At 41.6% G+C, this 50,561-nt stretch carries 36 protein-coding genes, 2 tRNA genes and 1 pseudogene; 9 read left to right on the forward strand and 30 right to left on the reverse strand.

Annotation, left to right across the window (positions count from 1 at the left end; translation table 11 throughout):
• Window positions 1-78 precede the first annotated feature (78 nt).
• From ACTHJT_RS11490 to asnB, 5 genes are all read right to left on the reverse strand, one after another.
• On the reverse strand, window positions 79-981 hold the full coding sequence (locus ACTHJT_RS11490; RefSeq protein WP_440238274.1) for a class I SAM-dependent methyltransferase: 903 nt from the start codon (window positions 979-981) through the stop codon (window positions 79-81).
• Window positions 978-2,207, reverse strand: coding sequence for a glycosyltransferase (locus ACTHJT_RS11495; protein ID WP_440238276.1), 1,230 nt, complete (start codon window positions 2,205-2,207; stop codon window positions 978-980). The genes ACTHJT_RS11490 and ACTHJT_RS11495 overlap by 4 nt, the downstream gene beginning before the upstream one ends.
• A 42-nt stretch (window positions 2,208-2,249) precedes the next feature.
• Complete coding sequence (gene fcl / locus ACTHJT_RS11500; protein WP_440238278.1) at window positions 2,250-3,176, reverse strand: GDP-L-fucose synthase; 927 nt, start codon at window positions 3,174-3,176, stop codon at window positions 2,250-2,252.
• A 2-nt stretch (window positions 3,177-3,178) separates the two neighbouring features.
• Window positions 3,179-4,291 (reverse strand): GDP-mannose 4,6-dehydratase, encoded by a 1,113-nt coding sequence (gmd, locus tag ACTHJT_RS11505; protein WP_440238280.1) that lies wholly within the window; start codon window positions 4,289-4,291, stop codon window positions 3,179-3,181.
• An 87-nt stretch (window positions 4,292-4,378) separates the two neighbouring features.
• Window positions 4,379-6,268: an asparagine synthase (glutamine-hydrolyzing) gene (asnB, locus tag ACTHJT_RS11510; RefSeq protein ID WP_440238282.1), complete on the reverse strand. Its 1,890-nt coding sequence runs from the start codon at window positions 6,266-6,268 to the stop codon at window positions 4,379-4,381.
• A 33-nt stretch (window positions 6,269-6,301) separates the two neighbouring features.
• On the opposite strand from asnB, the gene ACTHJT_RS11515 reads away from it, so the two are divergent.
• The 4 genes from ACTHJT_RS11515 (at window position 6,302) to ACTHJT_RS11530 (ending at window position 9,288) form a co-directional block, all read left to right on the forward strand.
• The gene (locus ACTHJT_RS11515) at window positions 6,302-6,823 is read left to right on the forward strand and encodes a C40 family peptidase (protein WP_440238284.1); all 522 of its coding nucleotides are present in this window, start codon (window positions 6,302-6,304) and stop codon (window positions 6,821-6,823) included.
• A 39-nt stretch (window positions 6,824-6,862) separates the two neighbouring features.
• Window positions 6,863-6,936, forward strand: a tRNA-Ala gene (locus ACTHJT_RS11520).
• Between the two features lie 222 nt (window positions 6,937-7,158).
• Entirely contained in the window at window positions 7,159-7,701 is a 543-nt protein-coding gene (locus tag ACTHJT_RS11525; RefSeq protein WP_440238286.1) for an SRPBCC family protein, read from the forward strand.
• Between the two features lie 153 nt (window positions 7,702-7,854).
• Window positions 7,855-9,288, forward strand: a complete 1,434-nt coding sequence (locus ACTHJT_RS11530) for a hypothetical protein (RefSeq protein WP_440238288.1) — start codon at window positions 7,855-7,857, stop codon at window positions 9,286-9,288.
• Between the two features lie 12 nt (window positions 9,289-9,300).
• On the opposite strand, the gene ACTHJT_RS11535 is transcribed toward ACTHJT_RS11530, so the two are convergent.
• From ACTHJT_RS11535 to ACTHJT_RS11545, 3 genes are all read right to left on the reverse strand, one after another.
• Window positions 9,301-9,726: a response regulator gene (locus tag ACTHJT_RS11535; protein WP_440238290.1), complete on the reverse strand. Its 426-nt coding sequence runs from the start codon at window positions 9,724-9,726 to the stop codon at window positions 9,301-9,303.
• Window positions 9,727-9,785: 59 nt separating this feature from the next.
• The gene (gene amaB, locus ACTHJT_RS11540; RefSeq protein WP_440238292.1) at window positions 9,786-11,324 is read right to left on the reverse strand and encodes an L-piperidine-6-carboxylate dehydrogenase; all 1,539 of its coding nucleotides are present in this window, start codon (window positions 11,322-11,324) and stop codon (window positions 9,786-9,788) included.
• 74 nt (window positions 11,325-11,398) lie between these two features.
• Complete coding sequence (locus ACTHJT_RS11545; RefSeq protein ID WP_440238294.1) at window positions 11,399-12,874, reverse strand: Do family serine endopeptidase; 1,476 nt, start codon at window positions 12,872-12,874, stop codon at window positions 11,399-11,401.
• A gap of 263 nt (window positions 12,875-13,137) precedes the next feature.
• Here ACTHJT_RS11545 and ACTHJT_RS11550 point away from each other — a divergent pair.
• Together ACTHJT_RS11550 and ACTHJT_RS11555 are read left to right on the forward strand one after the other, a co-directional pair.
• A tRNA-Asn gene (locus ACTHJT_RS11550) sits at window positions 13,138-13,211 on the forward strand.
• 342 nt (window positions 13,212-13,553) lie between these two features.
• Window positions 13,554-14,093 (forward strand): DUF1003 domain-containing protein, encoded by a 540-nt coding sequence (locus tag ACTHJT_RS11555; RefSeq protein ID WP_440238296.1) that lies wholly within the window; start codon window positions 13,554-13,556, stop codon window positions 14,091-14,093.
• A gap of 50 nt (window positions 14,094-14,143) precedes the next feature.
• Here the strand turns inward: ACTHJT_RS11555 and ACTHJT_RS11560 are convergent, their stop codons facing one another.
• The 19 genes and pseudogenes from ACTHJT_RS11560 to mutL form a co-directional block, all read right to left on the reverse strand.
• On the reverse strand, window positions 14,144-15,403 hold the full coding sequence (locus ACTHJT_RS11560) for a M28 family metallopeptidase (protein WP_440238298.1): 1,260 nt from the start codon (window positions 15,401-15,403) through the stop codon (window positions 14,144-14,146).
• On the reverse strand, window positions 15,403-15,798 hold the full coding sequence (locus ACTHJT_RS11565) for a VanZ family protein (protein ID WP_440238300.1): 396 nt from the start codon (window positions 15,796-15,798) through the stop codon (window positions 15,403-15,405). The genes ACTHJT_RS11560 and ACTHJT_RS11565 overlap by 1 nt, the downstream gene beginning before the upstream one ends.
• Window positions 15,791-16,172 (reverse strand): annotated as a pseudogene (gcvH, locus tag ACTHJT_RS11570) (glycine cleavage system protein GcvH). The gene ACTHJT_RS11565 and the pseudogene gcvH overlap by 8 nt, the downstream one beginning before the upstream one ends.
• A gap of 69 nt (window positions 16,173-16,241) precedes the next feature.
• On the reverse strand, window positions 16,242-23,423 hold the full coding sequence (sprA, locus tag ACTHJT_RS11575; protein WP_440238302.1) for a cell surface protein SprA: 7,182 nt from the start codon (window positions 23,421-23,423) through the stop codon (window positions 16,242-16,244).
• 12 nt (window positions 23,424-23,435) lie between these two features.
• On the reverse strand, window positions 23,436-24,035 hold the full coding sequence (gene ruvA / locus ACTHJT_RS11580; protein ID WP_440238304.1) for a Holliday junction branch migration protein RuvA: 600 nt from the start codon (window positions 24,033-24,035) through the stop codon (window positions 23,436-23,438).
• A complete protein-coding gene (locus ACTHJT_RS11585; RefSeq protein WP_440238306.1) occupies window positions 24,032-26,305 on the reverse strand; it encodes an NADP-dependent malic enzyme in 2,274 nt (757 codons plus the stop codon). The genes ruvA and ACTHJT_RS11585 overlap by 4 nt, the downstream gene beginning before the upstream one ends.
• Window positions 26,306-26,348: 43 nt before the next feature.
• Window positions 26,349-27,803, reverse strand: a complete 1,455-nt coding sequence (locus ACTHJT_RS11590) for a LysM peptidoglycan-binding domain-containing protein (RefSeq protein ID WP_440238308.1) — start codon at window positions 27,801-27,803, stop codon at window positions 26,349-26,351.
• Window positions 27,793-29,223, reverse strand: a complete 1,431-nt coding sequence (gatA, locus tag ACTHJT_RS11595; RefSeq protein WP_440238311.1) for an Asp-tRNA(Asn)/Glu-tRNA(Gln) amidotransferase subunit GatA — start codon at window positions 29,221-29,223, stop codon at window positions 27,793-27,795. The genes ACTHJT_RS11590 and gatA overlap by 11 nt, the downstream gene beginning before the upstream one ends.
• Before the next feature lie 3 nt (window positions 29,224-29,226).
• Window positions 29,227-29,547: a Sec-independent protein translocase subunit TatA/TatB gene (locus tag ACTHJT_RS11600; protein ID WP_440238313.1), complete on the reverse strand. Its 321-nt coding sequence runs from the start codon at window positions 29,545-29,547 to the stop codon at window positions 29,227-29,229.
• Window positions 29,529-30,746, reverse strand: a complete 1,218-nt coding sequence (locus ACTHJT_RS11605) for a murein hydrolase activator EnvC family protein (protein ID WP_440238315.1) — start codon at window positions 30,744-30,746, stop codon at window positions 29,529-29,531. Before ACTHJT_RS11605 ends, ACTHJT_RS11600 begins: the two co-directional genes overlap by 19 nt.
• Window positions 30,736-31,503, reverse strand: coding sequence for a DUF4292 domain-containing protein (locus ACTHJT_RS11610; RefSeq protein ID WP_440238317.1), 768 nt, complete (start codon window positions 31,501-31,503; stop codon window positions 30,736-30,738). The genes ACTHJT_RS11605 and ACTHJT_RS11610 overlap by 11 nt, the downstream gene beginning before the upstream one ends.
• Window positions 31,496-33,265 carry a tetratricopeptide repeat protein gene (locus ACTHJT_RS11615; RefSeq protein WP_440238319.1) on the reverse strand — a complete coding sequence of 590 codons (1,770 nt, stop codon included), beginning with the start codon at window positions 33,263-33,265 and terminating at the stop codon, window positions 31,496-31,498. Before ACTHJT_RS11615 ends, ACTHJT_RS11610 begins: the two co-directional genes overlap by 8 nt.
• A 3-nt stretch (window positions 33,266-33,268) precedes the next feature.
• Entirely contained in the window at window positions 33,269-34,270 is a 1,002-nt protein-coding gene (locus ACTHJT_RS11620) for a sugar phosphate nucleotidyltransferase (RefSeq protein WP_440238321.1), read from the reverse strand.
• A gap of 85 nt (window positions 34,271-34,355) precedes the next feature.
• Complete coding sequence (gene dut / locus ACTHJT_RS11625; RefSeq protein ID WP_440238323.1) at window positions 34,356-34,793, reverse strand: dUTP diphosphatase; 438 nt, start codon at window positions 34,791-34,793, stop codon at window positions 34,356-34,358.
• A 35-nt stretch (window positions 34,794-34,828) separates the two neighbouring features.
• Window positions 34,829-36,352: a lipopolysaccharide biosynthesis protein gene (locus ACTHJT_RS11630; RefSeq protein WP_440238325.1), complete on the reverse strand. Its 1,524-nt coding sequence runs from the start codon at window positions 36,350-36,352 to the stop codon at window positions 34,829-34,831.
• A 3-nt stretch (window positions 36,353-36,355) separates the two neighbouring features.
• Complete coding sequence (locus ACTHJT_RS11635; RefSeq protein ID WP_440238327.1) at window positions 36,356-37,141, reverse strand: enoyl-CoA hydratase-related protein; 786 nt, start codon at window positions 37,139-37,141, stop codon at window positions 36,356-36,358.
• A complete protein-coding gene (locus ACTHJT_RS11640) occupies window positions 37,141-38,046 on the reverse strand; it encodes a rhomboid family intramembrane serine protease (RefSeq protein ID WP_440238329.1) in 906 nt (301 codons plus the stop codon). The genes ACTHJT_RS11635 and ACTHJT_RS11640 overlap by 1 nt, the downstream gene beginning before the upstream one ends.
• A gap of 6 nt (window positions 38,047-38,052) precedes the next feature.
• Window positions 38,053-38,841 (reverse strand): rhomboid family intramembrane serine protease, encoded by a 789-nt coding sequence (locus tag ACTHJT_RS11645; RefSeq protein WP_440238331.1) that lies wholly within the window; start codon window positions 38,839-38,841, stop codon window positions 38,053-38,055.
• Window positions 38,842-38,858: 17 nt separating this feature from the next.
• Window positions 38,859-40,697, reverse strand: a complete 1,839-nt coding sequence (gene mutL / locus ACTHJT_RS11650; RefSeq protein WP_440238333.1) for a DNA mismatch repair endonuclease MutL — start codon at window positions 40,695-40,697, stop codon at window positions 38,859-38,861.
• Between the two features lie 257 nt (window positions 40,698-40,954).
• Here mutL and ACTHJT_RS11655 point away from each other — a divergent pair, with 257 nt between their 5' ends.
• From ACTHJT_RS11655 to ACTHJT_RS11665, 3 genes are all read left to right on the forward strand, one after another.
• Window positions 40,955-43,924, forward strand: coding sequence for a glycoside hydrolase family 3 N-terminal domain-containing protein (locus ACTHJT_RS11655; RefSeq protein WP_440238335.1), 2,970 nt, complete (start codon window positions 40,955-40,957; stop codon window positions 43,922-43,924).
• 147 nt (window positions 43,925-44,071) lie between these two features.
• Window positions 44,072-45,211 carry an N-acetyl-alpha-D-glucosaminyl L-malate synthase BshA gene (gene bshA / locus ACTHJT_RS11660; RefSeq protein WP_440238337.1) on the forward strand — a complete coding sequence of 380 codons (1,140 nt, stop codon included), beginning with the start codon at window positions 44,072-44,074 and terminating at the stop codon, window positions 45,209-45,211.
• Between the two features lie 59 nt (window positions 45,212-45,270).
• Window positions 45,271-45,900, forward strand: a complete 630-nt coding sequence (locus ACTHJT_RS11665) for a sterol desaturase family protein (RefSeq protein ID WP_440238339.1) — start codon at window positions 45,271-45,273, stop codon at window positions 45,898-45,900.
• Window positions 45,901-45,993: 93 nt separating this feature from the next.
• Here the strand turns inward: ACTHJT_RS11665 and ACTHJT_RS11670 are convergent, their stop codons facing one another.
• The 3 genes from ACTHJT_RS11670 to glmS form a co-directional block, all read right to left on the reverse strand.
• The gene (locus ACTHJT_RS11670) at window positions 45,994-46,545 is read right to left on the reverse strand and encodes a 3'-5' exonuclease (RefSeq protein WP_440238341.1); all 552 of its coding nucleotides are present in this window, start codon (window positions 46,543-46,545) and stop codon (window positions 45,994-45,996) included.
• A 51-nt stretch (window positions 46,546-46,596) separates the two neighbouring features.
• Entirely contained in the window at window positions 46,597-48,621 is a 2,025-nt protein-coding gene (uvrB, locus tag ACTHJT_RS11675; RefSeq protein WP_440238343.1) for an excinuclease ABC subunit UvrB, read from the reverse strand.
• A 235-nt stretch (window positions 48,622-48,856) separates the two neighbouring features.
• On the reverse strand, window positions 48,857-50,269 hold the full coding sequence (gene glmS, locus ACTHJT_RS11680; RefSeq protein WP_440238345.1) for a glutamine--fructose-6-phosphate transaminase (isomerizing): 1,413 nt from the start codon (window positions 50,267-50,269) through the stop codon (window positions 48,857-48,859).
• Window positions 50,270-50,561 lie beyond the last annotated feature (292 nt).

The following is a 50,561-nucleotide window of genomic DNA, read 5'->3' on the forward strand; positions in this document are numbered from 1 at the left end:
AATATTGTTCGTATTTAAGCCGCTGTCCCGGTGCAACGCCTTCCGGATGCGGGCAAACAACTACGATTCTTTTTACATTCATTTCTTTTGGGCAATTGCTCTCCAAAACGGTGCATTATCAGCAAAAACAATATTGGTACAACCGGCATGTTCCAGCATATGTGTTATTTCAGCTTTTGAAAACCGCTGTTCAAGCGGTGTGCCAAAGCGATCCAGAGAATCATTACGAATAATATTGAATGATTTATCTGCATACCATGACAATGGAATTTTAGCAATAACCACAGTAGATACACGCAGCCCGATCAGAAACCGCGACAGCAATACGAAAGGCATATAAATCAAAACTGCCAATACATCACAGACAATATTCTTCAATATACTGGGCAGTTTGCTGATGCCCCACCGCATGGAGTTAGACAGATGAAATAAGGTCTTAAAAAACAACCCTCTGTTTTCAAGATTATAATAGAGATACAACAGCAGATAGCCGCCAGGCTTTACTTTTTCCGCGCATTTTTTCACGGCTGCCTTTGTGTCTGGCACATGATGCAACACACCCAGGCTAAAGACCAGATCAAAGCTGTTGTCTTCAAAAGGAATATTATCAACCGATGCCTGTGAGATGCGGACATTATCTTTCGACGCAAGCAGTTTTGAAGCAACCAGCACAGCTTTGCTCGGATCAATGCATTCAACATTGCCGACTTTATCTGCAAGGTAATAGGTCCACCGGCCGGTTCCACAGCCTACATCAAGAACATGCGATTGTTTTGTCAAATAGCCGACAGGCAGGATATCAAAATAATTATCGCCGGCATTGTATATTTCATCTTCGTTAAAGGTATGAAAGGTCGACCATTCATCACCAAACGATTCCACTGTATCTTTATCTATATTGCCGGCAGATGTAAATACTTTTATTTTTCTGTTACCTGCATCAATGGAAGAAATAAATGCCTGATTGTAGGGGATCATCATAAAATTATTTCTGAATAGATTTCTGAATATAAAGAAACACCTGTAGCCAGCGAAAAATGCTGATTCACATAGCTTAACGCAGTTTCTTTTTGAAAAGCATCCTTATTATTTATTTCCTGTAATGCATTCGCATACGATTGTCTTTCAAAAGATTTTATTACCACGCCCGCTTTCGCTGTGTTCACTTGTGCTTCCACATCGCCAACATTTGTATTGCATACAACAGGCACGCCCATTGCCATGATTTCTGCAAGCTTTGTGGGTGAAGAACTTTTCTTGGAATATGTAGGTTTGATAAAAAATAATGCATAATCGCTCAAGGCAAGATAATAGGGTACTTCCATGCGTTGAGCCTTTACTATGCGTATGTCGCCCACCTGTACACCGTGCCTGGCTGCGATCTTCAACACATCCTGTTCCGGCTCCGGCGTAACAAAAAGAAAGACAGCATTTGCATATTGTTCTTTAAAACATTTGAAAAACTCAAACATCTCATCAATCATATACCAGGTGCCTATAGAACCGAGATAATTGACAACGGTTCTACCCTCCAGTTGTAAAGCTTTACGTTTATCCAGTAAAATATCTGGCAATACATTTTTCAGTGAAAACAATTCTGTATCCACACAGCAAGGAATTATTTTAAATGGAACAGTACCTGTCATGTATTTCCATTGCTGCATTTCTCTATAACTCTCTGCCGTAAGTGTTACCACGTAATCGGCATTCAGCAAACATTTTTTTTCAATCCATTTAAAAAATGAATAAACCATTTTATAAACAGGGTGCTGAAGGTTCCACAAGCCGCCGTCGATACGCTCATCAGCCCAGAAGCCGCGCATGTCAAAAATAAATTTTGTCTTGAATATTTTTTTAGATATCAATCCCATGATTGCCGGTATGTAGCTCCGGCAGTGCACACCCTGAAATTTATCTCTGGATTGAAGTCTGATTAAAAACATGACCCCAATGAGAGTATCCCAAAGGGTTGCTAAAATGGAAAAACGTTTGTGGTATTTTTTAGGATACCAGCGTATGTTTCGCTGCTGAATCAACCCTTCGATGATTGCCTTATTGGAAGAGAATTTTTCGGGCTTTTCAAAACTCAATATGGAAAAACGGTAGCCTTGTTCTTCCAATCCTAAAATATATGGAAGTACCTGCGACTGTCCTAAAAAATCAGTAAGCCCATCATATGTGATATAAAGTACGTGTTTTTTATTCATTACCATGTATCACATCTGATGGGCTTACCTAATTAAATTCTGTTATTCAGGTTTAAACGCATCTTTGTAGACAGAAGTTATACCTTCTTTCAAACCGATTTTATATTTCCAGCCTAACTTTTCAATTTTTGAAACATCCATCAATTTTCTTGGCGTGCCATCCGGTTTGGATGCATCAAACACCAGTTCACCTTCAAAGCCTACAACTTCTTTTACAAGCGTTGCAAGTTCTTTAATGCTCAAATCAACACCGCTTCCAACATTCACGAATCCTTTGTCATTATATGTCTCCATCAGGAACATGCAAGCTTCAGCAAGATCATCCACATGCAGAAATTCTCTCAATGGCGAACCGGAGCCCCATACTTCAACAGTCTTTGCATTGTTTTTCTTTGCCTCATGGAATTTTCTTAACAGGGCCGGCAATACATGCGAATTGTTCAGATCGTAATTATCATTCGGACCATACAGGTTTGTTGGCATAGCTGAAATAAAGTTGCAGCCATATTGATCCTTGTATGCTTCGCACATTTTGATGCCAGCAATCTTAGCGATCGCGTACGGTTCATTCGTTGACTCTAATGTTCCGGTAAGCAGGTAGTCTTCTTTCAGCGGCTGGGGTGCCATCTTGGGATAGATGCAGGAAGAACCCAGGAATAATAATTTTTCTACTTTCGTTTCATACGCCTGATGTATAATATTCGCTTCCATGATCAGGTTGTCATAGATAAAATCAGCGCGATATACATTATTCGCATGAATCCCTCCTACTTTAGCGGCTGCCAGAAATACAAACTCAGGTTTCTCAGCCTGGAAAAAAGCTTTAACCTGCGCCTGGTCTCTCAGATCAAGCTCTTTGGAAGTCCGGGTAATAATATTTGTAAAGCCCTTTTTCTCAAGCAGGCGAACAAGTGCAGAACCAACCATGCCGCGATGTCCGGCTACATATACTCTACTATTCTTATTCATTACTATTCGAATTGACTCAATGTTGTAAATCCACCTTTTTTCAGATATTCATCTTTTTTAAATAATTGAACATCCGAGTCAACCATTTCATTCACCAGTTGCTGCAGGTTATACTTTGGTTTCCATTTTAATTTCTTTTTGCATTTTGCCGGATCACCAATTAACAGATCTACCTCCGTTGGTCTGAAATACTTTTTATCTACAGCAACCACAACTGTTCCTTTTTTAACCTGGAACTCTTTGTTTTTGCAGGAAACCACAACAGCTGTTTCTTTTACGCCTTTACCTTTGAATTCAACAGTGATGCCTACGCGTGCAAATGCCATTTTAACAAAATCTCTAACAGTTGTTGTTACGCCTGTAGCAATAACAAAATCTTCTGCCTGCTTTTGCTGTAAGATCAGCCACATTGCTTCAACGTAATCCTTTGCATGACCCCAGTCACGTTTAGAATCCAGGTTACCTAAATATACTTTATCCTGTGCGCCTAATGCAATTCTTGCAACAGCTCTTGTAATCTTTCTTGTAACGAATGTTTCACCACGTAACGGAGATTCGTGGTTGAAAAGGATACCATTACAAGCAAAAATATCATATGCTTCTCTGTAGTTTACTGTGATCCAGTATGCGTACATCTTAGCTACCGCATATGGTGATCGCGGGTAGAAAGGTGTTGTTTCTTTCTGTGGCACTTCCTGCACCAAACCATATAGTTCAGAAGTTGATGCCTGGTAGATTTTTGTTTTTTTCTCAAGTCCTAAAATACGGATGGCTTCAAGGATACGCAGCGTACCGATACCATCTGCATTTGCTGTATATTCAGGTGTATCAAAGCTCACCTTCACGTGAGACATTGCACCCAGGTTATAAATTTCGTCCGGCTGTACTTCCTGGATAATACGGATCAGGTTGGTTGAGTCAGTCAAATCTCCATAGTGTAACTTGAATTTTACATTCTTTTCATGCTGATCCTGGTATAAGTGATCAATTCTGTCTGTGTTGAACAACGATGATCTTCTTTTTACGCCATGCACTTCGTAACCCTTTTTCAATAAAAATTCGCTTAGGTAAGCGCCATCTTGACCTGTAACTCCAGTAATTAATGCCTTCTTCATATTTAAAATTTATTGTTTACTACAACATTGTTCGAATGTAGGAAATTTTATATTATAACAAAAATACAACTTGTATCATTTTATCGGTCACGCCATAAATTTCTTCCACCAAAACTGAAAAACAATGATTGACCAGAGTTGTGCTTCATCCAGTTTATTATTTTTGATTATATCACTTCTTAATATATTTATATATTTCCAATTGAAAATACCTTGTTTGGCTATAAATGCCTCTTCCAGCAATTCATTTACGATCCAGTTTTTCAAGTCCTTTGAAAAGAGCTGTGTCAATGGAATATCAAATCCATGCTTGGGCTTGGACAGGATCTTCTCCGGCAGCACATCTTTAAAGGCATTCTTCAACAGCAATTTCGTGCCCTTGCTATTAACCTTGTAATCTGAAGGGAGCGCCGTTACATAATCAGCCAGACGGTAATCAATCATCGGCTCGCGTACTTCAAGTCCGTTGGCCATAGACATGGAATCAACCTTGAAAAGCATGTCGCTGCCCAGCACCAGCTCCATATCTGTATGCAGTACAAGATTAAGATCATATTTTGTGTTGGCAAACCGTCTTAGAATGCCCGCCTTTCTTGCATTGTATCCGGCTTCATTCTGGTTCTGCAGTAACAGCATCTGCTTCTGCTCCCCGGCGGGAAAAACAGAACACCACAGGTAATAGCGTTCCGCGTCACTCAGGTGCAGACCGTTGTTTAATTTATTTAACTGGCGTAGTTTATCACTCCACTCCGACTCACGACCGCCTTTGAACAACTTCAACAACGGGTGCAGCAAACGCGCGCATTGCAACTGCAGTGTAGGATTCTTCACCAGCCATTCGGCTTTATGCTTGTTGTAACCGCCAAACAGTTCATCGGCGCCATCTCCGGATAAGATTACCTTGACGGAAGGTGCTACATGCTTAGACAATACATATAGCGGCAGTGAGGAGGTGTCTCCAAAAGGTTCGCTCATGCTTTCCAGACACCCCATGATATTGTCGGCAATATCTTTGTTGCTTAAAATAATGGATGTATGATTGGTATTGAATGTTTTTGCAACCAGTTCCGCAGATTTTGTTTCATCGTAGAATGCGGCGTCTTTATAGCCTACAGAAAATGTATTCAGTTTCTCTACATGCTTTGATGCTGTTGCCACGACTATAGAAGAATCAATACCGCCGCTTAAAAAGGCTCCGACCGGAACATCCGACACGAGTCTGTCCTGAATGGATACATCAATCAACTCCTGCACTTTCTGAGAAGCGGCTTCAAAAGAATCACTCTGGTTTCTTTTTATTGCTTCAGGTATCTGGTAATATCTTCTTGAGACTGTATGTTTCTTATTGACCAGCATGTAGGTGCCCGCAGCAACTTTTTTTATGTCTTTAAATATAGAATCCGGTTCAGGGATATAACCGAGCGTAAAATACTGCTGAACAGAAGTAAGATCTATTTCTTTGGGAACATTGTAAGCCAGCAGCGCTTTCATTTCAGAGGCAAAAACAAACTTGTCTTCATCTTTATAATAAAGCAGCGGCTTTACTCCAAAGCGGTCACGCGCGATAAAAATTTCATGTGCCTGTTTATCATAGATTGCAAAAGCAAAGAAGCCGCTAAGTTTTGATAAACATTCAACGCCCCAGTGTATATAGGCATTTAGCAAAACTTCTGTATCAGATTCTGTGTTGAACGTACAGTTGAAATTCGCAACAAGCTCTTCCCTGAGTTTTTTATAATTGAAAATCTCACCATTGAATGTGATCACATACCGGCTTGCCTGATCATGCATGGGTTGCCGGCCGTTGATCGTGTCAATGATCGACAAACGTCTGTGACCAAGCGCGATAAGATCATCAATAAATGTACCTCTGCCGTCTGGTCCCCGATGGGTAAGAAGCTCCATACTTTTCCCCAAATTGATCATATAAAAAGACCCTATTTGATTAAATGCAAAAATTCCCGTAATTCCACACATAGTAGGCTTATTTATTAAAATTCAACGCTCTCAATGAATTATTTCCGTTTCTGGGTAATCGGTTTATTGCTTTGTTTTCTGATCAGCTGTAAAGGTTCAAAACAGAAACCTTCGAAGGAAAAGAAAACAAAAACAGAACAGACCGCAGCAAAACAGCATCAAGGTAATGAAAAAGCTGATAAAGTTATATCCGCTGCCCGTTCTTATATCGGTACGCCTTATAAATTCGGCGGTACAAGCAGAGCCGGACTTGACTGTTCGGGTTTGATGCTGTTGTGTTTTAAAGAGATCAACGTAACGTTACCAAGAACCTCTGCTGAACAAAGTAAGCTCGGTTCCGCAGTAAAATACAGTGATCTTATTCCCGGCGACCTGGTCTTTTTTACAGATAAAAAAGGCGGGTCGAAAGTAACTCACGTAGGTTTGGTGAGTGTAGTCAAAGGACCAAGAGATGTAAAATTTATTCACTCATCAACAAAACTCGGGGTCGTTGAAAGTGATTTGTATGTGAGCTATTACGAAAGTATTTTAGTGGGTGCCAGACGCATATTGTAAATCAAATAATTGCCATATCTTTGCTGAACGTTTCGAAAAGGGGGATTAGCTCAGTTGGCTAGAGCGTGGCGCTGGCAGCGCCAAGGTCATCGGTTCGAGCCCGATATTCTCCACATTCCGGTTTAATTCCTACGGGGATTAAACCATTTTTTAATATACTTGATTTATAAATTTTATTATATTGGTTCAAATTAAAGCTGTCCCTCCCAGGAAGAACCAAACTTGTAAAGATCCGTAAAAGCTTATGCAATCAGATACCCCTTCCTATATGCGTTATAAAAATTACAGATTTTAAACGGGAATATCCTTTTTTAATCAACTCTACTTTTGACTATATGAGACTTTTAAAAATCACCGGCATAACCGTACTTATTCTTGCTGTAACCATATTGATCATTGGCCTTTCCTCCGGTAAAGAGTTTGAAGTGTCACGATCAATTGTCATTTATCGTGCTTCCCCGGAAGTTTTCAATTATGTATCCCACATCCGGAACCAGAATAATTATGGGGTCTGGGCTAAAATGGATCCGAATAGTGAAAAGTCATATACAGGTTCTGATGCTACAGTAGGGTTTATTTCAAGATGGAGCAGCAAGGTTAAAAAAGTTGGTCAGGGAGAACAGGAAATTATGAAGATCGTTCCTCAAAAGCGGATCGAAACGGAATTGCGTTTTAAGAAACCAGTTGAAGCAACCAACTACGCTTACCTTGAAACTACGGCACTGGATGAGGCCGAGACCAAAGTAACCTGGACGGTCGGCGGCAAAATAGAATTTCCCATGAATGTCATGTTCCTGTTCATGAACATGGACCACATGCTGGGCAAACAATTAGACGAAGGTCTGGTAAACCTGAAGACAATTCTTGAAAAATCCTGAGTAACGGATTGCATTTGTCTGCCGCTGAAAATAACGGTTTGTTATGTTTATTAATATATCTGTATTGTTTAGATAAATAACGCTACTTTTATTACTTTAGCTAATACAAACATATACTAGTACCAAATTTGTATTGTTTAATTATTACTTTTCATGTCAAAGCTTAAAAACATCATTAAACAGCTCTCCACCAAGGATTACACGGCTATTTACGATTCTCTTATAAACAGTAATGCGGAAAAATCTGCTTACCTGTTGAAATTTATGCGAGAAAAGCAGCTTTCTGATACACGTATCATGGAAGAATTGGAAGTAAATAACAATGCATATTACACCCTTCGTTCAAGATTAAATCAAAAAATTGAAGAGTATCTGCTTCAGGAAATGGAAAGCCCCAGAACTTCCCTGATCAAAAAAGTAGCTACTGTACACGATATTATTTTTACAAAGAAGCGCGCCATTGCCATTGCTTCTTTAAAAAAGCTTGAAAAGGAACTTATTGATTATGACTTGTCGAATGAATTGACAATTATTTATAAAACATTAAAAAAGTTACTGATCAATAGTCCTGAAGATCATTTCGCTTATTCCCAGCTTTACAACCGTCACGTAGCTTATATGCTTGCGCTGGACAAAGCAGAGGATATGTTGGGGAATTATTTCAAAAAGTACGGTGAATATTTTCTGACAGGCAGCGAATCTGATAAAATCGGCCTGGAGCTGATGCAAAGCGAGATGAACAACATCGCGAATTTATATCAGTCGCACCGTTTGTTTGTATTCCAGTCTTTTGTAAATATTTTCCATGAACTGAAGGTTTTAAAAGTAGCAAGACCTGAAATGGAAACTACCTTTGAAGCTATACAGACAATTTTTGACCAGTACTATCTGGATGCAACTTACTACCACTTAATCCTGGTGCTGGATTATCTGAAGATTGAATATTTCAAATTAACAGACAGCACTACACGTCTGAATAAAGGCATAGACGATATCAGCGAATCATTGCCGATGTTTGTTTCCAATTATTCTCTTTATACGTTTTCCCCTGCAATCCTTCTTGCAAAGCAGAAGTATTACCTGGCAGAGCGTACAGAGAAGATGATGTATGGCGAATCCAAGGAGTTGTTTGAAGATTACGAGATCAACAAACACAACCTGCCGGAATATGTGGTGTATATGAACTACCGGGTTTCCGGTTGCTTCTTCGCAGAAAAATATGATGAAGCTGCGAAGTTCCTGAACAACCTGTTGAACGAAACTTCACTGAAAAAATATCCGAATACCTTCCTCGAAGTGAAATTGTTTTTAGCCTTACAATATGTGATGCTGAAAGATCACGATTTGTTCAACCAGCTTGTAAACAGCATTCAGCGCCAGATTCGTTTGCTGGGTAAAGATGAATGTGCACATGCCATCCTTATCATCAAAATCTGTAAAACTGCATTAAACGATACTAAAAAAGGCAAAAAGACTAAATTAAGTCTTCTTGTAGATAAACTTAATTTAGTCTTGCCGCAATATTATTCTCCGTTTAACTACATCAACCTGAACGAAAGTTTTATAGACAAACTTGTTGAGGTTTAATCAAACGGTTTTTTAGATCTTTCTTAGGTTATCTAAGGTCAGAGGTTTGTTGATGTACTTAACAATGTGCTTATTTTTCTTTGCTTTCATCAAATCCTGAGGGTTTAGCGAAGAGGTAAGCATAATCACATTACATTGTTCCTTGATCATATCAGACATTTTTTCAAATTCCTCTAAAAATTGGAATCCGTCCATCAAAGGCATATCAATATCCAGAAAAATCAAATCAGGTAGATATAAGTCCAGGGAACCTTTAGCCAATTTCTCAATATTCTTTAAAAACTCAATTGCGCTTCTCGCTCCTGAATGCACAAAAATATGCGTGCAAATGCCTGCTGCTTCAATCATCTTCTGATTAATGAGATTGTCGATCTCATTATCATCAACCAACATAATTGAGTGGTACTTGGTATCAACGGCCGTTTCGGTATTTTTCATAAATTAAAAAAGCTAGTTATTCAAATATAAACAATTCTACTCAAATGCAATATACTGATTTATAAATCAAATTTTATCCCTTGAGCCAAAGGTAAGGTGTCGCTATAATTAATGGTATTCGTTTGTCTGCGCATATATGCTTTCCAGCTATCGGAACCTGACTCCCTGCCTCCGCCTGTTTCTTTTTCACCTCCAAAAGCCCCTCCGATTTCTGCTCCGGATGTTCCTATGTTAACATTGGCGATTCCACAATCTGAACCTTTATTCGAAAGGAACTTTTCCATTTGCTGCATATCCTGTGTGAAAATGGAGGAAGATAAACCTTGCCGTACGTTATTATTCATTCCGATTGCGTTTTCAACAGAGCCGGAATATTTAGTTACATATAAGATCGGTGCGAATGTTTCTTCCTGCAGAGAAGGCAAGGATGACACAGCTTCAATAATTGCCGGCGCTACATAATATCCTTCGCCGCAATTTTCAGGGAAGACCCGCTTTCCGCCAGCCCTCAATTTACCGCCTTCTTCAACCGCTGCTGCAATTCTTTTTTCATACTGCTTCACAGCCGCAAGATCAATCAGCGGTCCTACAAGAGTGCCTGCTTTCAATGGATTATTTACAGGCAGCTGCTCATATATTTTCAGTAAAGAAGTAAGTAATGTATCATATACATCTTCATGTACGATCAATCTTCTGGTTGTTGTACAACGCTGCCCCGCTGTACCTACTGCACCAAAAACAATTGCTCTCACAGCTATTTCAAGATTTGCTCTTTCAGTTACAATGATCGCATTGTTTCCTCCCAGCTCCAGCAGCACTTTTCCTAAGCGCCCTGCTACCGTTTGGTTCACCTTCTTGCCCATAGCTACTGAGCCGGTTGCAGATACCAGCGCGATACGCTCGTCTTCTGCCAGCCAGGAACCCTGGACAGCACCACCCTGATAAAATGAAAATATTCCGCCGGGTAAATTATTTTTTACCAGCACTTCCGAAACAATTGCCTGACATGCCTGCGCTGTCAACGGAGCTTTTTCAGAAGGTTTCCAGACACTCACATTGCCGCATACCGCAGCTATAATTGCATTCCATGACCACACAGCAGCCGGGAAATTAAATGCTGATATAATCCCTACAACACCCAAGGGATGATATTGTTCATACATCCGGTGTTCCGGCCTTTCCGAATGCATGGTTAAACCATACAGCTGTCGCGACAGGCCTACTGCAAAGTCGCAGATATCAATAATCTCCTGCACTTCACCCAAACCTTCCTGCAATAGCTTTCCCGTTTCAATAGAAACCAGGGAGCCAAGCTGTTGTTTATGTACTCTGAAAGAATCGCCGATCTGCCGGATGATCTCCCCGCGTTTAGGCGCCGGAAGCGCACTCCAGACCGGGTAGGCTTCCAGTGCATGTCTGACTACTTCATCATAAATCTCTTTTGTGCTGTTTTCAATTTCTGCCAATACCGTCCCGTCTATAGGCGTATTCTTTGCAAACACATCCTTTCCTCTCCAAACCTTGGTGCCCGACATGGCAGCCGGATTTATATCGGAAATCAAAAACGCTGAAAATATATCTTTAGTCACCGGGTTCATAATTATGCATACGTGATAAAACAAAAAAAGTGTCCGAATGGACACTTTTTAAATTTACAATTTCAGGAGATAGATTACCAACCTATTCCATAAAATTCTTTTTTACCATTCGGATAGATACCTTCCATTAAAATACCACCGTTGGTTGTTCCTTCCAGAATGCGTACCACGTCTTCCGGAGAACCTACCGGCTTTTTATCAATCGATGTAATGATAAAGCCTTCTCTTACGCCGGCTTCCTTTAATTTACCTGCATATAATTTAGCGACTTTAGCACCACCGGTAATTTCAAGTATACTCATTTCACCGCCTGAGATTGGCTGTAAGTCTGCGCCTAATTTTGTTTTAACAGAATTGTCATCTTTCGGAACAATAGCAACATCTCCCAATTTGTTTTTAAGCGTCACAGATGTTTCGGATTCTTTTCCCTTGCGGATATATTTAACCTTAAGTTTGTCTCCGGGTCTGTAACGGGCTACAACTTCCTGTAATTGAGTAGTTGCGTTGATGCTGATATCGTTGATTTTTGTTATGATATCACCTTCTTTAATACCACCAAGATCTGCCGCGCTGCCCTGGTTTACCGCGCCAACATATACACCTGTTATAAAGTCTATATTTTTTTCCTTGGCAAGCGTTGTGGTCATGTCCTGGATAATAACACCCAGCATACCACGCTGTACTTGTCCGTAATTCATTAAGTCATCAATTACCTTCTTCACCAGCGATACCGGTACGGCAAATGAATAACCTGCATACGCTCCCGTCGGACTGGCAATTGCCGTGTTGATACCGATCAGCTCGCCGCGTAAATTCACCAATGCACCGCCGCTGTTACCAGGATTTACTACAGCATCTGTCTGAAGAAAAGATTCAATGGCCATATTATCTTTATCCCTTAAGATATTGATGCTACGTGTTTTTGCACTGATGATACCTGCAGTAACCGTTGAGGTAAGATTAAAGGGGTTACCTACAGCCAGCACCCATTCGCCGATACGCACCTGGTCTGAGTTTCCGTAAGCGACATACGGCAGATTTGTTTCTTCAATTTTTATAAGCGCCAAATCGGTTGTCGGATCTGTACCGATCAGTTTCGCATCATATGTTCTTTTATCATTCAGTACTACCTGGATTTTTGATGCCTTATCAACCACGTGGTTGTTGGTTACGATATAACCTCCGGCCGTAACAATAACACCCGAGCCTGAAGCTTCGCGCGGCTGGTTGTAATCTTCGTAAGGATCGCCGTAAAAATAGCGGAACAACTCTTCGTCGCGTGTCTTAGGGCGAACGGTCTCCGGCATATACGTTGTCTTAATGTGTACCACCGCTGGTGTTGTGCGTTCAGCTGCAACGATGAAGTTTAAGCCGGCCGGCACCGTAAGTCCTGTCGTATCGGAAAAGTTAGCAAATGATGCATGGTGCTGCATCGATTCGATGGTTGTAAACTCACTTTTCTTGATAAAATAATGATACCCTGTCAGGGCCACAACTCCACCAAAAATGGATGAAATAACTACTAAGATTCCTAATTTTTTCAAATTCATAGTGATATACAATTAACTGCTGCTAAATTATGCATTGTTGAATTAAATTCCTCCAATTCCACCTTTATATAACGAATGAGGTGATTTTTTATTTTTTTATCCGCGGTTTAAGTCCGGATGGCATGAAATCAGGGCTTTATTCCTTCTTCAAAATAATTTACAAATTAAATGAACTCATAATGAATAAGATGTATTTTTTTTGAGGAATGGTGTTGTTTTATACAAAACAAAGCCTTAATATTGCATTCCCAATTCGGAGACACTCCTCCTTAGCTCAGCTGGTTAGAGCACATGACTGTTAATCATGGGGTCCTTGGTTCGAGCCCAAGAGGGGGAGCAAAAGGTTACTAAGCAATTAGTAACCTTTTTTATTTTAATAAGAATTCATTTCAGCCAACATCAAACAATAATGGGCTGTTGCACTACAGCGGGTCCATTTGTATCTTAGTTAGAACGATGAACGTCGAGTCTAAACTTTTTTATTTTATGATGCGCCGTTAAATTTAGACAGCTTGTTACTTTTTATTGTCTTAACATACTGTTAAAGCCTGTATCGTATTAAGTTCAGGCCCTCGTCAGAATTATTTTACATCTTTATTTATCCCGGAAATACTGCAGACACTTAGCATGTTTCCGAATAACCATTAACCAATTTCTAACCTTTTTAACGCCGACAAAAATGGATAAAGACATAAACAAACTTCTGACATCTGAAGCTGAAAAATTAGCCAAACTTCAAAAGATTGTTCAGCAGGCAATCGCTGAAGAAAAATTAATTGTCGAAAATCTTTTACACCAGCCCGAAGAGACCTTAACCCTGGGACAACGCATTTCAGATAGCGTAGCAGATTTTGGGGGCAGCTGGAAATTTATTATCTCCTTTACAGTTATCCTTACCGGCTGGATTCTTTTTAATACACTTGCTCCCAATCGTGATGATTTTGATCCGTATCCATTTATTTTAATGAACCTCGTACTCTCTACCATAGCGGCTTTCCAGGCACCCATCATTATGATGAGTCAAAACCGGAAAGAACAAAAAGATAGAAAACGAACAGAAAATAATCACCTGATCAATCTGAAAGCGGAACTCGAAGTAAGGAGCCTGCACCAAAAAGTTGACCTGCTGCTTGAAGAGCAAATCCAGATCTTGTTTGAGATCCAGACGCAGCAGTTGGTTATTTTAAAAAATATAGAAACGAAACTGGAAGATAAATAAATAACAGGTAATCATAACACGGTTATAATAAACCGTGTTATGATTACCTGTTATACGGTTTTATTAAACAGCACAATCAGTGTAAACACTTCCTTATATTTTGTCAGCGGCAAGGTCTTCGCTACATCCTGCACATCGTGATACGCGGCCACTCCGCCTAATGTGTAAATAAAAAAACACGGAACATTTTTTTTATAAAAAGGATAATGGTCGGAATTGGCTGCCTCACCACGCATCTTCACGGCAGGGAGTAATTTATTTTGTTCGTTCAGGTCAACTAATGAAGAATATTCTTTTTTAAAAATGCTTCCGTTCACTACCATGATTCCATCATCTCCTGTGCCCAGCAAATCCAGGTTGATCAGGAAATGTATGCGCGTTAACTCTATGAGCGGATGGTTCACAAACCACGAAGAACCCAGCAAGCCAGACTCTTCACCTGCAAACGCGATAAATACAACGCTGTATTCCAACGGATGCTCTTTATAATAATATGCCAGTTCAAGCAACATGCTCACACCGCTGGCATTATCGTTTGCGCCGGGGAAATACGTTTTTTTACCTAAAGTACCTAAATGATCGTAATGAGCTGTAATGACAATGAAGGAATCTTTTTTGGTTCTACCTTCAACCATCCCGATTACATTGCGTGCCGTATGATTGATCACTTCGTTTTCAACTTCAAACGTCACCGTTTTACTATCAGCAGGAAATGCCGAAGCCAGTACTTCAAACACAGGTGTATTAAAGGAATTATCTGCCAGACCCATGGTAAGTTTTTTCTCCTGCAGTTCAATGATGACTGCTGCTGAATACAGTTGCCCAAGCAGATCAGGTGTTTTGGAAGTAAACTCTTTAAAATATTTTTTCTGGTAAACGACTGCACTGTTCTTCAAATCTTTTTGGAGGAATTTCTGCAAAGCCTCGTCGTTGCTGAAAATACTCGAATCTACATATACGACTGCGCACTTCTTTCCCTGGCCTGCGCCGCTGGTAGATTTCAATATGTAATCGATGCCGGTTTTTAACTTTCCTTTATCGGTTGCTAAGGATAGCTTACCCGGAAAAGTATTAATCTTGTATTGAAAAGATTGAAAGTAGGTATTGTTCGAAATTATTTTTAAACCTGCCGTCAGGAATTGTTTCTCAAGATAATCAGCAGCGCGCTGGTCGCCCTCATGCGCGGCACCTCTTCCATGATATTTTGAAGAAGTCAGCTCTTTGATTGTATGCTGAACACGTTCCAGGTCTTGTGCCAATGCACACACAGTGAATAAGCAGCCGGCTATTACCAGTAACAGTTTAAACATTATACTGTTTTAGTTCGGTGGGTTAAATAAAAAATTGCCTGCGCAGCAAGGATTCCAATGGTGTTTGCAACAACATCATAAATGTCTGCTCCGCGATCCGGAATAAACTGCTGCATCAGTTCTATGCTGATACCAAAACAGATGGTCGCACAAGCAACCCACAAATATGCTGCTTTTATATGCTGAATCTTCATGGCATGATATGCGTACAGGCCTCTCAATACAAGCCATGCAAACATGCCGAATATGAACACATGAATGAGCTTGTCAAACCTGAATAAAGACGAGCTGGGCAGGGACTTGCCGGGAGTTAATGTAGCGACTAATATAAAAATTCCCCAGACGATGGCCGGACCATACGCTCTGAGGAATGATATGTGATTCTGCTTAAGCACCTACTAAGGCTGTATATGCAACGGCATCTAAAAGCGTGTTTAATTCTGTCGCATCAGCAATAGCCACCTTCACGATCCAGCCTTTGCCGTATGGGTCGGTATTTACTAATTCAGGCTCTGACTCCAATGCATTATTGAATTCCAATACTTCAGCATTTACAGGCATGAACAGATCTGAAACGGTCTTCACCGCTTCAATGGTTCCGAATATTTCTTCCTTAGCAATTTTTTGGCCTACAGATGTTACATCCAGATAAACGATGTCGCCTAATTCTTTTTTGAGCAAAATCCGTAATGCCGACATATGCTGTCTGACCTTCAACACGAATCCATTCGTGATCTTTGCTGTACTTTAATTCAGAAGGAAAGTTCATAAATTCTATAGTTTAATATCCCAAAAGTACATTCTTTTACCTTGGAAAACAAAATAAGACTTCATCTGGCTATGAAAGCGTAAATCGTATCTGCAAGCCAATTGCCGTGGTAGCCCTTCTGTAAGAAGAAGATATCTTCGGACTGTTGATTGTTCGCTCGAAATACAACTGCATCGTAACACGCTGTGAAATATTATAGCTCACCGTTGGTTTGAACTGAACGTTGGTATTACCTGCAGTTACCGTTGCGCTCTCATAAAATTTGCGCTGATAGGTAATCATATCATTGATCGTAAAGTTGATCTGGATGTTTAATTCATTCTTCAGGTTAACTTTTTGTCCGCGAGTAAAAAACTTCGGTACCGGCACATTCGAGCGTGCAAAGCCGATCCCGACCTGGATAGAGTTGTTATAACTCTCCGTTAATTGGGCATTCGACAGCGACATGTTCAACATCCTTGTGCGGGCATAGGTTAATTTATATGAAACCTTATTTTTTGTACGTGCATTAAATCCAATGAATGGTGCAAACGCTTCGTTAATGGAAACGCCGTTCAATACATATAACGGAATGATTTGTCCGGACCCATTCAAAGCTGTGGGTATCTGGTTGGAACTATAGAAATTACCATCCGGTGTAATATAACTTGAATTATATTCCAGGGAACTTATATAGCTACCCACGGTGTAGGTGCTTGAATATTTATGTGAAAGCGTAATGGACTGAAATCTTTTCTTCAAAAATCCGACTCTTGCCAAGCCTGCATAATCCAGCTGCCAGCCAGGCAAAGGAATTTTAGCCACACCATTTAAATTTGTTTTACTTGGATCCTGCCCCATATAGGCGGCCAGAAATGCCGGCATCAACACACTTTGTGAATTAAGTTCATACTTCTGGCCCGTACTTGCCTCAAGCCTGTCTGCCATGATCTGCCTGTAATTGGTATAATCCTGGAAATGGGATGATGAATTCGGATCAATAGAGCCGCCAACATGTTTATCAAAAGCTGTTAAGATCGTAATGGTAGAAACAGAGTAGTTACCACTTTTACGCGGATTGTCCGACACATAGTGCGTTCCGGTGGTATCAATCCGGAATTGCTCTTCGTAAATACTACCTATGGCAACTTTCGATTCAAGAACAATTTTAAAATCACGGAAAGGTTCTACGTTGACTTTTGCATTAACGGTATTAGTAACCGTTTGCCGGTAAGGAGAAAGCAGTGACCTGGATGTTGAGACCATACCTTGTTCTGCTGCCTTGTACCTGAAGTCAGAGTCCTGCGATCCGAATACAAAAGGCAGCATGGTCCCGGCTGTACCCCAATCCGACAAGCCGATATATTTAGGTATAAGCATATACCCGGCCATGTCTGTACCACGGGCAGACGTGTAAGAAATATTTGCATTCCTTACCATCATCAAAGCTTTGAAAATAGCTTTCAGAACTGTGCGGTTCGGAGGAGGCATTTTTCTGGTTGTATCCTTCGGATCAGGCTTAAGCACCGGAGGTTTAGGCTTGTTCATCTCCGTTAAAAACTTTGACTTACTATATAATTTATCCAGATCTATCTTGGCATTGATTGTATTATTCTGCTTATTCTGAATAGCATTACCCAAGGTATCTCTTTGTACCAATGCACCTGAAGCCCATGAATAGCCTGCGCCATAGGTATAATCCATGGAAGTCCAGTTTATTGCTTTTATTTTATCCAGCGGAAGTTTATAGTTAAAATTTATATTCTGGTTGAAGGTTTTCATACGACCGAAATTCTTCAGGTTAGATATAATACTATCGCGGTAGTCCGATCCTCCGGGTGCCCGGTTCGGTTCATCAATGATGGCGTACGCATCAGCCGTATAGGTTGTATTGATTGATTTTGTCAGGTTCCACATCATATTATAAGTACGCGTGAACGTGAATGATTTCTGGTAGTTCGCTACCTGTCCCGGGGTCAACGGCCCGGATTCATAGTATTGTGTTTTTGTAAGCGTTCTGTTCAGGTCTCCTCTAAAGCCTAATTGACTCGGCATCAGTGAAAAATTGAAATCTTTAAGCAACGGTGCCATTCCGCCTTTGGCGGTCATCGACTTGAATGGTGTTATTGGCTTTGCCTGGCTGGTATAGTTATAGCCCAGACTACCTTTGTAATTTGTATTGGTATAATCTTTAATCTCAAAACTCGTTCGTTTGGTCTCTGTATACCCAGCAGAAAGTGTAAGGTTCTCCACATCATAGATATGTTTTTTTGCATTCGGCTTCACCTTCACCTTTTGAATATTGGTGAAGTTAATTGCCCTGGTAGCGGTTTGGTCTATGATCATCTTCTTGTACCCCGAGGGGTCCTCGCTATTATTGACCGATTGCGCCAGCGTGACGTCGGGGTTTAGCGGGTCATATTGGGGAGAAATTGCTTTTCTGTTATAGCCGATATACATCGGAAGTTTTATTCCTGTTTTACCCGGAATAAATTTTTCCATATTCAAGGTCGTATTGATACCATATTCCATGGTATTGGAACGTTCCCGCTGCGATACTTTCTGGTCCAGGGAACCGAATCCTGCAGAGGTATATCGGATAGAGGAATTCAACTGACCGAGATCTGCAAGGTTCATATTCAGCTTACCTGCATAGGCGTATGAGCTGTGCGTAACAAACCCGGAAGCCCTCAATTCATCGGCCCAGATACAGAAGGTCAATGGATCTTTGTTGCCGCCGTAAGGATTTCGCAAACCGATCATAATGGTTACAACAGCCGACATATCCGGGTTACCGACGACATATAATTTTTGTCCGTATGGATTTGAATAATTCGGGTTCGCAAAACGTTCCTGCGTAGAAGCATTCGCGGCATTCCGCGCAACTTTGGTATTGATCAGGTCGCTGATCGCCACAATGATTTCGTTTTCACTTCGCCATACCTGATTGGGATCCGCAGAGCTTATAGGTGTTGTCAAATACAGCGGTACTTCAACCTCATAGTAATTATTTACATAATCGGTACCAAAACGTAAAAAAGCAACTGCATCTTTATCCTGAAGTCCGCTCTGTGTACTCTCTGCATGCAGGAACATGTTAATCTGTGAGTAATTCATCAGGTTCAGGTTTACACCTTTATAAGCCGCTTTTGAATAACCATCTTCCAGACCAGTGATACACTCTCTTAACGATTGCTCATTTGTTCTGCGGGTGGTTACAGAAGTTGCATCGTAATCGCGGTTAAAGCCCGGCGGCAATACATACGTAGACGTGCCCGACTGATTATTGCCGCCGTTCTCTTCTATGTTTACAACTGAAATATCCAGCGCTGTAAGATCCGAACGCGGAGAGACTTGCAAACCATTTCCCTGATCCAGATCATCGATCTGATAATTTCTCCATTGATTTGCTACCAGCTGGAACTGCGCCATTCTAAGTACTACAGGAGATTTAAAGCCTGTAACATATGTACGCATCCATTTAATCGTCTTATAGCCCTGAATGTCTCCTACAATTGAATCCGGCGTACGCACAGGGATGCGGAACTGGTACCATTCAACGTTTTGTGTAGTTTTATCAGGAAGAGTCATTGTGTAAACATTTTTACTCACAATGTAATTCTGTCCGACAACAAGTTTTGATTTGTCAATATCTACTTCGTATTCATAATACTCTTCAAGAGTATTCAATGTGTTATCACCATTCAAATCTTCATTGTCCGGATAGTTTGAATTTGAAGGTGTAATGGTAGCTCCTGAATTTATCGGTGAGTTGTTCTGGGTGCGCTGATAATTTTTATAACGTCTAAGAATCGGCACATTATCCTGATCCAGCTGGTCTCCCAGGTAATATGAAAAGTTATCTGCAGAAATATCGTTCAGGATGGCGTTTTTAGCAGAATCTGAAATGGCTGCATTGTTTCTGATTATCGAAGTAAAGCGACTTTCAAAAAAGCTTTGTTCATCTGTATCATTTAATCCATCCAGACCTACATCCTGCATCTCCCGTGCATTAGCAGAGTTATCAAAAGCATTTGTAATGAATTGTTTCTTGGTAACTACACCCCATGCAGTAGTGTCCGTAGATGTCTTATCTGCTGTATTAACAGGTAAACCATTTTCAAAGGATTGTACCTGATCCGGCAACACGTCTTCGGAAATACTACCTAAGTTAAAATATAGCTTACCAGAGTTCGTATGATCAAATGGTTTTCCATCAATATCTGAATGCCCCATAGACTGGTCCTGGTATGGGCTCATCAGCCAAAACTCTATATACTGAATGTTAGCATTGTCAAAATCCACATCATTTCTCAGATCTTTAGTCATACCCGCCCAGTTTCTGGTAGAATCTTTCAACCTGCCTTCGGCATCCAGATTTGTATTGTAATTGTATGTACCTCTTTCCCGCGGATAGAAAGCCAGATCCAGGGTAGGGATGTTTGTTACAGCAACATTAACGTCTTGATTCGGGTATAGCTCCTGCTGAGTAATACTCCGTTCAAAGTGGTTATTAATATCCTTGATTGATGTTCCGCTATTGCTCCGGTAAAAAAGGTTGTCAATGTTATACCAGGAAAGTTTAGCTCTGTATTTTGAAAAAGTCAATGTTGAATCTTTGATTGCTGCTTCCGGAAAACGCTGCGGCGTAGAGGCCACGCGCCAGGTCATCGGTGAACGTGTTAAATCATACGGAGTTTTAGTTCCTTCAAAATCATCGATAAATGCGATACCGCCATCGCCGTTTCCATTCTTGTCAATGATCTTATTATACCCTGGAAGAAACTGAGCAAACTCACCCTGAAAATTAATGCTTGACTTTGCCTTTGTTGAAACCACGGGAAGAAAATCCACTGCGCGTGTCAATAATCTTGAGTCCTGCTTCACACTCGCATCAAGCCCCCAGATGGTGTTGGCTGCCGGCTCATCTCCAATGTTCACACGTGTGATATTAGGTGCTTCATTCGAGTGCAAAAGTGTTCCTCCTAATAAAATATTATCATTGACCTTATAATCCAGGCGTGTTCCCAAAAATGACTTCCGCCTGAAGTTAAACAAGTCCTGCTTTTCAAAACGGATTCGTATCTCCTGGCCTGATGCCAGTACACTTTCATTGATGATTCGTATACGGCCAAGGTTATAATCCACGGTATAATCTACGCCTTCCTGTAATTGATTACTTCCTGCAATCACAATCACCGATCCCTGGGCCACGTTGATACCAGGCAGAATAATTTCACTGGCTGTACCTGCTGTATAACGGCCATTGAAAAAATATTTATCCTTGCTCGCCATCTGCTGTGCATCAGACAATGTCGAGTCATATAATTCTGAAAAAACATATTTCTGTTTCAGATTCGCTTCCGTGGGCAGGAAATATTTCTCGAGGTTTGAGCCAAACGGTTCGAGCACGGGAAACATAACGCGTCCGTTTTTAGAATCAACGGTTACGCCTTCAACATAATCGAAGTTGCCATCAGGGGACGGGTCATTGTTGGGGTTCAGCAAATCCAGTCCTGTCAAACGAAGCAGAGGTACATTCTGTGTGTTTGTTCCTTCCTGCAGGTTTGGGATATCAGCACCTGTGGCATCGTCTTTGTAAATAATCCGGAATTGAAAATTGTCACGCTGAAGCTGTGTAACTCCCAACTGATAAATGTTTTTCATCATCAGATCCCATGTCGGGAGCCTTGTCTTCACCAAAGGAGGCTTGATCATTTTAGCAACAACCATATCCGTTTCAGGTAATGTTGCATAATCTTCATTCAATTCACCGACTTTGTAAATCTTGCCATTATAAGAATATTCATAGGCTACCAACAAGGCTTCATCTTCTCTTATTCTCGTCTGCAGGGTTATGTATCCTAAGCTTGGATTAAAGGTAAATTCTGAGTTCGAAAGTTTTCTTGCACTTTTCAAATAGGTATAGTCCGAACCGTCCGAGAACGAACAGTTACAAACAGGATTCATAAAGGTTTCCAGATCAGAGGCCAGCGTTGCAGGATCTCTGTATCGTGTTACACTCGCAGGAGCAGCGCTGGAAGTATCATATAATTTATTGATCATGTTATATGCCGCATGATCAGTATTCCCGGCTCTCTTCAAATCCGGTCTGTACAATGAATCACCTTCTCCCAGATCCATGTAACCGACTACGTTCCGTAAGTTGGCTGTTGTGTTATTACGGTTTGTAATATAAACTTCTACCCTGGTTACCTGAACACCTGATAAGATTGTTGGACTGGATTTTAATGCATTCTCGTAGTTCGCTCTAAAAAACTGGCTTAAGAAAAAGTGCCTGTAAGGTTCGTATTGATCTGCTTTAATCTGGAATGTACGTCCCTGTCCGCCGCCGCCGATCACAATTTCATCCAGCTTACCATCTTGCCTTGCGGCTACAGCTGTAACAGTCATGCGGCCAAACTGCAGCTTTGTTTTAAAACCAAACAGGTTTTGCGGACCAGTCATTAACGAAGAGTTCAGCGGCATATTTACACGACCAACCTCTATGCCTTGAATGATATCTTCCTCGAAAGCTGTGTATTGAATTTTTACACTGTTTTGAAATTCGAACGCTGCCTTTGTATCCCAGTTTACAGTAAGCTTTAATTTTTCACCGATCTTTCCGACAACGTTCATACTAATCTGTTCATCGAAATCAAATAAACCGTTACGTTGCTGTTTAATTGGCAACGTTGGGTTATTCACCCGTTGCCAGCGGCCGGCAAAATCAAGCACCACAAGACCGCTTGGACGTATGTCGACATAATTGCTACCGAAAGGACCTTCAAGGCCTTTGATATGTTTGGTAAATCCAAATGGCTGGCCAGGCTTGTTTAACTTCGGATCGGTGGCCATCGGGTCTGCCCCTTTTTTCTGATAATAATCCCGGAGCATCTGCCGGTTTTTGTATTTATAATATTCTTCAAAAGTCAGATAGGTCTGTGTACGATACTCCATATCACCGACTTTCTCTTTAACAATATAGTTGCCGGTTGCTGAATCAATTTCAACTTCTTCGGTGATATTGTCCGGATCCTTCAATTCTAAAGGAGACTTATGGGTAGGGTTGTTATATTGATCACCTAAACGATCCTCTGGCGTATAGGTAGGCCGCCGGGATTTTGTATGTTTGGTGGTACTGTCATCAGGCACCAGCAATCGATTAAAGTTATATTTCTGCCCATAGGGTGTGCCTGACCAGGCAGCCCAAAAGACAAAAAATAGGGAAAAACCTATAACCGATAGTATGATACTTTTCTTAATGTTCACAGAGGGGTACTATCAAGACATTTTTAATGCCTGTTTTATTAAATCTTCCAGAGTCAAGGTGTTAGAATTACTCTTCAAAATGAGATCTAAGTTCTTTTCAGCTACATTTTTAGTAAATCCTAATGTTATCAAGGCAGTTAACGCTTCAGAACGTATACTATTGTGCGTAACTGCAAAAATCTGTTTAGAATCTGAAGATGCGTGTAGCAATTCTTTTTTCATCTTATCTTTTAGTTCCAGAATCACGCGTTGGGCAGTTTTTGCACCTATTCCCTTAACGGCCTGGATGGACCGGACATCCTCTGCAGATATCGCATCCCGAAGTTCGACCGGATTCAAAGAAGAAAGTACAACCAAAGCTGTTCCCGGTCCGATACCACTGATGGATATAAGATGTAAAAACATTTCTTTTTCCAGAAGATCCGCGAAACCATACAACGTATGTGCATCTTCCTTGATGTGTAAAAAAGTATGGATTTTAACTTTTTCTAATTCTTTTACCTGAGAAAAAGTGTGCAGGGAAATGCGTACCTGATAGCCGATACCTTGCACATCAATAATAATAAAAGTGGGGTCTTTTTGTGTAAGCTTGCCCTCTATGTAAGCAATCATAAATTAATTTTACTGTTTTGTGATTGCGCATCAACAACCGCGATGGCAACCATATTAACAATTTCCCGAACGGATGAACCTAATTGTAAAATATGTACGGGCTTAGCCATTCCCATCAGCAACGGGCCTATGGCTTCCATGCCCCCGATTTCCTGTAAAAGTTTATAGGAAATATTGCCCGATGTCAGGGCAGGGAAAATAAATGTATTGGCGCCCTCTTTTGCCAAAGCACTGAACGGATACATTTCCTGCTGAAGCGCCGTATCAACGGCAACATTTGCCTGGATATCCCCTTCAATAATCAAGTCCGGATATTTTTCCTTGGCAAGTCTGGTAGCCAGAGCAACCTTAGCCGGCACCGTTCCTTCGTTTGATCCAAAGTTTGAATAGGAAAGCATGGCAATGCGAGGTTCAAAATTAAAAAACTTCACGCCTCTTGCAGTCACACCGATGATATCGACCAGCTCTTCAGCCGTGGGATCCATGTTTACTGTGGTATCCGAAAAGAAATATACTCCTTTGGAATTACTAAGAATGTACATGCCGGCTACACGTTTAATGCCGGGCTCAACGCCGATCACCTGCAATGCCGGCTTTATTGTTTCACCATATTCCTGTGTCAGACCCGAAATGAATGCGTCTGCCTCGCCTGTCTCTACCATCATTGCACCGTAGTAGTTACGGTTGCGCATCAACCTTCTGCCAATCTCCAGTGTAACGCCTTTGCGTTTTCTCTTTTCATGCAGCAGCCCACCGAAATATGCCCGCTTTTCCTTTTCTTCAAACGGATCAATGATGAGGTGATTTTTTATGCTTAAAGCATTTTCTGCCAGTAAAGCTCTTATCTTTTCTGCATTACCCAATAAGATCGGGTAAGCAATACCTTCGTCGGAAAGAATCTGTGCGGCTTTCAGAATTTTCAGATTATCTGCTTCTGCAAACACAACGCGCTTCGGATTTTCCCGCGCCTGTGTAATGATGCGTGACATCAGACGTTGATCAATGCCGATACGCTGCAGCAATTCAACTTCGTATGCTGCCCAGTCTTCAATGTGCTTCTTCGCCACTCCGCTTTCCATGGCCGCTTTCGCTACAGCCGGAGAAATGGTAGTGATCAGACGCGGATCCAATGGCTTCGGAATTAAATAATATTTACCAAAAGTAATGCTGTTGTCTTCGTACGATTTGTTTACAGTGTCAGGTACAACTTCTTTCGCCAGCTTGGCAATTGCGTAAACTGCCGCCAGCTTCATCGCTTCATTAATCTCAGTTGCCCGGACATCCAAAGCTCCTCTGAAAATGTATGGAAAACCAAGTACATTGTTCACCTGGTTCGGATAATCTGAACGGCCTGTAGCCATGATGATGTCAGGCCTTGTACTGATCGCAAGATTATAATCAATTTCCGGCGTTGGGTTTGCCAAGGCAAAAACAATCGGATCCTTGGCCATGGTAAGCAATGCTTCCGGCTTCAAAATATTTCCGGCAGATAATCCTACAAATACGTCTGCTCCCGGCATGGCGTCTGCCAATGTATGCAGATCCCTGTCTGTAGCAAACTCCAGCTGCGACTCATGCAGGTCTTGTCTGTCTTTTCTTAAGATACCGTTGATGTCACACATGACAATATTTTCAGCGCGTACACCAAGGTGTTTATATAAGCGTGTACAGGAAATGGCTGCCGCACCGGCGCCACTTACTACTACTTTTACTTCTTCTGCCTTTTTACCAACAATCTCCAGCGCATTCAGTAATGCTGCTGAAGAAATAATTGCCGTGCCGTGCTGGTCATCATGCATCACAGGAATATTCATGCGCTTGCGCAACTCCTGCTCAATAATAAAGCATTCAGGAGCTTTTATATCCTCCAGGTTGACTCCGCCAAATGTCGGCTCCAGTGACTCAACAATTTTGATGAATTGCTCCGGATCCTGACAATCAATTTCCAGATCAAATACATCTATGCCGGCAAATTTTTTAAACAATACGCCTTTGCCTTCCATTACCGGCTTGGAGGCATCCGGACCAATATTTCCCAAACCAAGTACAGCTGTACCGTTTGATATTACAGCCACTAAATTTCCTTTAGCGGTGTATTTGTATACATCGTCTTTCGTTAAGGCAATTTCTTTACAAGGCTCAGCAACACCCGGTGAATAGGCAAGCGCCAGATCAAGCTGTGAGCTTACCATTTTGGTTGGCACCACTTCAATTTTGCCGGGCTTCCCCTGCATGTGGTAATTTAAAGCGTCTTCTTTATTTATAGACATAAAAGTTGCTGATTTATATAAGTAAGAAGATCTGCTAAAAAGGTTATATTAAAATAAGTTTCTGCCCGACTTTTATACTATTGTTCTTCAAGCCATTCAGCTGCTTGATCTTATCAACCGACAAACCCGGATACTTCTGAGAAATTGTCCAGAGTGAATCTCCCGGTTTTACATAGTAAACACTTGGTGTAGCAGGCTTACTTCCGGTTGTACTTTTAGCAGTAGTAGTCGTTTTGGAAGATGAGGAACTGCTTGAAGAAACTTTTTTATAAATGATCAACCGCTGTCCGACGCGAATTGTGTTGGACGATAGTTTATTCCAGCGTTTTATATCTGTAATGGTTACATGATATTTCGAAGCTATTGTTCCCAATGCATCTCCGCTTTTTACCGTGTAATAAATCTTTTGTGTGGAAGCTGTTGTAGCCGGTGATGTGGTCGTAGTCCTGATGGCAGAAGCATTCGCCGGCACATTATCCCGCGGCACTTCCTTTCCGCAGGCATCAAGGATGTCCACTCTGTTGAGATAGAACTCCGCCATACGATCCACCGGTACTCTGATCTTATATGAATACGCGCCATTCAGCACGCCTTTCTTTATTGCGGGATTCAGCTTACGCATATCATCCGGACAAATATTCAACAGCTCACTGAATGTAAACATGTCGAAATACTGATTGACACTGATTGTGTCAAAAGCAATCGGATATTCGATGGAGTCAGCAACAATACCGTGATCACCCATGTGATTCATGACATATGTTAACGCAACAAACTGCGGCACATAACTTCTCGTTTCACGCGGAAGATAATCATAGATCTGCCAGAATGTTTTTTTATAACCGGATTTACGGATCGCTCTGCGTACATTTCCCGGCCCGCAGTTGTATGAAGCCAGTGCAAGTTCCCAATCGCTAAAGGTGTTGTACAGTGTTGTCAGGTATCTGCATGCGGCTACCGTTGCCTTTTCCGGATCAAGACGTTCATCCAGAAATTCATCCTGCTTCAGTCCGTATTCTTTACCCGTAAAAGTCATGAACTGCCATAAGCCTGCTGCACCGGCCGGAGACACAGCCTTCGCATTTAAGCCGGATTCAACAATCGCCAGGTATTTAATTTCTTCAGGTACTTTCTGCGTTTTCAGGATCTCTTCAAAGGTTGGGAAATACACACGTTTGCGGCGTTCCATGACCAATGCGTAGCGTGCATTTCTTACCGTAAAGTAATCAATGAAACCTTTGATCTTGGCATTATATACCAATGGCACTTCGTTTTGAAGCGCTTTTAATCTTTTTGCAATCAGATCATCTGCAGAAGATGATTGAGGCTGCTCTTTAACGATCGCCTCTTCTATTTTTTCTGCTTCTATGATCGTGGAATCGCTTGATGTAACTATCGTAGAAGAATCCGTTTGGGCATACGTCTGACTTATTCCCACAAAATATGTGGAAGCAAAAACAAATAAACCAGACAATGCCGTTGTGATTCTAATTTTCATTCTGTTTTAATAAATAGTTCGAAAACGCCAGTAATTTAGCTTCTTCAAATTCACGACCCATCAGCTGTAAACCAATTGGTAAACCTTGCGCGTCTTTTCCGTTCGGAATAGAAATTGCAGGAATACCGGCAAGGTTTGCATGCACGGTAAATATATCTGCCAGATACATGGCAATCGGATCGCTTTCGTGGTCGCCGATCTTAAATGCCGTTGTTGTTGTTGTAGGCAACAGCATAAAGTCGTACTCCGACAAAAGCTTCTCTGTATATTCTCTTATTAAACGACGTACCTTCTGTGCTTTCGTATAATACGCATCATAAAAACCTGCGCTCAATACAAATGTGCCTAACATGATACGTTTTTGAACTTCTTTCCCGAACCCTTCAGATCTGGTCTTTTTGTACATCGATTCCAGATCTGTCCCATTCTCACTTCTATACCCGTACTTAACGCCATCGAAGCGTGATAAGTTCGAACTTGCTTCAGCTGTTGTAAGAATATAATACGTTGGCAGTATATAATCCAGCAGCTTGAACTCTACTGCTTCCACAGTATGGCCCTGCCGCTTCAATAAATCAATTTGTTTTTGAGTTGCTTCGCGGATTTCTTTTGCAACGCCTTCTGATTCTACTGCTTCTTTCAGGTAACAGATCTTTGCCTTGCCTGCGAAGTTTAATTCAGAAGAATAAGACGGTACTGGTTTAGAAGAAACCGTACTGTCAAACTCGTCGTAACCGGAAATCACTTCCAGCATCAGGGCAGTATCTTCAACACTTCTTGCCATGATCCCGATGGAATCAAAGGAAGATGCATATGCGATAAGGCCGTATCTGGAGATTCTTGAATAAGAAGGTTTGAAGCCAATGATATCGCAGAACGCAGCTGGTTGTCTTACAGATCCGCCGGTATCCGAACCCAGCGAAACCAGGCACGTGTCAGCCTGCACGCCCACTGCAGAACCACCTGAAGAGCCGCCCGGGACGCGTGTATTGTCAATATCATTTTTTACAGGTCCGAATGCTGAATTTTCATTGGAAGAACCCATAGCAAATTCATCGCAGCTCTGACGGCCGATAATGATGGCATCTTCGTGGATGATGCGTTCAACAGCGGTGCCGTTGAACTGGGAAACAAAGCCTTTCAGGATATTACTTGAAGCCTGCAGCCCATGATTTTTGTGACACAAAACATCTTTCAGGCCAACAACCATACCAGCCAGTTTACCAGCGGTTCCGGCTTTAATTTTAGCGTCAACCTTATCGGCTGTAGCAAGCGCTTCTGCCGCATATACTTCGACATATGCGTTCAGATGCTTCTTTGCTTCAATATTTTTCAGGTAGTATTCGGTAAGGGAACGGCACGTGATTTTGCCTTCGGAAAGATCTTTCCGAACCTCTGTTAATGAATTATAACGTTTCAAGTTTTAAGCGTTTTTTGTGTCGTCTTTGATACCGTCCTGAATTTCTTTTTTCACTTCTTTACTCGCGTCTTTGAACTCACGAATACCACGGCCTAAGCCACGGGCTAATTCAGGTATCTTTTTACCGCCAAACATAAACACTAATAGAACCGCTATAATGATCCATTCAGTTGGACCGATATTGCCAAGAAACAGCAATGTGCAAATAGTTAACATCATGATTGTTAGAGTAATTTCGTATACGCTGCAAAGATAAGGAATTTTAACAGGAAAGGGAAAAGAAAAAGGCTTTTCCCTAGTCAAAATCAGCGTTTTCTGAGCCAAACTTCCGGGTTGAGTTTGGTTTCGTTTTTCCAGATCTGGAACTGTAGTTCGCTTTCGCCTTCTTTATTGGTATAAACCGAGCCAATTACCTGTTTTACGGATATTTCTTCCCCGGTTTTAACAACAACATCTCTCAATTTGGCATACACGGTAAAATACTCCCCATGCTGCACCATCACAATTTTATGCATACCAGGCACTTCCGCTACAGTTATCACCTTCCCGCCAAAAACAGCCTTAACCTGCTCATTTTGGATGGTCGAAATATCAATCCCAAGATTATCGACAAATACACCTTTTAGGACAGGATGCGCCTGGCGTCCAAAATGGTTGGAAACTCTTCCGTTTTGTACCGGCCACGGCAGTTTGCCCATATTGCCCTCAAAACTGGCCGATAATTTCACGCTCACGTCGGTAGCAGCTTTTGAAGAAGAACTTGAACCTTTCGATTTTTCTATCGCTTTTTTACGTTCCGCAGCAATCAAGTCAGTAATTAATTTCTGAAGCTTTTCAGCTGATTTTTTAGATTCGTCAAGATCCTTTTTAAGTTGCTGTTCTTTCGAAGAAAGCTGTCTCAATACATTATTCTGCTGATTTTTGGTGTTGGTCAGATTTTCTGTTTCAATTGTTTTTGCCTGAAGTAATCCAGACTTTTCACGCTGCTTATTTGCCAGCGTTCTCTGATACATTTTCAATGCTTCCGTTACGCTTTGAATTTCTTCCAGCTGATAATTTCTTGCAGTTGCGTATTGCTTGAAATAACTGCTGCGGCGAAGCATCTGCCCGATGTTGTCAGCAGACAAAATATGTATCAGTTTGTCGTAACCATTCAGATGTTTATAGCCTAAATAAATCAGCTGCGCATATTCTTCCTTCAGACCTTTGATGTCTTCTTCCAGTGCCCGGATAATTAATACCTGCTCCTGAATCTCCCGGTCCAGCATACCTACTTCAGAAGACATGATATTGATCACGACTTCGCGCTCTTCAATTTCCTGGTTTAACAGGTTTAACTGGCTTAATGTAGCGTTCTTCTGCTGCTTGGTTTCTTCCAGTACTTTGGAAGTTTCTTTTATTTTTTTGAGATTTTTTTCACGTTCCTGCTCAAGCTGCTTTCTGCTTTTCTTTTGAGCCAGTGTGGAAGTGATGACAATAAAAAGAAAAACGAATATCGTTAGATATTTGATGTTATTTTTCATTGTATTTCTTTGGAACATTGAACGGAAAATTCACTGATTTAACAGGGAATTCTATTTTTGAATGCGTAATAACAACCTTTCGGTCTACCTTCTGATTGTTCTTGTTGAATGAAATATCTACCGAACAAACAGATGGAACGAGTATAGAGTCCGCGACAATATAATTGCTGTATACAATTGCCGTTCTTGACATGGATGCTGAATCAACAATAGTTGTCTGTTCAACACGCATGTTGTCGAATCTGATCCGGCTTTCTATATGCATATTATCCTGCTTCTGATGCAGAATGTAATGTGTTTCGTTTTTTGTTACCAAATCTGTTTCCTGATACGGAAACATTAAATTTCCTGCCAGCAGGTTCTGTATGTTTGCATAGGAAAGATTTGACTGTGTCAATTCCTGCAGGTATTTGGTATCATAAATGTATAATGTGTCTTTCAGCTTATCCATTACAAAGACGGAGTCAGGCCTTACTAATCCTCTTATACCTTCAATCCCTGCCTTGCCTGCTGTAAGCCAGATTACGCTATCTTTCTTTGCACGAATAGATAATGTAAATTGATCTGAGTTGCCCCCGTCGGAATATTCCACCTTGGATTTAGTGACCATGTATACAAAGTCGATGTACTGCGGATGAAAATCCACTACAGTCTTACTCTCAACAACAGTATTTTGAACATGGCTGGATACCGGTGTTTTTTTACAGGATAGAAATGTGAAAGAACCAATTAATACAATCAGAATAATCTTATTCATACAACTTGCCGTCGGCAATTTTTTTATTTATCAAAGCAGATGCGTCGCCGGCTGCCACTGCCTTCTTCCAGTATTCCACTGCCTTTGCCTTATCTCCTAATTGGTACAGTACATCTCCGTAATGCTCAAGAATAGTACCATTGGTTGAACCTTGCAGGGCTTTCTCCAATTGCTCTTTTGCGCCCTTGTAATCTTTCATCTGATACAATACCCACGCATAGGTGTCAATAAAATTCGCTTCATTCGGATTTCTGCTCACAACACGCTCAGACATGCTCTTTGCCAGTTCCAGCTTTTCCTTTCGAAGCGATAAATAATAACTGTAATTGTTTAATGCATGATCATTATTTTTATCATACTTCAATACTTCTTCATAAGCCGCATCTGATTTTGCATACTCTTTTGTTTCATTGTACGAATCAGCCAGCAGTAATAATGCCTGTGTTTTAAGCGACTGATTAGATCCTGCCAGGCTTTTGGTTTCTTCAAGTGCTTCAATGGCTTCGGGATATTTTTTCAGATTGAAATAACCGATACCTTTGAAATAGGTCAGGTTTGATTGATTCGGATAATATTCAATCGCCGAAGTACTGTGCGCTACCAACGTATCATATTCCTGGAATTCATAATCCAGTGTTAAGATCTGCAGCCACAGATTGTAATTGTTTCCATCAATCTTCGCTGCTTCTGAATAATATTTTCTGGATTCTTTTTTCTTATTGTTTAAGAACAAGGCGTCGCCATGACTTGTCAACGCTATATCATCGTTTGGATTCGTGCTTACAAAAATAGTAGTGAGTTCAAGCAACTGTGCTTTTGCTACATCTGTTGTTGCATATTTAAGCGCATCCTGAACGATTTCTTGTTTGGTTTCCACACTTACATTTTCGCGGGATAATAAATATTTATACTCATTAAATACTTTCGTCTCTTCGCCGGCAGATTTATAGATGTCGGCATACAATACATGCGCCTGTATCTGGTCCGGATCCTGCTTCAAAACATTGTCGAGAATATTTCTGGCTTCCTGCTTTTTGTCGATGTAATAGTAAAACTCTGCCTGGTCAACTTTATACAACAGGTTGTTCGGATCTGAATCAATTAATGCCTGGCCTTCTTTAATTGCCAGGTCAATTTTATTCTGCTTTACAAACAACTGTTGTTTTTGTCTTGTCAATTCGAAACTCTTACCAAACACCGATTCAATTTTCGCATATGTCTTAATAGCCTCGTCGTATTGCTTCAGCTGAATCTGGTTTGCGCCTATCTGGTAATAGTACTGCTCATTATTCGGAAAGTCGGTGATTAATTTTTTATATGTTTTATTTGCTTCGTCAAAATTTGATTGGGCCTCGTATACACGGGCCAGCTGGATAAGATATTCCTGGTTCTTTGGATCTGTTTTAACGGCATTCTGAGCTGTAACCAAAGCTCTTGCATGATTGGATGTGCTGTAGCAGATCTTTGAGATCTCATAATTTAAACCACCATTGGTTTGGTCTATGGAATAAGCCTTGTCAAAAAAAGATAATGCAGCTGATGTCTGGCCAATCAGGTAGTAACGCATACCTTCAATGAAATAAGCTTCAAAGTAGATACGGTCCTGCTCAGACAGTACTTTAGGTATGAAACTGGATTTTGAAGTCTTCTCAGACTTTTGAGATTTTGTCTTACCTCCTTTTTGCGCCAATGCCGGCACCATGAGTGCCGGCATTAAAATCGCAATAAGAATATTTTTAAAAAGACGCTTTTGTAAGCTCATTGTTTATGAAATAACATTGAAATCGCCCACACTCAGGTCAAGTGCTTTGCCTTTGTATTGAGCAGAATTGCCAAACATTGAATTCGAAATAGTTGCGTTTGTGATTACAGCATTCTCCTGTACAATTGAACGGTTGATTACTGTATTGGTAATTTTTGTTCCGTTTCCGATTGAAACATGCGGACCAACAATAGAATTTACCAGCTCAACATTTTCACCAACATATGCCGGCTGAATGATGATTGAGTTTACAAGTTTGACGGATGGCGCCACTAACTTCTGGTCTTTGATGTATTCCAGGTAGCGTGCGTTTGTATCTACTGTAGAATCTTTATTTCCGCAGTCAAGCCATTCTGTTACTTTACCAGGAATAAACTTGATGCCTTTGTTCTTCATGTTTTCAAGCGCAGATGTCAGTTGGTATTCACCTTTATCCTTGATGTTATTATCAATCACAAACTGAAGTTCTTTTTTCAGGTTGTCGCCATCCTGGAAATAATAGATACCGATGATTGCCAGGTCTGAAACGAAATGTTCCGGTTTCTCTACAAAATCCGTAATCTCATTTTTATCATTCAGTTTAACAACGCCAAATGGTTTCGGATCTTCTACTTTCTGCACCCAGATGATGCCTTCTTTTGATGTATCAAGTGTAAAGTCTGCTTTGAATAAAGTATCTGCAAATGCTACAACTACTTTACCGCTTAACGATTCTTTCGCGCAATAAATTGCATGTGCAGTTCCCAATGCTTCTTTCTGATAGTAAATAGAACCTTTGGCGCCAATAGATTCAGCAACTTTGATTAAACGTTGTTCAGTCTCTTTTCCAAAATCACCTATGATAAAAGCAACCTCGTCGATTTTCTCTCCACAAACTTTTGCAATATCTTCCACCAGTCTGTGAACGATAGCTTTACCTGCAATTGGAACAAGAGGCTTAGGAACAGTAAGTGTATGCGGGCGCATTCTTTTTCCCATACCCGCCATTGGAATAATAATCTTCATGCTTATCCTTAATTTGAAACGTTTAAAATATCTTTAGTAATCCTATGCAAGGTACGTGCAGACAGGATTTTGGTTTCTTTTTTAATTATTTGCCTGTACTGCCAAATCCGGCAACAGAACGGGCGGAGTCCGTTAACTGCTGAACCTCAATAAATTCAGCGTGTTCAACTTTTGCAACTACCATTTGAGCAATGCGCTCTCCATGCTGAATGGTGAAGGCTTCATTCGAAAGATTGATTAATAAAACCTTTACTTCTCCTCTGTAATCGGCATCAATTGTGCCCGGGCTGTTCAAAACGGTAATCCCGTGTTTAAAAGCAAGACCGCTTCTCGGACGAATCTGTGCTTCTGTATGTGCAGGAAGTTCAATAAAAAGCCCCGTAGGAATAAGCTGTCTTTGCAGCGGTTGTAATACAACAGGTTCTGAAAGATTTGCACTTAAATCAAGACCGGCAGCCTGTTCAGTTTGGTACGCAGGTAATGGATTGGTGGATTTATTTACAATTTTAATGGATGTGCTCATTTCAGTTTATTGTAATATTCCAAATCTACAAAAAATTATGAGGCTTTGGTACGAATGTTTGGATTTTCTAGCAGAAGTATCCATGCCAGCCAGATCACAATAGCACCATTGAAAATCAAGGCATTGTGAAGAAGCGATTCTGTACGGAAGTAATGAGAAAGATAAACAAGTAAAGAAGCGGTTCCAATCCAGCAAAGGATTTTTACAATTGGATATGGAATCGGGTAATATTTATGGCCGAGTAAATAACTGGCTGCCGTTACTGAAAAATAACAGGCCAGCGTAACCCAGGCGGCACCCATATAACCAAGAACCGGGATAAAGATAATATTGCCGGCAATCGTAATGCTTGCGCCGAAGAAGCTGATGTAAAGCCCCCAATAGGTTTTATCGGTAAGTTTAAACCAGACCGCCAGGTTGTAATACATTCCCAAAAATAAATTAGCCAATAACAGAATAGGTACTACTCCCAATCCTTCCCAATATGTTGAGTTGCCAAGGAAATGTTTGAACAAATCAATATTCAGCGACACTCCCAGGAATATCAGCAGACAGGCCAGCACAAACCACTTCATGATATCTGCAAACAGCTGAGGGGAATTTTTGTCGGAAGCCCTGCTGAAGAAAAACGGTTCGGCAGCATAACGGAATGCCTGTATAGACAAAGTCATGAACATCGACAGCTTATAGCAAGCGCCGTATACACCAAGTGCATGTAATTTGTCTCTGCCCGGATAAAAATTTTCCGGCAGCAGCTCTCTTAGAATCAACCGGTCAAGCATTTCATTGATCATCCCTGTAAGCCCCATCACCATTAGCGGTAGTGCATACACAAGCATAGGCTTGTATAAATACGTATCCCACACAAATGCAAAGCCTTTAAAGACTTTCAGCAAGAACGGCAGCTGCAATAGATTTGCCAGCAGGTTTGAAATAAATATGTACGACACCAGATCGTTCGGATCATACCATGTTAAAATACTTGTCTTTACTGTTGCTGAAATGTAGGCAGAATCAAGCAGTGTAGGTATGCCCCACAGCAGGATCACATTAAATATTACGGTCAGAAAGATGTTCATCAGTTTGACTGACGCAAACCAGAAAGCCTTGTTTTGCAAACGTAGCCGGGCAAATGCAATCGCCAGTGCGGCGTCTGTAAATAGAATTAAAACAATGTAGTAGATATAATAAATATAATCTTCTATACGGTTTATACTATTCCCAACATTTAAATAGGCTGCAATATTGGGCGCAAAGAATACAATCAGCAAAGAGATGAGTCCGCTTCCAAATAAAACCTGGGTGTTTACATGGTTGAAAATATGCACTTCATTGGCGCCTTCTTTGTTTGCGAAGCGGAAATAAGTGGTTTCCATTCCAAACAGATACAGAATATTTAAAAAGGCGGCATACGTGTAGAGTTCCGTTACAATACCGTATTCAGCGGGTAACAGCAGGCTTGTATAAACAGGTACCAACAAAAAATTGATGGCCCGGCCAACCATGCTGCTTAAACCGTACAAAGCTGTTTGTCCAGCTAATTTCTTAAGTAAAGACATGAATTATTTGCCTGTGAAACTGGCTTTGCGTTTTTCCATAAAGGCTTGAACGCCTTCTTTAAAATCTTCTGTGCCGGCACAACGGCCGAAAGATTTTGCTTCCTGCAGAAATGAGGTGCCGGAAGTCTCCAGCGCTAAATGGGTGCAGCGCAATATTTCCTGAATGGATGTAGGTGCTTTTGTAAAGAATTTTTGCAGCATGGCAATGCTTGCCGGCAGCAATTCTTCCTGTGTTGTAACGGCATTCACCAGTCCCCAGTTCAACGCCGTTTGTGCGGTTGTATGATCTGCGGTAAGCATCATTTCAAGCGCGCGACCTTTACCAATGATCTGAGGCAAACGTTGCGTACCGCCGTAGCCGGGCAGTAAGCCTAATGTAGATTCAGGCAAACCGAATTTTGCATTGTCAGAAGCAATGCGGATGTGACATGCCAATGCGAGTTCAAAACCACCGCCAAGCGCAAAGCCATTTACGGCTGCAACTACTGGCTTGGTGAGTTTATCAATCTTTTCAAATATTAATTGTCCTTCCTGAGACAGCAGTTGTGCTTCATGCGGCTGCAGTGCCGAGAATTCGCTGATGTCTGCACCGGCTGCAAATGCCTTGGCACCGGAGCCTGTTATAATGATTCCTTTTACAGCATCCGAACCATAGGCAAACTCGATCTGTTCATCCAGTTCTTTTAACAATGCCCTGTTTAAAGCATTTAATTTATCCGGACGATTTAATGTTATGATTAATATGTCGCCTTCATTGCGTACATCCAATAAAGATGAAGTCCCTCCCATTATTTCTGACTTGCTTTAAACAATTTTTGCTTCTCTTCTTTGGTTAAGCTTTCATAACCGGAGCGAGATATTTTATCAAGAATGGTATCGATTTCCTGCTGATTGGGCGTATAGTGCTCGTCAACGGCAGGTGTTGAAGTATTAAAAAAAGTCATGCGCACATTGCGTTTCTTTGAAAAAAGCGAACGGATAAAATCAATGCTGCCATTGATCGGCTTGCCGATGTCTGTTCCTTTTTTCAATAGGGCAATAAATATATAACCGGAAAGCGCACCGCCTATGTGTGCGATATTGCCGCCGGCATTCCACTGCACGGTGCCAATGATTGACATGAGTACATAAAACGCTGCGATGTAGGTAATCTTTACCGGGCCAATAAAGATCAGATGAAAGCGGTAATGCGGTAATAATGTTGCCGCACCTACTACGGCTGCCAGTACACTGGCACTCGCTCCCACCAGGATTCCTGAAGGGCGGTGCATATAATATGGAATAAGATTATAACACGCCAGATACATAAATACACCTGCCAGCGCGCCGATCACATACAAACTGATTAATCTTCTGCTGCCGATGAATTCACGGATAAGTCCGCCGAACCAATACAAGCCGAGCATATTAAAGAAAATATGAAAAGGCGATGGTGTGTCGTGTGAAAAAGCGTAAGTAATGATTGTCCAGGGTTTATACAGTGTTTCCATAATATTGGAAGAAGCTGCCTGGTAATATTGTATTGTGTTAAATAATGTAGTGCCAGTCATACGTTCAGCATCTGATGCTCTGAACTCAGAAATGACCCAGATCAGGCAATCAGCGACATAAACCAGTACGTTGATCAGGATAATTTTGACCAACGCATTATCCTGCATCCGGAACTGATCTTTTATGTCTTTGACTAAACTCATATTATACTAATAAAAAGAATTTCTGTTAGTCTTCCAATATCTAACGAGAATAAATGCGAATATCATACCAGCCAGGTGCGCAAAGTGCGCAACATTGTCATCCTGCCGGTTTTCGTATAAAGAATAGATCTCGTACAAACCATAAATAGTTGCCAGATATTTTACTTTAACGGGAATGAATATATTAATTTCAGTATTGGGAAATAACAATGCCATAGCCATTAATATCCCGAATACGGCGCCAGATGCACCTATCAACGGAATGTTTGCCTGCATATATGAAATTGTATTTACAAATTCCTTCGATTGTGCAATGTATACAGCGTTATCAGGATGTTCGGAATAAGCATCAATAAATTCTGACACACTTTCGTAGCCGTTGGAATAAAATGAATTGATGAATGTATTGAATGCATCCGGATTCGGATCTGACACATATTCGATTGCATCCTGGCGTACCTTTGATACTTCGTATGAATTCAATGCCCAGTACAAAAAGCCGGCTCCGATTCCACAAACAAAATAGAGGATCAAAAACTTTTTCGGTCCCAGAAATATTTCCAGCAATCTTCCGAAAAGCACAAGACCAATCATGTTCCCCAGCAAATGTGTAAAATCTGCATGCATAAACATATAGCTCACAAACTGGTAGGGCGCCAGATGATCTGAGTATAGACCATGCAGACCCAGGATATTATAAAGATCTACCTTGCCCGCTAAGAAGGTTGTTGCCAGAAAAAAGACGATATTAATTATGATCAGTCTTTGTACAAAAGGAGTCAGGCCTAAATTCATAGCTGCAAGATAAAAAATTACATAAACAATCTGCCAATTTTATCCATGTCCAGCATTACGACTGTTAAATTTCCGTCAGGGGCATAGTTTGGTGTTTTACAGGCAAACAACTGATCAATCATGGAATTCATTTCAATGAGTGTCAATTTATTGCCAGCCCGGATGGCAGACCTTTTTGCAAGCGCTCTTGCCAGATTTTCCTGCCTGTCAATTTTATAGTCCGTTCTGTTCTGCTTAAACTGTTCAATCAGGCCCTCGAATAAACCTTTTTCATTACCGCCTTTTACATCTGATGGTACGCCGTTTACTACGATGGTTGTATTACTGAAAATGCTGAATACGAAACCCAGCTTGCGGATATCGTCTTCCATCTCAATCACCATCGCAAAATCTGCGGCACTTAATTCAAGTGTCTGCGGAAACAGAAATTGCTGCGAGCTGCCGAATTTATTCTGCAGCATGCTCATGTATTTTTCAAACAGGATACGTTCATGGGCAGCCTGCTGGTCTACCAGCAGCACACCTGATTTAACCTGCGTAACAATATATTTTTGATGCAGCTGAAACGTAGATGTGTTTTCTGTATACAACAGATCTTTGTTTAACTGCTTATCTTCTTCTGTCCCATTGATGGAGCTGAACATTTTAATCGATTCCTGGTAAACTTCGTCCCTCTTATTTTCTAACCCGCTATACATACGCTCCCAATTTGATTGATTTGATTTGTGTGCCTGATCCGAAGACGGAAATGTTTTCGGAGTGAATGAAGGTGTTGTACGCTCACTCCGGTCATTTTGTTGTTCGAAACCCATACCTGTAAATCCCGAAACATTTACGTTATAATCAAAATCCAGGGAAGGCATGATGTTATGTGTACCCAAAGATCGTTTCACACAAGCCTTTATAATTGCATATACAGTTTTTTCGTCGTCGAATTTTATTTCTGTTTTTGTTGGATGCACATTCACATCGATATGCGATGGGTCGATTTCAATGAACAGAATATAAAAAGGGAAAGAGTCTGCCGGAATCAGTTCTTCAAAGGCATGCATAACTGCATGGTGCAGATAATTGCTGCGGATGTAACGGTTATTGACAAAGAAAAACTGGTCGCCGCGTGTTTTACGCGCGCTCTCCGGTTTTCCTATATAACCTGAAATAGTAATAAAATCTGTTTCTTCCTTGCATGGAATTAATTGTTCACGGTAACTGCCACCCAAAAGAGAGACCGCACGTTTACTCAAGGTCTCTTCCGGTAAATTGAACAATTCGAGATCATTGTGATAAAAAGAAAAAGCTACTTCCGGATGTGCCAGTGCAATACGCACAAACTCATCCATGATGTGCCGCATTTCAACCGAATTTGATTTCAGGAAATTGCGGCGTGCCGGCACGTTATAAAATAAATTCTTAACCGAAATAGAAGTTCCCTGCGGATATGCCGTTTGTTCATGTGCCAGAATGGCGGAACCCTCAATGCGAATCAATGTGCCCAGTTCATTCTCAGGCAGCTTTGTTTTCATTTCAACCTGTGCAACAGAAGCAATCGAAGCCATGGCCTCGCCTCTGAAGCCAAACGTACGGATCGCAAACAAATCATCTGCACTACGAATTTTAGAGGTAGCATGACGTTCAAAACATAAACGTGCATCGCTATCACTCATGCCTTTGCCATTGTCGATCACCTGAACAAGCTGCTTACCGGCATCTTTAACAATCAATTGTACACTTGTACTGCCGGCATCAACGGAATTTTCAAGCAATTCCTTTACAACAGAAGCAGGGCGCTGAACGACTTCACCGGCTGCTATCTGGTTTGCAATGTTGTCTGGCAATAAACGGATGATATCTGACATAGAAAGGATATGAAGAATCGTACCGCAATTTAGTCAAGCTTTATCCACCTTGGCCTCAATATTGCAGTATGTTTCTTCGTTCTTATTTTAGTGTTATTTCCTCTAAATTACTTCACATTTCAATGAGACTACCCACAGGTTATCCACCAAATTGGTAACATTACAATGAATGATGTAAATTGTACTTGGTATACACTCACTATTGGTTAGTAAATCAAACATTTACACAATTTGTCACAATTGCTTTCTATAATTTAATGAATAAAAAATATTTAATATTTGTTGGTTTACTTTCTGTTATTCTGATTTTTATTGCAGGTGCGGCAACATGGGAAAAGCCTGAGCCTTTCAAAGTAACCGGTGCGGAAGCCTGGGCGGATAGTGTACTTGGCACCATGAGTGATGAGCAGGCACTTGGCCAGCTGTTCATGGTTGCAGCGTATTCCAACAAACCCGAAAGTCATACGAAAGAAATTGAAGACCTGATCAAAAATAACGGTATTGGTGGTTTGATATTTTTCCAGGGCGGGCCAGTGCGCCAAGCTAATTTAACCAATCATTATCAATCTATCAGTAAAGTTCCTTTGTTTATCGCCATGGATGCTGAGTGGGGCCTGGGCATGCGCCTGGACAGCACACTGAATTTCCCAAAACAAATGACATTGGGTGCCATACAGGATAATCATGCGGTGTACCGTATGGGCGTAGAGATCGGCAGGCAATGCCAGCGTTTGGGTGTACATATCAATTTTGCGCCGGTGATCGACATCAACAGTAATGCAGACAATCCGGTCATTGGTGTTCGTTCCTTCGGTGAAGACAAATACAATGTTTCTCAAAAAGGCGTCGCTTATATGAAAGGCATGCAGTCTGTGCGTGTGATGGCCAATGCCAAACATTTCCCGGGTCATGGTGATACCGATGCAGACTCTCACCACTCTCTGCCGGTGATCAACCGCAGCAGAGCTGAGCTTGATGATCTGGAGCTGTATCCATTCAGACAACTGATCGATTCAGGTGTTGCCAGTATTATTGTAGGTCATATCAATGTGCCATCACTGGATAACAGCGTAACCAAAGCAGCAACGCTCTCTAAACCTATTGTAACGGATTTGCTTAAAAATGAACTCGGCTTCAGAGGACTGATCTTTACAGATGCCTTGAATATGAAAGGCGTAAGCAGTTTGTACAAACCCGGAGAAGTAGATGTGAAGGCACTGCTTGCAGGCAATGATGTATTGCTCTTTGCTGAAAATGTTCCGCTGGCGATTAAAAAAATTCTGAAAGCTGTTAATGATAAAGACATCGCAATTGAAGATATACGTGCACGCGTAAAGAAAATATTGATGGCAAAGTATTGGGCCGGATTAAATAACCTGAAAAAAATAGAAACGGAAAATTTATACCAGGATTTAAACAACCAGGCAGCAAAAGCGGTTATACAGAACCTGTACCGGCAAGCCGTAACAGTTGTTAAAAACGATACCCGACTGATTCCATTCAAAAATATTGATACTACTTCATTTGCATCCATCTCTATTTCTTACAATGGCGCTGAAAATATTTTCCAGCAAACACTATCGAAGTATGCACGCTTTGATCATTATTCTGTTGACAAAAATATTTCTGATACCGCGATTACTTCCCTGATAACTAATCTAAAGAAATATGAAGTACTTGTTGTAGGTGTACACCAGGTGAATTCATACAACACGAAAACCTACGGCATCAGCACCTCTACCAAAACGTTCATACAAAAACTGCGGGAAGTACATCCCAAAGTTGTAGTGGTTGATTTCGGCATTCCTTATTCATTAAAATATTTCAGCGATTCCAAACAGCTGATCTGTGCAAATGAAGATAATTATTTTACACATGAATTAATTCCACAGCTGCTCTTCGGCAGTATTGATGCAAACGGAAAGTTACCGGTTACAGTAAATCCGGAAATGAAACTGAATACGGGCATTACAATAACAACTGGTAGCCTGCGCTTCCGTTACGACTACCCGGAAAACCTGCGCATGGATAGCAAGACACTTGCCCGGATTGATACAATCGTAATGCATGCCATGAAAGAAGGCGCCATGCCGGGATGCCAGGTATTGGTTGCCAAGAAAGGCGCTGTCATCTACAATAAATCATTTGGTTATTTCACATACGATAAAAAAACACCGGTTACCTCTACCACGCTTTATGACATAGCTTCTGTAACAAAAGTTGCGGGCACACTGCAGGCAATTATGTTTCTGGAAGAACGTGGTTTGATCAACCTGAATTACAAGATCTCTGTTTACCTGCCCGACCTGATCGGCACAAATAAAGAAGATCTTGTCATCCGTGACATCCTGCTGCACCAGGCAGGCCTGCAGCCTTTCCTGCCCCATTGGCGCCGGACAATGGACAGCACCAACTTCAGTCCGAAATATTACAGGAGCATTCAAAGCGACAGCTTTCCGAACATGGTTATTCCTGGTTTGTACAGTATCGCTTCGATGGAAGATTCACTATGGAAATGGACAGTAGAGTCTTCCCTGATGCCGCAGCCGAAAAAAGGCAGGAAGCTATTGCCCTACAATTATGTATATAGCGATCTCGGTTTCTACATTATGAAAAGACTCGCGGAAAGCCAGCTGGGCCAACCGCTCGAAGATTTTCTCAAGCAGAATTTCTATGATCCGATGTGCCTGCAGAACCTTTATTATAATCCATTACAAAACGGTGTGGATGTTTCAAGAATTACTCCAACAGAACAGGATAAATATTTCAGGAAAAGCCTCGTTGCCGGAACAGTGCATGACCCGGGAGCAGCACTCTTAGGCGGTGTCGGCGGGCATGCCGGCATCTTCTCCAATGCGGAGGATCTTGCAACCATTATGCAGATGGATCTGCAAATGGGCTACTATGGCGATTATCGTTTTCTGCTACCCGAAACTATAAAACTTTTCGGCCAGCAGCAGACTTCACGCAACCGCCGCGGATTAGGTTGGGATAAACCGCAGCAAACCAGCGGCGGACCATGTTCTTATCTGGTATCAGCATCTACCTATGGACATACAGGATTTACCGGCACCTGTGCCTGGGTTGACCCGGACCAGGAACTGGTTTATATTTTCCTGTCAAACCGTGTCTATCCCGATGCCAATAACACCCGCCTGATTAAAGATGGTATTCGCACTCAAATTCAAACGGTTATCTATAAATCTATTCTGAATTACAGGGAATAAACCTGAGCTGGCTTACTTTAAAGTTATTTAAAGGGTAATAATCCAGTAATAAAAATGAATTATTTCATTCGTTCCTTTGTTTAAAGATTTGTAAAAACGCCTCCAGCGCGTTCAGAAGTATAAATTTATTACGAAATACATTCGTTCATGAAAATAGGAATTGTTTGCTATCCAACTTTTGGGGGAAGTGGCGTTGTTGCGACAGAACTGGGCAAAGCATTGGCCGAATTAGGAAATCAGATTCATTTTATCACCTATTCACAGCCGCACAGATTGGAATTTCTGCATGAGAATGTCTTCTACCATGAAGTAACCGTTAAGTCATACCCATTATTTGAATTCGCGCCCTACGAAGTTATTCTTGCCAGCAAGATCGTTGACGTTGTAAAGCATGAGAAGCTTGATCTGCTGCATGTGCATTATGCAATTCCGCACGCATCTGCAGCGTTCATGGCCCGCGAGATCCTGAAAACACAAGGGATTTACCTTCCTATTATTACTACCCTGCACGGTACAGATATCACACTGGTAGGTAAAGATCCTTCCTTTGCACCAGTGGTAACCTTCTGCATCAATCAATCTGACGGTGTTACAGCCGTATCAGAAGATCTTAAAAAAGATACTTTAAGCCATTTTGATATACAGCGCGAAATTGAAGCGATTCCCAATTTTATTGATGTTTCACGTTTCAGGAAACAAAAGAAAGATCATTTTAAAAAAGCTATTTGTCCGAATGATGAAAAGCTGATTGTGCACACATCCAACTTCAGAAAAGTGAAACGTGTGGAAGATGTGGTCTCTGTATTTAACATTGTGCGCCAGACGGTGCCTGCCAAGCTGTTGCTGGTAGGTGATGGACCTGAACGTATCAAGATTGAAGGCATGTGCCGCGAGCTTGACATTTCCGCCGATGTGCGTTTCTTAGGAAAACTGGATGCCGTTGAAGAAGTGTTATCCGTAGCGGATCTGTTTGTCATGCCATCTGAAAAAGAAAGTTTTGGTTTGGCAGCCTTAGAGGCAATGGCTTGTGAAGTTCCTGTCATTTCTTCCAACTCCGGCGGTTTGCCGGAATTGAACATTCAAGGGAAAACCGGTTTCCTGAGTAATGTGGGAGATGTAGTGGATATGGCTAAAAATGCCATTTTTATTTTAGATAATGCAAATCTCGAAACTTTCCGGACGAATGCTTTAAATAGAGCTAAGGAGTTCGATTCCAATCATATAGTGCCTAAATATTTGGAGTATTACCAGCAAATCCTTGATAAATCTCATTCTTATATTAAATAAAAGCCTTTATACTTGCTTGAGTTTTAATACTAGCCTAAATTTGCATAAAATTAATTAACATGGATCAGCAAGCCGAAAAAATTAAACCGAAAAATACTGGTACCAAGAAGGTATTTGACAACCCGATTCTTGAACGTTTAACACGTACCCACATTTCGGTTCCGATCACTATTCTTATGACAATTGCAGCAGGTTTGTTGTATGTTGCTTTTGTATATACAGACTATACACACCTTACTCCTTTATATGTAGTAGGTTTATACTTCACAGGCTTCTTCCTGTTTACGCTGATCGAATACATTGCGCACAGGTATTTATTCCACATGAAGCCTACGAATGAATTCAAACGTAAAGTTCAGTATGCACTTCATGGTCTGCACCATGAATATCCAAAAGATAAAGATCGTTTGGCAATGCCGCCGATCATGAGCTTCCTGTTAGCAATCATTTTCTTTTTTGTTTTCAGAGCTTTAATGGGTACTATGGTGTTCGGTTTTCTTCCTGGCTTTATTACCGGCTACTGCGGTTATCTGTTTGTACATTTCATTGTACATGCCTACAACCCGCCAAACAACATCTTCAAAGGTTTGTGGTTAAACCACGCGGTACACCATTACAAAGACAACACGCAGATCTTCGGCGTATCTTCCCAGCTTTGGGATTACGTATTCGGAACAATCAAGAAGTAATTCTTCTAATCATAAAAAGCGAAGGCCTTGTGAAATCACAAGGCCTTCGCTTTTTATATAGATCATATCTTTGCTTCGATCAAAGAGTCTGCATTAAAAAATTTTTAATTTCATTTTCAGTACCTTCATCAATTCTTCCACAGAGTTTACCCCAAGCTTCTCGCCGGCTTTGATGATGATCTGTGCAGCACCGATTGCATCGCTCTCTGCTTCATGGTGGTTGAGCGGCACATCAATGTGTCTGCACACGGTTGATAGTTTGTGGTTTTCAATTTCTTTAAAAACTTTTCTGCTTACCGAACAGGAACAGAAATAATTAGTCTTCGGAAAAGAAATTTCCCCTGCATTCAAAATACTTCTTAATACACCAACGTCGAAGGCTGCATTGTGCGCGACTAAAGTGCTATAATCTACATATTCTTTCAACTCCTGCCACACATCCATGAAGTACGGCGCATCGTTGGTCATGTCGTGCGTAATGCCGTGCACCTGTACGTTCCAATAGCTGTAAAAATTAGGGATCGGTTTGATCAGTTTGGATATCGTCTTCACCAGCTTACCATCTTCAACAATAGCCATGCCCACGGCACAAATACTGGTGCTGTGCGAATTGGCTGTTTCAAAATCAAGTGCTGTGAAGTTCATTTATATCTGCAACAATTTAAATCATCCGCCGCAGCGGAAAGATTAAGATAGCTATGCTTTCGCATCAATCAGTTTCTGCAAGGCAAACATCTCGTCTCTGTAACGCGCCGCTTCCACGAAGTCCAGATCCTTGGCAGCTTTGTCCATTTCTCTTTTCGCACGATCGATCATTTTCGTAAGCTCCGGTTTGCTTAACATTGCGACCACAGGATCTGCTGCAAGAGACGGTTCACCTTCCGGTTCGACATATTGTTTCGAAAGCCTGTTTGAATCCGCAACTTTTGTTTGTCCGATAATTTCATCCTTGGATTTATTAACGGTAAGCGGAACAATACCATGCAATTCATTGTACGCAATCTGCGTACTGCGTCTGCGGCTTGTTTCATCAATGGCCTGCTGCATGGATGCCGTGATCTTATCTGCATACATGATTACCTTGCCATTGCTGTTCCGCGCAGCACGACCGATCGTTTGTATCAATGAACGCACGTTACGCAGGAAACCTTCCTTGTCAGCATCCATAATGGCAACCAACGATACCTCCGGCAAGTCAAGGCCTTCTCTTAGCAAGTTTACACCCACCAATACATCAAAGATTCCCAAACGTAGTTCGCGCAGAATCTCAACGCGGTCGAGTGTTTTTACTTCTGAGTGAATATAACGTGTACGGATGCCAAGTCCATCAAAGTATTTGGTAAGCTCTTCCGCCATTCTTTTGGTTAACGTGGTTACAAGAATACGGTCACCCATTTCAACGCGCTCCTGGATTTCTTCCAGCAGGTCATCAATCTGGTTTGCCGTAGGCCGCACAAAGATCTCCGGATCCAGTAAGCCGGTCGGACGGATGATCTGTTCCACAACCGTTCCTTCCGCACGCTGCAGCTCATAATCTGCCGGCGTTGCACTCACATAGATTGCCTGTTTGTTAATTGATTCAAATTCATCAAACGTAAGCGGACGGTTATCCATTGCTGATGGCAAACGGAAACCATATTCAACCAGGTTGGTTTTACGTGCGCGGTCGCCGCCAAACATAGCGCGGATCTGCGGTACGGTTACATGGCTCTCATCAACGATCAATAAGAAATCGTCGGGGAAATAATCGATCAGACAGAACGGACGCTGCCCTGGTAACCGATGGTCAAAATAGCGGGAATAATTTTCTATACCTGAACAATAACCCAGTTCGCGCATCATCTCAATATCAAATTCTGTTCGTTCCTGTATACGCTTCGCCTCGCCGTAACGCTTTTCCATTTCAAACATGTGGATCTGTTTCATCAGGTCATCCTGAATCTGATGAATAGCGCTGTTCAAGGAGTCTTTCCCGGTTACGAATAAATTTGCAGGGAAGAGCGTTAAACTTTTCTGGTCACTGATGCGCTTACCGGTTTCCGGTTCGATCAGCTGGATGGATTCAATCTCGTCGCCCCACATCTGTATGCGGTATGCAATGTCTGCATATGCCGGAAACACATCAACCGTATCACCGGTTACACGGAATGTGCCGCGTGTAAAATCACGCGTGGTCCTGTTGTATAAAATCTCTACAAATGAGTATAGCAGTTTGTTCCGGTTGATCTGTTGTCCTTTGTGGATCACCACAATATTCTTTCTGAATTCTTCGGGATTACCGATACCATAGATGCACGAAACCGATGCAACCACGATAATATCCCTCCTGCCCGACATCAGGGAAGATGTTGCGCTCAATCGCAGCTTTTCAATCTCCTGGTTAATGGCAAGATCTTTTTCTATATATAAGCCTGATGTAGGCATATAAGCCTCCGGCTGGTAGTAGTCGTAGTAGGAAATGAAGTATTCAACCAGGTTGTCCGGAAAGAATTGTTTGAATTCACCGTACAGCTGTGCGGCAAGTGTTTTATTATGGCTGAGAATAAGCGTGGGCTTTTGTGTCTGCTGGATCACATTGGCCATGGTAAATGTTTTTCCTGATCCCGTCACACCGAGCAATACTTGTGCAGGGTCGTTCCGTTCAACGCCTTCAACCAGCTGCCGGATGGCTTCAGGCTGGTCGCCCGTTGGTACATATTTAGAAGTAAGTTCGAATGCCACAGTATTTTTGCGTTAAGTCGTATAGGATTGCTGATTCATTGACTAACATACAAAATACAAAAATGGTTGCTCATAATTAAATTTGTTCCGGAATTAGTTGGAGGATTAGCAGTAAGTGCTGTCGTCGCGGCCGACCGCTATGCTTTAACCATGCTTAATAATTTGCCGGAAACAAAAAAGAGTCACGGATTAGCGTGACTCTTACAATATCTGATTTGATCGTTTACTTTTTTCTTTATTCCACCGTTACTGATTTCGCCAGATTTCGTGGCTGGTCAACGTTACAGCCTCTCATCACGGCAATGTGGTAAGATAATAACTGTAGTGGAATTACCGTCAATAATGGCATCAATGCTTCATGTGTCGCAGGCACTTCAATCGTATGCTCCGCCATGTTGCGGATATGACTATCACCTTCTGTAACAACAGCAATTACGCGACCTTTACGCGCGCGTACTTCCTGGATGTTTGATACAATTTTTTCGTATGAATTATCCTGTGGTGCAATTACACAAACCGGCATTTCTGCATCGATCAATGCAATCGGTCCGTGTTTCATCTCTGCAGCCGGGTAGCCTTCCGCATGGATGTAGGAGATCTCTTTTAATTTCAATGCTCCTTCCAACGCTACCGGGAAATTATACCCTCTTCCCAGGTACAGGAAGTTTTTAGCATCCTTGAATTTATCTGCAATTTCAATGATCTGCTCGTTGCTTTGCAATGCCTTTTCAACTTTCTGCGGAATCGTTTCCAGCTCCGTTAATAAAGCGATGTACTGGCTTTCAGTAATGGTGCCTTTTTTATTTCCGACAATAATTGCCATCATGGCAAGTACTGAAACCTGTGCGGTGAATGCTTTTGTACTCGCAACACCAATCTCCGGACCAGCATGCAGGTAAGCACCTTCATGCGATGCACGCGCAATGGATGAACCTACTACGTTACATACACCAAAAATAACCGCACCTTTTGATTTAGCGAGCTCTATCGCAGCAAGCGTATCGGCAGTTTCCCCGGATTGTGAAATAGCAATCACAACATCACCCTCACGGATGATCGGATTTCTATATCTGAACTCCGAAGCATATTCAACTTCTACAGGTATACGTGCAATATCTTCAAACAAATACTCCGCTACCAGGCCGGCATGCCAGGAAGTACCGCACGCAACAATAATGATACGTTCTGCCTTCGTTAATTTGTTTGCATATTGTAAAATACCGCCCAGCTGTAAATGTCCCAGTGACGCATTTACACGGCCGCGCATGCTGTCTTTAATAGACTTCGGCTGTTCGAAAATTTCTTTCAGCATGAAGTGCGGGTAACCGCCCTTTTCGATCTGATCCAATTCCAGGTCCAATGTCTGCACATATGGAGTCTGCGTATCCGCATTGATATTTTTAATTGTCAGTTCACCTTTGTTGATAAGGGCAATCTCATGGTCGTTCAGGTATACAACGTCAGTTGTATAGTCAAGGATTGGCGAAGCGTCGGAAGCTACAGCAGATGCGAGCGAACCTCGTCCCGGAAGGGGTAGGGTCCCGAATCCGACCAGAGCCATCAGCATCAAGCTGCCGAAGCGAAACATCCGTGGTGTACCAGCCATTGAGAACGCCCTCGAATGCGGATCTACAGCGCGCTCCAGCATAGTACCAAAGTCAAACTTTAACGATAAAGTTCCCGCCTACAGGAAACCCTGTATCGACATCCTAAACGAATCACGAGACCCTATTTCTTGTGGGGTTTGGCAGGGCAAGCACCACTTCGTTCTGTCGTCGAATGCGGATGACACCCGCCTGACTACTGCGGTTCGGCACTCTCCCTTCGAGCAAACAATATGGCTACGCGCGTCTCTACCGCTACCAATGCGCTCAGTCCCGAGCTACAGCACGAACGCATTTTCCGCGTCATGGTGGAGTCAGTGCGGGATTACGCAATCT

Source organism: Cytophaga sp. (assembly GCF_051961495.1).
In the GTDB taxonomy this organism is placed as follows: domain Bacteria; phylum Bacteroidota; class Bacteroidia; order Cytophagales; family Cytophagaceae; genus Cytophaga.

Bases quoted from the DNA above. Each gene is read 5' to 3' on its own strand.
- ACTHJT_RS11615 (WP_440238319.1), bottom strand. From the start codon at position 33,265: ATGAGCTTACAAAAGCGTCTTTTTAAAAATATTCTTATTGCGATTTTA.
- ACTHJT_RS11640 (WP_440238329.1), bottom strand. From the start codon at position 38,046: ATGAGTTTAGTCAAAGACATAAAAGATCAGTTCCGGATGCAGGATAAT.
- gmd (WP_440238280.1), bottom strand. From the start codon at position 4,291: ATGAAGAAGGCATTAATTACTGGAGTTACAGGTCAAGATGGCGCTTAC.
- ACTHJT_RS11490 (WP_440238274.1), bottom strand. From the start codon at position 981: ATGATGATCCCCTACAATCAGGCATTTATTTCTTCCATTGATGCAGGT.
- ACTHJT_RS11620 (WP_440238321.1), bottom strand. From the start codon at position 34,270: ATGAAGATTATTATTCCAATGGCGGGTATGGGAAAAAGAATGCGCCCG.
- amaB (WP_440238292.1), bottom strand. From the start codon at position 11,324: ATGAACCCGGTGACTAAAGATATATTTTCAGCGTTTTTGATTTCCGAT.
- ACTHJT_RS11495 (WP_440238276.1), bottom strand. From the start codon at position 2,207: ATGAATAAAAAACACGTACTTTATATCACATATGATGGGCTTACTGAT.
- ACTHJT_RS11530 (WP_440238288.1), top strand. From the start codon at position 7,855: ATGTCAAAGCTTAAAAACATCATTAAACAGCTCTCCACCAAGGATTAC.
- ACTHJT_RS11535 (WP_440238290.1), bottom strand. From the start codon at position 9,726: ATGAAAAATACCGAAACGGCCGTTGATACCAAGTACCACTCAATTATG.
- asnB (WP_440238282.1), bottom strand. From the start codon at position 6,268: ATGTGTGGAATTACGGGAATTTTTGCATTTAATCAAATAGGGTCTTTT.
- ACTHJT_RS11630 (WP_440238325.1), bottom strand. From the start codon at position 36,352: ATGTCTTTACTTAAGAAATTAGCTGGACAAACAGCTTTGTACGGTTTA.
- fcl (WP_440238278.1), bottom strand. From the start codon at position 3,176: ATGAATAAGAATAGTAGAGTATATGTAGCCGGACATCGCGGCATGGTT.
- dut (WP_440238323.1), bottom strand. From the start codon at position 34,793: ATGAGCACATCCATTAAAATTGTAAATAAATCCACCAATCCATTACCT.
- ACTHJT_RS11545 (WP_440238294.1), bottom strand. From the start codon at position 12,874: ATGAATTTGAAAAAATTAGGAATCTTAGTAGTTATTTCATCCATTTTT.
- ACTHJT_RS11605 (WP_440238315.1), bottom strand. From the start codon at position 30,746: ATGAAAAATAACATCAAATATCTAACGATATTCGTTTTTCTTTTTATT.
- ACTHJT_RS11645 (WP_440238331.1), bottom strand. From the start codon at position 38,841: ATGAATTTAGGCCTGACTCCTTTTGTACAAAGACTGATCATAATTAAT.
- ACTHJT_RS11635 (WP_440238327.1), bottom strand. From the start codon at position 37,141: ATGGGAGGGACTTCATCTTTATTGGATGTACGCAATGAAGGCGACATA.
- ACTHJT_RS11515 (WP_440238284.1), top strand. From the start codon at position 6,302: ATGAATTATTTCCGTTTCTGGGTAATCGGTTTATTGCTTTGTTTTCTG.
- ACTHJT_RS11670 (WP_440238341.1), bottom strand. From the start codon at position 46,545: ATGAACTTCACAGCACTTGATTTTGAAACAGCCAATTCGCACAGCACC.
- ruvA (WP_440238304.1), bottom strand. From the start codon at position 24,035: ATGATTGCTTACATAGAGGGCAAGCTTACACAAAAAGACCCCACTTTT.
- ACTHJT_RS11560 (WP_440238298.1), bottom strand. From the start codon at position 15,403: ATGTTTAAACTGTTACTGGTAATAGCCGGCTGCTTATTCACTGTGTGT.
- ACTHJT_RS11585 (WP_440238306.1), bottom strand. From the start codon at position 26,305: ATGTCTATAAATAAAGAAGACGCTTTAAATTACCACATGCAGGGGAAG.
- ACTHJT_RS11590 (WP_440238308.1), bottom strand. From the start codon at position 27,803: ATGAAAATTAGAATCACAACGGCATTGTCTGGTTTATTTGTTTTTGCT.
- ACTHJT_RS11610 (WP_440238317.1), bottom strand. From the start codon at position 31,503: ATGAATAAGATTATTCTGATTGTATTAATTGGTTCTTTCACATTTCTA.
- ACTHJT_RS11555 (WP_440238296.1), top strand. From the start codon at position 13,554: ATGGATAAAGACATAAACAAACTTCTGACATCTGAAGCTGAAAAATTA.
- ACTHJT_RS11525 (WP_440238286.1), top strand. From the start codon at position 7,159: ATGAGACTTTTAAAAATCACCGGCATAACCGTACTTATTCTTGCTGTA.
- bshA (WP_440238337.1), top strand. From the start codon at position 44,072: ATGAAAATAGGAATTGTTTGCTATCCAACTTTTGGGGGAAGTGGCGTT.
- glmS (WP_440238345.1), bottom strand. From the start codon at position 50,269: ATGCTGGAGCGCGCTGTAGATCCGCATTCGAGGGCGTTCTCAATGGCT.
- ACTHJT_RS11665 (WP_440238339.1), top strand. From the start codon at position 45,271: ATGGATCAGCAAGCCGAAAAAATTAAACCGAAAAATACTGGTACCAAG.
- mutL (WP_440238333.1), bottom strand. From the start codon at position 40,697: ATGTCAGATATCATCCGTTTATTGCCAGACAACATTGCAAACCAGATA.
- ACTHJT_RS11655 (WP_440238335.1), top strand. From the start codon at position 40,955: ATGAATAAAAAATATTTAATATTTGTTGGTTTACTTTCTGTTATTCTG.